General features: G+C 62.9%; 48 protein-coding genes and 1 tRNA gene (2 of these 49 cut by a window edge). 26 read left to right on the top strand and 23 right to left on the bottom strand.

All coding sequences use genetic code 11. The features are described from left to right. The 10 genes from ACVMIM_RS28445 to ACVMIM_RS28490 all read left to right on the top strand — a co-directional run. Positions 1-320 carry the 3' portion of a histidine phosphatase family protein gene (locus ACVMIM_RS28445; protein ID WP_041003326.1) on the top strand. It extends 277 nt beyond the left edge of the window, so 320 of the gene's 597 nt are visible here — the last part of the coding sequence; its start codon lies off the left edge, out of view; it ends in the stop codon at positions 318-320. A gap of 13 nt (positions 321-333) precedes the next feature. Beyond that, a complete protein-coding gene (locus ACVMIM_RS28450; protein ID WP_476115970.1) occupies positions 334-1,434 on the top strand; it encodes a CgeB family protein in 1,101 nt (366 codons plus the stop codon). After that, positions 1,434-2,237, top strand: coding sequence for a nucleotidyltransferase family protein (locus ACVMIM_RS28455; protein ID WP_476115972.1), 804 nt, complete (start codon positions 1,434-1,436; stop codon positions 2,235-2,237). The genes ACVMIM_RS28450 and ACVMIM_RS28455 overlap by 1 nt, the downstream gene beginning before the upstream one ends. Positions 2,238-2,239: 2 nt before the next feature. Then, positions 2,240-3,001 carry a TIGR04290 family methyltransferase gene (locus tag ACVMIM_RS28460; RefSeq protein ID WP_476115974.1) on the top strand — a complete coding sequence of 254 codons (762 nt, stop codon included), beginning with the start codon at positions 2,240-2,242 and terminating at the stop codon, positions 2,999-3,001. Further along, on the top strand, positions 2,994-3,926 hold the full coding sequence (locus tag ACVMIM_RS28465; protein ID WP_278051522.1) for a glycoside hydrolase 5 family protein: 933 nt from the start codon (positions 2,994-2,996) through the stop codon (positions 3,924-3,926). Before ACVMIM_RS28460 ends, ACVMIM_RS28465 begins: the two co-directional genes overlap by 8 nt. 192 nt (positions 3,927-4,118) lie before the next feature. Beyond that, a complete protein-coding gene (locus tag ACVMIM_RS28470; protein ID WP_476115976.1) occupies positions 4,119-5,183 on the top strand; it encodes a glycosyltransferase in 1,065 nt (354 codons plus the stop codon). After that, the gene (locus tag ACVMIM_RS28475) at positions 5,180-6,166 is read left to right on the top strand and encodes a GNAT family N-acetyltransferase (protein ID WP_476115978.1); all 987 of its coding nucleotides are present in this window, start codon (positions 5,180-5,182) and stop codon (positions 6,164-6,166) included. The genes ACVMIM_RS28470 and ACVMIM_RS28475 overlap by 4 nt, the downstream gene beginning before the upstream one ends. Beyond that, positions 6,163-7,077 carry a class I SAM-dependent methyltransferase gene (locus tag ACVMIM_RS28480; RefSeq protein ID WP_476115980.1) on the top strand — a complete coding sequence of 305 codons (915 nt, stop codon included), beginning with the start codon at positions 6,163-6,165 and terminating at the stop codon, positions 7,075-7,077. The genes ACVMIM_RS28475 and ACVMIM_RS28480 overlap by 4 nt, the downstream gene beginning before the upstream one ends. 64 nt (positions 7,078-7,141) lie before the next feature. Next, positions 7,142-7,360, top strand: a complete 219-nt coding sequence (locus tag ACVMIM_RS28485; protein ID WP_476115982.1) for a hypothetical protein — start codon at positions 7,142-7,144, stop codon at positions 7,358-7,360. Positions 7,361-7,643: 283 nt separating this feature from the next. Beyond that, positions 7,644-7,820 carry a hypothetical protein gene (locus tag ACVMIM_RS28490; RefSeq protein ID WP_476115984.1) on the top strand — a complete coding sequence of 59 codons (177 nt, stop codon included), beginning with the start codon at positions 7,644-7,646 and terminating at the stop codon, positions 7,818-7,820. A gap of 3 nt (positions 7,821-7,823) precedes the next feature. On the opposite strand, the gene ACVMIM_RS28495 is transcribed toward ACVMIM_RS28490, so the two are convergent. The 7 genes from ACVMIM_RS28495 to ACVMIM_RS28525 all read right to left on the bottom strand — a co-directional run bounded on the left by ACVMIM_RS28495 (position 7,824) and on the right by ACVMIM_RS28525 (position 17,429). Beyond that, positions 7,824-8,408 (bottom strand): sigma-70 family RNA polymerase sigma factor, encoded by a 585-nt coding sequence (locus tag ACVMIM_RS28495; protein ID WP_476117399.1) that lies wholly within the window; start codon positions 8,406-8,408, stop codon positions 7,824-7,826. 107 nt (positions 8,409-8,515) lie between these two features. After that, entirely contained in the window at positions 8,516-9,802 is a 1,287-nt protein-coding gene (locus tag ACVMIM_RS28500) for an Nramp family divalent metal transporter (protein WP_476115986.1), read from the bottom strand. Between the two features lie 286 nt (positions 9,803-10,088). Beyond that, complete coding sequence (locus ACVMIM_RS28505) at positions 10,089-10,469, bottom strand: response regulator (protein ID WP_476115988.1); 381 nt, start codon at positions 10,467-10,469, stop codon at positions 10,089-10,091. A gap of 25 nt (positions 10,470-10,494) precedes the next feature. Further along, entirely contained in the window at positions 10,495-14,055 is a 3,561-nt protein-coding gene (locus tag ACVMIM_RS28510) for a CheR family methyltransferase (protein ID WP_476115990.1), read from the bottom strand. Next, positions 14,009-15,139: a chemotaxis protein CheB gene (locus ACVMIM_RS28515; RefSeq protein ID WP_476115992.1), complete on the bottom strand. Its 1,131-nt coding sequence runs from the start codon at positions 15,137-15,139 to the stop codon at positions 14,009-14,011. Before ACVMIM_RS28515 ends, ACVMIM_RS28510 begins: the two co-directional genes overlap by 47 nt. 97 nt (positions 15,140-15,236) lie before the next feature. Further along, the gene (locus ACVMIM_RS28520) at positions 15,237-16,142 is read right to left on the bottom strand and encodes a YihY/virulence factor BrkB family protein (RefSeq protein ID WP_278051529.1); all 906 of its coding nucleotides are present in this window, start codon (positions 16,140-16,142) and stop codon (positions 15,237-15,239) included. A 255-nt stretch (positions 16,143-16,397) separates the two neighbouring features. After that, positions 16,398-17,429 (bottom strand): SDR family oxidoreductase, encoded by a 1,032-nt coding sequence (locus ACVMIM_RS28525; protein WP_476115994.1) that lies wholly within the window; start codon positions 17,427-17,429, stop codon positions 16,398-16,400. A gap of 294 nt (positions 17,430-17,723) precedes the next feature. On the opposite strand from ACVMIM_RS28525, the gene ACVMIM_RS28530 reads away from it, so the two are divergent. From ACVMIM_RS28530 to ACVMIM_RS28540, 3 genes are all read left to right on the top strand, one after another. After that, positions 17,724-18,026, top strand: a complete 303-nt coding sequence (locus ACVMIM_RS28530) for a DUF982 domain-containing protein (protein ID WP_476115996.1) — start codon at positions 17,724-17,726, stop codon at positions 18,024-18,026. 206 nt (positions 18,027-18,232) lie between these two features. Further along, a complete protein-coding gene (locus ACVMIM_RS28535) occupies positions 18,233-18,631 on the top strand; it encodes a hypothetical protein (RefSeq protein ID WP_476115998.1) in 399 nt (132 codons plus the stop codon). Continuing rightward, positions 18,592-19,056, top strand: coding sequence for a hypothetical protein (locus tag ACVMIM_RS28540; protein WP_476115999.1), 465 nt, complete (start codon positions 18,592-18,594; stop codon positions 19,054-19,056). The genes ACVMIM_RS28535 and ACVMIM_RS28540 overlap by 40 nt, the downstream gene beginning before the upstream one ends. 774 nt (positions 19,057-19,830) lie before the next feature. Here the strand turns inward: ACVMIM_RS28540 and ACVMIM_RS28545 are convergent. After that, complete coding sequence (locus ACVMIM_RS28545) at positions 19,831-21,804, bottom strand: putative bifunctional diguanylate cyclase/phosphodiesterase (protein WP_476117401.1); 1,974 nt, start codon at positions 21,802-21,804, stop codon at positions 19,831-19,833. A 298-nt stretch (positions 21,805-22,102) separates the two neighbouring features. Between ACVMIM_RS28545 and ACVMIM_RS28550 the strand changes: the two genes are divergently transcribed. Continuing rightward, the gene (locus ACVMIM_RS28550) at positions 22,103-23,146 is read left to right on the top strand and encodes a class I SAM-dependent methyltransferase (protein ID WP_476116000.1); all 1,044 of its coding nucleotides are present in this window, start codon (positions 22,103-22,105) and stop codon (positions 23,144-23,146) included. 533 nt (positions 23,147-23,679) lie between these two features. Here ACVMIM_RS28550 and ACVMIM_RS28555 read toward each other — a convergent pair. The 3 genes from ACVMIM_RS28555 to ACVMIM_RS28565 form a co-directional block, all read right to left on the bottom strand. Continuing rightward, a complete protein-coding gene (locus ACVMIM_RS28555) occupies positions 23,680-24,024 on the bottom strand; it encodes a hypothetical protein (protein WP_476116001.1) in 345 nt (114 codons plus the stop codon). A gap of 102 nt (positions 24,025-24,126) precedes the next feature. Beyond that, a tRNA-His gene (locus ACVMIM_RS28560) sits at positions 24,127-24,203 on the bottom strand. Positions 24,204-24,543: 340 nt separating this feature from the next. After that, complete coding sequence (locus ACVMIM_RS28565; protein ID WP_476116002.1) at positions 24,544-25,011, bottom strand: phasin; 468 nt, start codon at positions 25,009-25,011, stop codon at positions 24,544-24,546. 261 nt (positions 25,012-25,272) lie between these two features. Here ACVMIM_RS28565 and ACVMIM_RS28570 point away from each other — a divergent pair, with 261 nt between their 5' ends. Further along, positions 25,273-29,322 (top strand): PAS domain S-box protein, encoded by a 4,050-nt coding sequence (locus tag ACVMIM_RS28570; protein WP_476116004.1) that lies wholly within the window; start codon positions 25,273-25,275, stop codon positions 29,320-29,322. A 240-nt stretch (positions 29,323-29,562) separates the two neighbouring features. On the opposite strand, the gene ACVMIM_RS28575 is transcribed toward ACVMIM_RS28570, so the two are convergent. Then, positions 29,563-31,521, bottom strand: a complete 1,959-nt coding sequence (locus ACVMIM_RS28575) for an acetoacetate--CoA ligase (RefSeq protein WP_476116006.1) — start codon at positions 31,519-31,521, stop codon at positions 29,563-29,565. A gap of 265 nt (positions 31,522-31,786) precedes the next feature. Here ACVMIM_RS28575 and ACVMIM_RS28580 point away from each other — a divergent pair, with 265 nt between their 5' ends. Further along, the gene (locus ACVMIM_RS28580; RefSeq protein WP_476116008.1) at positions 31,787-33,667 is read left to right on the top strand and encodes an AsmA family protein; all 1,881 of its coding nucleotides are present in this window, start codon (positions 31,787-31,789) and stop codon (positions 33,665-33,667) included. A gap of 35 nt (positions 33,668-33,702) precedes the next feature. Here ACVMIM_RS28580 and ACVMIM_RS28585 read toward each other — a convergent pair whose 3' ends face one another. From ACVMIM_RS28585 to ACVMIM_RS28610, 6 genes are all read right to left on the bottom strand, one after another. After that, entirely contained in the window at positions 33,703-34,521 is an 819-nt protein-coding gene (locus ACVMIM_RS28585) for an ABC transporter permease (protein ID WP_041008830.1), read from the bottom strand. Then, the gene (locus tag ACVMIM_RS28590) at positions 34,518-35,480 is read right to left on the bottom strand and encodes an ABC transporter permease subunit (protein WP_476116010.1); all 963 of its coding nucleotides are present in this window, start codon (positions 35,478-35,480) and stop codon (positions 34,518-34,520) included. The genes ACVMIM_RS28585 and ACVMIM_RS28590 overlap by 4 nt, the downstream gene beginning before the upstream one ends. A 6-nt stretch (positions 35,481-35,486) precedes the next feature. Then, positions 35,487-36,626, bottom strand: a complete 1,140-nt coding sequence (locus ACVMIM_RS28595; RefSeq protein ID WP_476116012.1) for an ABC transporter ATP-binding protein — start codon at positions 36,624-36,626, stop codon at positions 35,487-35,489. Positions 36,627-36,708: 82 nt separating this feature from the next. Then, positions 36,709-37,806 (bottom strand): polyamine ABC transporter substrate-binding protein, encoded by a 1,098-nt coding sequence (locus tag ACVMIM_RS28600; RefSeq protein WP_476116013.1) that lies wholly within the window; start codon positions 37,804-37,806, stop codon positions 36,709-36,711. 337 nt (positions 37,807-38,143) lie between these two features. Continuing rightward, positions 38,144-39,097: a DMT family transporter gene (locus tag ACVMIM_RS28605; RefSeq protein ID WP_476116015.1), complete on the bottom strand. Its 954-nt coding sequence runs from the start codon at positions 39,095-39,097 to the stop codon at positions 38,144-38,146. A 136-nt stretch (positions 39,098-39,233) separates the two neighbouring features. Then, positions 39,234-40,676 (bottom strand): helix-turn-helix domain-containing protein, encoded by a 1,443-nt coding sequence (locus ACVMIM_RS28610; RefSeq protein ID WP_476116017.1) that lies wholly within the window; start codon positions 40,674-40,676, stop codon positions 39,234-39,236. Between the two features lie 251 nt (positions 40,677-40,927). Between ACVMIM_RS28610 and aceA the strand changes: the two genes are divergently transcribed. From aceA to ACVMIM_RS28625, 3 genes are all read left to right on the top strand, one after another. Then, on the top strand, positions 40,928-42,217 hold the full coding sequence (aceA, locus tag ACVMIM_RS28615) for an isocitrate lyase (protein WP_476116018.1): 1,290 nt from the start codon (positions 40,928-40,930) through the stop codon (positions 42,215-42,217). Positions 42,218-42,272: 55 nt separating this feature from the next. After that, positions 42,273-42,515 carry an SMc00767 family acetate metabolism repressor gene (locus tag ACVMIM_RS28620; RefSeq protein ID WP_320213397.1) on the top strand — a complete coding sequence of 81 codons (243 nt, stop codon included), beginning with the start codon at positions 42,273-42,275 and terminating at the stop codon, positions 42,513-42,515. A 225-nt stretch (positions 42,516-42,740) separates the two neighbouring features. Further along, complete coding sequence (locus tag ACVMIM_RS28625) at positions 42,741-43,190, top strand: response regulator (protein ID WP_476117403.1); 450 nt, start codon at positions 42,741-42,743, stop codon at positions 43,188-43,190. Positions 43,191-43,506: 316 nt separating this feature from the next. Here ACVMIM_RS28625 and ACVMIM_RS28630 read toward each other — a convergent pair whose 3' ends face one another. Continuing rightward, on the bottom strand, positions 43,507-44,214 hold the full coding sequence (locus ACVMIM_RS28630; protein WP_476116020.1) for an HAD family hydrolase: 708 nt from the start codon (positions 44,212-44,214) through the stop codon (positions 43,507-43,509). 253 nt (positions 44,215-44,467) lie between these two features. Here ACVMIM_RS28630 and ACVMIM_RS28635 point away from each other — a divergent pair, with 253 nt between their 5' ends. From ACVMIM_RS28635 to ACVMIM_RS28650, 4 genes are all read left to right on the top strand, one after another. Beyond that, a complete protein-coding gene (locus ACVMIM_RS28635) occupies positions 44,468-45,904 on the top strand; it encodes a glutamine synthetase family protein (RefSeq protein ID WP_278047738.1) in 1,437 nt (478 codons plus the stop codon). A gap of 44 nt (positions 45,905-45,948) precedes the next feature. Then, positions 45,949-46,314 carry a four helix bundle protein gene (locus ACVMIM_RS28640; RefSeq protein ID WP_476116022.1) on the top strand — a complete coding sequence of 122 codons (366 nt, stop codon included), beginning with the start codon at positions 45,949-45,951 and terminating at the stop codon, positions 46,312-46,314. A gap of 100 nt (positions 46,315-46,414) precedes the next feature. After that, positions 46,415-47,701: an NAD(P)/FAD-dependent oxidoreductase gene (locus ACVMIM_RS28645; protein ID WP_476116024.1), complete on the top strand. Its 1,287-nt coding sequence runs from the start codon at positions 46,415-46,417 to the stop codon at positions 47,699-47,701. Positions 47,702-47,961: 260 nt separating this feature from the next. Further along, positions 47,962-48,852 (top strand): SH3 domain-containing protein, encoded by an 891-nt coding sequence (locus ACVMIM_RS28650; protein ID WP_476116026.1) that lies wholly within the window; start codon positions 47,962-47,964, stop codon positions 48,850-48,852. A gap of 34 nt (positions 48,853-48,886) precedes the next feature. Here the strand turns inward: ACVMIM_RS28650 and ACVMIM_RS28655 are convergent, their stop codons facing one another. Together ACVMIM_RS28655 and ACVMIM_RS28660 are read right to left on the bottom strand one after the other, a co-directional pair. Further along, a complete protein-coding gene (locus tag ACVMIM_RS28655) occupies positions 48,887-50,182 on the bottom strand; it encodes a Mur ligase family protein (protein WP_476116027.1) in 1,296 nt (431 codons plus the stop codon). A 75-nt stretch (positions 50,183-50,257) separates the two neighbouring features. Then, entirely contained in the window at positions 50,258-51,004 is a 747-nt protein-coding gene (locus ACVMIM_RS28660) for an SDR family oxidoreductase (RefSeq protein WP_476117405.1), read from the bottom strand. A 289-nt stretch (positions 51,005-51,293) separates the two neighbouring features. Between ACVMIM_RS28660 and zwf the strand changes: the two genes are divergently transcribed. The 3 genes from zwf (at position 51,294) to edd (ending at position 55,346) form a co-directional block, all read left to right on the top strand. After that, positions 51,294-52,763 carry a glucose-6-phosphate dehydrogenase gene (gene zwf, locus ACVMIM_RS28665; protein WP_476116028.1) on the top strand — a complete coding sequence of 490 codons (1,470 nt, stop codon included), beginning with the start codon at positions 51,294-51,296 and terminating at the stop codon, positions 52,761-52,763. Beyond that, positions 52,745-53,461 carry a 6-phosphogluconolactonase gene (pgl, locus tag ACVMIM_RS28670; protein WP_476116030.1) on the top strand — a complete coding sequence of 239 codons (717 nt, stop codon included), beginning with the start codon at positions 52,745-52,747 and terminating at the stop codon, positions 53,459-53,461. The genes zwf and pgl overlap by 19 nt, the downstream gene beginning before the upstream one ends. Before the next feature lie 61 nt (positions 53,462-53,522). Then, on the top strand, positions 53,523-55,346 hold the full coding sequence (gene edd / locus ACVMIM_RS28675) for a phosphogluconate dehydratase (protein WP_476116032.1): 1,824 nt from the start codon (positions 53,523-53,525) through the stop codon (positions 55,344-55,346). A 67-nt stretch (positions 55,347-55,413) separates the two neighbouring features. Here edd and ACVMIM_RS28680 read toward each other — a convergent pair whose 3' ends face one another. Then, positions 55,414-57,072: a vWA domain-containing protein gene (locus ACVMIM_RS28680; protein WP_476116033.1), complete on the bottom strand. Its 1,659-nt coding sequence runs from the start codon at positions 57,070-57,072 to the stop codon at positions 55,414-55,416. A 95-nt stretch (positions 57,073-57,167) separates the two neighbouring features. Further along, positions 57,168-57,671: the 3' portion of a GlxA family transcriptional regulator gene (locus ACVMIM_RS28685; RefSeq protein WP_201413496.1), read on the bottom strand. 495 nt of this gene lie beyond the right edge of the window; only the last 504 of its 999 coding nucleotides appear in the window; the start codon falls outside the window, past its right edge; the stop codon is at positions 57,168-57,170.

Genomic DNA, 57,671 nt, shown 5'->3' on the forward strand with positions numbered 1-57,671 from the left:
AGACATTCGAGGAGCTGAATGGCGATGCTACCTGGCGGACGTGGAACGACCAGCGACAGAACGCACGCACGCCAAACGGCGAGACCATGCAGGATACGCAGCAGCGGGTTATCGGCCTGATGGATGCGCTGCGCCAACAAAACCCAAACCGATGCATTGCGCTGATCAGCCATGCGGATGTCATCAAGGCCGCGGTGTGCAAAGTCCTTGGCCTTCAGCTCGGCGACTGCTTCCGTTTCGACATTGAGCCCGCCTCGATCACGACCATCGTCCATGGCGACTGGGGTTCAAAGCTCATTCGCCTGAACGAAGCCGCCTGACAGGAGCTGTCCGATGCGGATGGTGATCTTCGGCCTCACGGTCACTTCCTCTTGGGGAAACGGACATGCCACGCTCTGGCGCGGGCTGATACGCGCATTGGCGCCGCTCGGCTGGTCCATCAGCTTCTTCGAACGCGACGTGCCCTATTATGCCGGCGCAAGGGATCTCCATCACCTCGATGGCGGCGAGGTCGTGCTTTATCCGCATTGGAACGAGATCGCGCAGGTCGCGTCTGTCGCGGTCCGGGAGGCTGACGTCGTGATCGTTACCTCCTACTGCCCGGATGCCGTTGAAGCTTCCCGCCTCGCGCAAGAGAGCTGCCGCGGACTGAAGGTGTTCTACGATCTCGACACCGCGGTGACCCTGGCACGTATCGAGCAAGGCGATCAACCAGCCTATTTCGGTCCCGAAGGCCTTCGCGATTTCGACCTGGTGCTAAGCTACACCGGCGGCCCGGCGCTGGACGCACTGAAGACGATGCTGGGCGCGCGTCTCGTCGTGCCGCTCTACGGACATGTCGACCCCGACCGCCATCGGCCGGCGCAGCCCAGACCGGAGTTTACCGGCGATCTGTCCTATCTCGGGACCTATGCCGAGGACCGCCAGGCGGGCGTCGAGACATTGCTGGTGCAGCCGGCTGTGCGGATGCCGGGTTGCCGCTTCATTATCGGCGGCGCGCAATACCCGCAGGACTTTCCGTGGAGCGACAACATCTTCTTTGTCAGGCATCTGCCGCCTGCCGACCATCCGGCCTTCTTCTGCTCCTCACGCCTGACGCTGAACGTCACCCGTGAAGCAATGGCGCGCAAAGGGTGGTGTCCATCCGGCCGGCTGTTCGAAGCGGCAGCCTGCGGCGCGGCGATGATTTCCGATGACTGGCCGGGCATCGACAGCTTCTTCAGCCCAGGTAGCGAAATCGTGCTTGCACATTCAACGGACGACGTGGTCGCCGCGCTCGGTTTGTCGGATGCGGAGCTCGAGTCGCTGCGCCGCAGGGCCCGCCAGCGCGTCCTCGATGAACACACATCGGCGCGCCGCGCCGCCGAACTGGACCGCATCCTGAACGAAGCCGTTCGGGCGCAGGCAAGCGAACCTTTGAAGGAAGCCGTCTGATGTTGGGTATCGTGCCTGCCGCCGGGCGGGGCAGCCGCATTCAACCGCTTGGCTTTTCCAAGGAACTGCTGCCGGTCGGCAGTCGAATGGACGGGCAAACAGAACGTCCCTGCGCCGTCAGCGAATATCTGGTGCGCCGGATGGTGCGAAACGGTGTCGACAGGATCTGCTTCATCATCGGCTCGGGCAAGTCGGACATCCTCGAATATTATGCGGCCGGCTATGACAGCGCCGTCGCCATCTTCGTGGCGCAACCTTCTCCGGTCGGCCTGTGCGACGCGATCTTCCGCGCAGCGCCGATCGTTGCGCCCGAGGAGACGGTGCTGATCGGCCTGCCCGACACGATCTGGTTTCCCGAGGACGGCTTCTGCCATCTTCCGGACGACCGGCTGTCCTTCCTGCTGTTCCCCGTCGACCGGCCGGAGCTTTTTGATGCCGTGGCCGTCGATCAGGATGGCCGTGTCGAGCAGATCCAGGTCAAGCAGCGGGATGCCGTCACGAACTGGGTCTGGGGAGCATTCAAGATGCCGGGCCGCATTTTTCACCGACTTGCTGCGCTCTGGCGCGAACGGGACGGCTGCGACGAGTATTTCGGAACGCTGATCAATGCCTATCTTGCCGCCGGAGGTGAGGCTTGGGGCGTCAAGGCGGGCTCGGCCTATGTGGATGTCGGAACATTCAACGGCTACCGCACCGCGCTCCGGCTGCTTGAAAACAATGATGTGCCCAAAGACGACGGCACGCCGATATTGGTGCCGTCGAGCCGCTCGCAAATTCCGTTCTCGCCAGGCAAAGGAGCCTGAACATGCTGCATTCCGCCGCGGAAATACGCCGTCGCATCGACGCGCTGGGCCCTTGGTTCCACAACATGGACCTGGCGGGCGTGCAAACGGCTCCCGACCATTTCCTTGGCAATTATCCCCTGATCAAGTGGCAGAAGTTCGCGGATGCGATCCCGGCCGATCTGTCGGGCAAGTCCGTGCTCGATATCGGCTGCAATGCCGGCTTCTATTCGATCGAAATGAAGCGGCGGGGCGCCGACCGTGTGCTCGGCATCGACTTCGATGTGGGTTACCTGACGCAGGCGCGCTTCGCCGCCGAAATCGCGGATTGCGATATAGAGTTCCGCGAGCTCTCGGTATACGACGTCGCCGCTCTCGGCGAGACCTTCGACATCGTGCTCTTCATGGGTGTCTTCTACCACCTGCGCCACCCGTTGCTGGCCCTGGATCTGATCCGTGAGCACATCGCGCCTGACTTGATGATTTTCCAATCCATGCAACGCGGGAGCAGCGAGGTCCCAGCGCTCGAACAAAACTACCCTTTCTGGACGCACGAGCCGTTCGATCAACCCGAATTCCCGAAGCTCCACTTCATCGAGCATCGCTATGCCGATGATCCGACCAACTGGTGGATCCCGAACCGCAGTTGCATCGAGGCAATGCTGCGCAGCGCCGGCTTCGAGATCCTGCTTCACCCTGAAGACGAAGTCTATTTCTGCCGTGCCTCCGGTGAGCCGGCGGGCGGAGGCGCAGTCCATCCGGCGAAAGGAGGAAACGATGATTGAAGCCGCCATGATCTGGAACGAGCCCAACAATAAGTCCCATTGGGATCCCGAGCTCGATCCGGACTGGAGCCGCTTCGCCAGCATGGCGATCCTGGCGGGCGATGCGATCGGTCTCGAAAACCCGGCGATCACCCGGGTCCTCGGCGGCATTTCGCCGATCGATGCCGGCTTCATGTCGCTGATGAAGGGGTTCGGAGTACTCGATCACGTCGATGCCGTTGCCGTGCATGGCTTCCCGCTCGACTGGAATCTTTGGCAGATTCATGAATGGCCGCAAAAGCTCCGCGAGATCGCCGAAGTCACCGATCTGCCGATCTGGATCAGCGAAGTCGGGGTGTCGAGTTTCGGCGCCGAGGAGGTCCAGCTCTGGGGCCTGCGCCGGACAGCGGAGTTGCTGCTTGGCCACGCGCCCCGCGTGCAATGGTACAGCCTCTACGACTTGCCTCACGCATGGGGAGCGACGACGCGGCATCGCGAGGTGGAAGGCTCTTCCTACTATCGTCATTTCTACATGGGCCTGCTGCGCGAGGATGGCACACCCAAGCCGGCACTCGAGGAGTTCCTGCGCCACACTCCGGAAATGGGGCTGGTCCAGTGGTTTCATTTCGAGGACCATCGGCTGGACGACGCCGTCGCCTGGATGAAGCGCCTGGGCGTCACCAATCTGCGTACGGGGCTTTCCTGGGCCGACAGTTTCAGACCGAACGCGCTCGACTGGTTTGATCGCCAGATGGAAGCGCTCACCGACTTCGACGTCACCGTCACCTTTTGTTTCACGCCCGAACATCGCGGCCTGCAGCCCCATCACACCAGCCCGCCACAGATGCCCGAAGAATTCGCCGAATTCTGTGCAAGCATGATCCGCCGCTATGCCCCGGCTGTGCACAACGCCGCCATGCCCGCGAGGCGGGTCTCGGCGGCGTGAGTTCACCATGTCGTCCGCCGATCAACCGTCAAATACGCCGACCGAATTCGCCGCAGGGCGAAAACAAGCCATGCTGGCCAGCCGCGTGACGCAAACCCTGACGTTGGCGCCACTCTCCGGTTCGGTCGAGCGCTTTCGGCGGGCGCCTGCATACGACTGCCGCGAACCTGAGGGACTTCGGCTCGATCAGCCATGACGCTCACCGTGCTCAACGTCGCCTACCCGCTTGCGCCCGTCGGCCTCAATGCGGTCGGCGGCGCCGAGCAGGTGCTGTCGGCACTGGATCGCGCGCTGGTGCGGCAAGGTCATCGTTCCATCGTCGTCGCCTGCGAAGGTTCCAGCACTGCCGGCATCCTGGTGGAGACGCCTGCCGAAACAGGCGCGCTCGACGAGACGGCAAAGAGCCGCGCCCAGCGCGCGCATCGCGCGGCGATCGCTGCCGCCCGGGCGCGCTGGCCGGTTGACGTGGTCCACCTGCACGGCATCGATTTCGACGCCTATCTGCCCGACGACGGCCCGACACTCGTGACGCTGCATCTGCCGCTCGCCTGGTATCCGCAAGAAGTCCTGAGGCCGGCACGTGACGACCTGTGGCTGCACGCGGTGTCCGACGCGCAGCAAAACACAGCACCGGCAGGATCGAGGCTGATCCCGCCCATTCCAAACGGGGTCGACGTCAATGCGCTGAACGATCCCCGGTCGCGTCGCAATTTGGCGCTCGTGTTGAGCCGAATATGCCCGGAAAAAGGCATCCACCTGGCGATCGACGCCGCGAAGCGAGCCGGAGTGCCGCTTGCAATAGGGGGGCAACTCTATCCCTATCAGACACATGTTCAATATTTCGCCGAAGAAGTGGAGCCTCGTCTCGACAGGCGGCGCCGCTTCCTGGGACCGCTCGGGTTTTCCGCCAAGCGGCGACTCCTCAATTCCGCCCGCTGCCTGGTTGTTCCGAGCCTTGCCGCGGAAACGAGTTCGCTGGTTGCCATGGAGGCCCTCGCCTGCGGCACGCCCGTTGTGGCCTTCCCGAACGGCGCCCTGCCCAATGTCGTCGAGCACGGCAAGACCGGTTTTCTGGTCAATGACATCGATGAGATGGCGATAGCTATCGACGCCGCGGGCGACCTCGACAACGAAACATGCCGGGCAGAGGCGCGAGACCGGTTTTCGCTCGATCGCATGGTTTCGGCCTATATGGAAGTCTATCGGGCGCTGGCAGAGCTCGGCGCTTCGCGCGCAGCGTCGAGGGCCGCGCGGTGAGCGGCCTTCGTGCCGATATCATCCGAGACCAAGCTGCGTTCGATGACCTCGAGCCGCATTGGTGGGCACTATGGTCCCGAAGCGCCTCCGCGACGCCTTTCCAGTCACCCGCTTGGCTATTGCCGTGGTGGCAGACATTCTCGCCCGGTGATCTCTCCGCGATCGCCGTGTGGAGCGGAAACGATCTCGTCGGCCTGGCGCCCCTCTATCGCGAAGCGTGCGCATCCGGCTGGCTACTGCTGCCGGTCGGAATTTCGCTGAGCGATTACCTCGATATCCTCTGCGCACCAAGCCAAGAGGCAGCTGTAAGCGCCGCTATTGCCGAGGCCACGCTGTCGCTGGAGTGGTCGCAATGGATCTTGCCGGATCTGCCGGCCGGGGCTGCCTCCCTTCACCTCGGCCTGCCGAACGTCATAGAGAGGCGATCTTCGAACCATGCCGCTTGCCCAGTGCTTTCGCTTGCCGGCGGTGAGACGTTCGCACGCTCGATACCTTCCCGGCGACGGCGTCAACTGCGCCGCGCCGAAAGAGCCGCGCAACGACGAGGGCGGGTAGCCATCGAGCGATGCGAGGCCGATCCGAAGACATTCATGGACCAGCTGGTCCGACTGCACCGCGCCCGTTGGGTCGGACAGGGTGTACTCAACGACATCGCACAGGGTTTCCACAGGAGTGCACTGCCTCGCCTTGCCGCGAACGGGCTGGCCAGGTGCTGGTTGATCGAGATCGGCGATACTGTCGTTGGCGCGTATTACGGGTTCCATCATCGTGGTCGCGCATATGCCTATCTCGGTGGCTTCGACCCCGCTTATGCGCAGGAGAGCCCCGGAGCGATCCTGATCGGCAAGGCCATTGCTGAAGCCGCCCGAGAGGGGGCACGGGAGTTCGACTTTCTGCGCGGCCGCGAGAGTTACAAATACGGCTGGGGAGCAGAAGATCGCTGGACGACGCAAAGGATCTGGACCCGGAACGCGTCGCCATGACCATAGCGGAACGAGAGAGGATAACCGCGAGTCACATCCTCGAAAGATGCATGGCAAACGGCCTGTCCGCCGAAGTCGCGGTCGCCAGATTGGCGCTCCATCTCCAGCCGGGCGTCAAGCCGGAAGAGTTGGCCGATATTGCACTGGGTATGCGTTCACATGCCCCTCGCCGGAGAGGCTGGCTTGACGAAGTGGCCATGCTGCTTTCTCGCAAGGAGATTTCCTTTGACGATCTTCGGACAACGGCAGCTTCCGTACGTCATGACCGTCTGGGCGGCGAAACGCATGAGATGATTGTCAGCAGGCTGGCTAGCAGCTTCGATCAGGCCGCTGCCATTTCTCCAGCCGCCAGCGTCCAACTCTCGTCGCTTGGCGATGAGGAGAAGCTTTCGGCCGCGACTGCCGAGATTGCTTCTTGGCTGGAACAACGAGGCTTTTTGGGCAGAGACAAGACAATACTTGACATCGGCTGCGGCATCGGCCGCTTCGAGAGCGCGCTCCACCAAAGAGTAAAGCGCATTGTCGGCATCGACATCTCCGCGAGGATGCTGGACATCGCCCGCCGGCGCTGCGCGGGCCTCGGGAATGTGGAGTTCCACCGGACATCGGGCCTCGATCTTGCCGAGTTCGTCGCCGGCGGTTTTGATGGTGTGCTGGCGGTGGACTGTTTCCCCTATCTGGTGCTCGCCGGCGTCGCCGATCGGCACTTCAGCGAAATCGCGCGCCTGCTGCGGCCAGGAGGACTTGCGGCCATTCTCAACTATTCATACCGCATGTCGCCAGCCGTCGATTCTTTCGATGTCCGCCATCTTGCCCACGTATGCGCCATGGACGTCGTCGTCGATGGCGAGTTGCCTTTCCGTCGCTGGGACGGCACCGCGTTTCTTGTTCGCCGTTCCGGCGGAACATAACCGGAAGACCGAAGTTGGGACGCCGAACCACTCTCGCAGAGGCTGACAGGCCCAGGAGAAGAAGATGGCATCCGGTGGCAAGAAACATATGGGTCGCGGCAGTCGGGGCAAGGGTTCGGGCGCCGGGGCGAATACGGAGCTCCCGAAAGACATGGTCGGCGAAAACGACGTGCTGTCGAACCGGGATAAGAAGCAACACACGAAAGAGCGCGGTCTCGATAGCGATCGCATCAAGTCCGATCAATATCAGGACAATGCGGCAAACCGGCTCCCCAGGGATTGAGGTCGCGGTGGCTTTGGTTTCTTAGGGACCCGGCAGGCGCGCTTAGAGCAATTCGAGGAAAAGTACGCAGCGCGGTTTTCCGTCCGGATTTGCGAACAAAATGTTCAGAGCGGGTCAGCAATTCGCCGAAAGCCGAACCCGCTCCAGGCGATCGGGTAGGTCTTTCGCTCTGCCCACAGCCTGTGCGGGGCCGAAGCCGATTGACGGCCGGCTGCGCCTTGCAAACTGCGACCGTCTATGGTCTCAACGTGAAATTAAGGGACCTGTTTGCTAAGAGAATGACATGACTCGTCCGAGCCAGCGCGACGTCGGCCGCCAGGAGAATCCGAACGTGGACGAAGAGATTGCGTCGTTGTTGAAGGCCATAGAGCAGGAGAGAATTCCTGATCGCCTGACCGAACTCGCGATCGAGTTGCAGAATGCTCTGATCCAGAAGCGTCACTGCAAACCGGAGAGCTGATGCCTATCGGTGTTGGTCGGCGCCCCGGTCCCAGCGGTCTTCCAGGAGATGGTCTTGCCTTTCGACCAGCGTCTGCGATGAGCGTTCATCCAGGAGTTCCAGAACGTGCGCGCGTGCGCGGTTGAGGCGGCTTTTCACGGTTCCAACCGCACAATCGCATATCTCAGCCGTTTCTTCGTAGCTGACCCCCAGCACACCGATCAGCACCAATACTTCACGCTGATGCGCAGGAAGCTTCTGGATGGCCCCATGAACTTCCTTGCTCCGAAGGGACCAGTCCTGGGTGGCTTCCGAAACCGGTCGGCTGGAGGCGCAATCGAGCAACCCCGGCGCTTCCCTGGCGGCAGCCTTGACACGCGTATAGTGGGTGTTGCGCATGATGGTGAAAAGCCAGGACTTCAATCGGGTTCCCGGTTCGAACTTGTCCAAATTGCCTAGCGCTTTGGTCAAGGTCTCCTGAACCAAGTCGTCGGCGTCATCAGGAATACGGCAAAAACTGCGCGCGAAAGCGCGCAAGGCGGGGATCAGATCAACGACGGAGATTTCCGCCGGTGCACGATCTGGCGCGGCATGACCATTGGGTAGCACGGTTCGGACCCCAGCAGAGACAGATGAGTCTTGATCTGGGACAATGCGCGACAATGATGATCGTTCCTGTTCGAAACAAACTTGCTCAGAGGGCTCAGCCTGCGCGCCTAAAAGAACCAACTCGCAACCAGGCCAATCGAGGCCGCAAAGATTGCCACCGTCGTGATCCCCCCGAGAACATTCGTGCCCCGGCCGTTGACCCGCTCGCCCATGATCCTGCGATCGTTCGTCATCAAAAGTATGAGCAGCAAGAGCGGAGGAGTGGAAAAGCCTTGCACGATGCCAGCCCACACCAGGGCGCGCATTGGATTGAAGCCGAAGAAATTGAGTGCGACCCCGATCAGCGTGAATGCTCCCGTTGCCAGGTAGAAGCCCGGCGCGTCCCGCGGCTTCGTATCCATGCCGTTCTTCCAGCCCATTGCCTGGGCGAGATCGAAGGCCGCGCCAGTCGTCATCACCGGAACGGCCAGAAAACCGACACCGATCACACCGGCGGCGAAGATTATGCCTGCCGCATCACCGGCAAGCGGCCGCAGCGCATCAGCTGCCTGAGCCGCCGTTTCGATCTGCGTCTGCCCGGCCTTGTGAAGCGTCGACCCGGTGGAAAGCATGATGAAATACATGATTAGGTTGGAAAACGTCATGCCGAGCAGAATGTCCTTGCGCGACCGGCTCAACTCTTCGTCTGTCGCCCCTCTCCGTTTCTCGAGCGTGTTTCTACCCAGCGCTTTCTCCTCTTCTACCTCCTGGTTGGACTGCCAGGTATAGAGGTAGGCCGAAAGCGTTGTTCCTATGATCGCAACGAGGATCGACAAATACTCACGGTTGAAATGCACCTTGGGCAGCAAGGTACCGCTCAGCACCGGCATCAGTTCGGGCTTGGCAAGGAAAGCCGAGACGACATAGGCGAGCAGCGCCAATGCCAGTACGCGGAACAGATTCCTGAGAAGATCGTAAGAACCGAAGACCTGAAGAGTGAACATGACCGTCGCAACCATGGCGACGATCAACGGCATCGGCAACGGCACGAAGAGGTTGATCACAGCCGCCATGGCGCCGAGATCCGCCGCAGCCTCGATCGTGTTACCGATCAGAACTCCGGCCAGAACAGACCACAGCAGCCATCGCGGATAGAAATCCGCGATAACCTGGAAAAGCCCCCGTCCCGATACCTGGCCCAGCTTTGATGAGAGGTACACGACAGTGTACATCATCGGCAGCGTCACGGGCGCAGTCCAAAGCAGGTCCGGCCCGAATCTCGCCCCGGCGCTGGCATAGGTTCCGATTGCCGAGCAATCGTCGTCAGCCGCACCGGCGATCAAAGCCAGACCGACGGTTCTGCCGATGCCTTTGCGCGTTTGCCTGTCTTGCCCTTGATTGGCTTGTTCGGTCATCACTTGCGCTCGTTGCGGTCGAAAAGGATCGGCCGAACACGCGTAAGTGGGTGCCGCCTTTGTGTCCTGGGCCGAACCGAGCAATCAGGTGTTTGTTCCGCGGCAAGATCGGCCGATCCGGCTGCCCCGCAAGCTTAGTAGTCTCGTGGTCATGGACCGATGCATGGTGACATGGGCAGCGGAAAGCGTACCAACCTGCTTGGGATGATCGGCTACAACCGTGGGTACCTGCCTTGGCGGCCGCGGCTGCAAAAGGTGGCGCCGCGGGAGAGAAGTCCGCGAGACCTCAATGCTTGCGGCGGCTGAAACGTGAAACCGCCTCGATGAGCAATCTGGTCTCGACCGGCTTCGACAATCTCGGCGAATCGCGGAACTGATCGGGAAAGACAGTGGCGCTGTCATAGCCGGTCAGGAAAACAAACGGCACGTCGCGGGCGGTGAGATGCTCGGCAAGCGGAAAACTGCGTTCGCCTTGCAGGTTGACGTCGAGCACCGCGCCATCCAACTCGATGCCGTCGATCTGCTCGAGCGCCTGTTTGACGGAGGGCGCGGGACCGACGACATCGCACCCTGCGTCGGTCAACTCGTCGGAGAGATCGAGCGCAACCAGAAAAGAGTCCTCGACGACGAGGATGCGCAGGCCCGACAATGGAGCGCTCTTGTTCATGCGTGCCTGGGCAAAGGCTCGACGCTTACGTCCGGGACAGGGGAATCTCAAGCAAACACTCCAGGCCGGCCGGCCTGAAGTCCAAAGAAATACTCCCTCCCAACTCGTACTCTAAACTCTGCTGGATGAAAGTGGTTCCAAAATTCCTTCGCGACGGCTCCCGCACGGGCGGGCCGCCCACTTCCTTCCAGCGGATCGAAAGCCTGCCCGGCTTCACGACGGCCCAGGAGATTTCGACGTGGCCGGTGTCGGCGGAAAGGGCCCCGTATTTGGCGGCGTTGCTGGCAAGTTCGAAGAACACCATGCCTAGCGCGGCCGCCGTTGCCGCATCGAGATGGAACGGCGGGCCATGGAGGATGAGGTTTTGGCGTTGCGTGCTGTTGTAGGGAGAAAATGTCGCCCTGAGCAGCTGCTCTAGGTCAGCATCGCCCCAATTGTGGGAAGACAGCACCTCATGCGTGCGGGCCATCGCGTGCAGCCGCTCATGGAACGAGGCTGCGAATTCGCCCATCGAGCTTGACGAGCGGATCATACGCCCGACGAGCGCCGTGATCGTCGCGAGAATGTTCTTCACGCGATGCTGCAGCTCATGCAGCAGCCTCTCCTGGGCCCGCTCGGATTCCTTGTGGCTGGATATGTCGACCAGCGTCGCTATGGCGCCACGCACCTTGCCGTTTTCGTCGAACAGCGGGTTGGCCGACATCATGACGTCGATGCCGGAGCCGTCCTCGCGCAGGATTTTCGCCTCATAGCCGGGGATTGCCTTGCCGGTTCGGATCGCCTTGAACAGAGGCTGGTCGGCGGCGTCCACTTTGGCCCCGTTGAGCGTCAGCGGCAGGGTAGCTGGCACCGGTATTAGCTTGTCTCCGGTGGCGCGCAGTCCCGCGAGCTCCACCGCACGCCGATTGGCGCGTATCTCCGCGCCGCCGCCGTCCTCGGCGATGAAGATACCGACCGGCACCAGGTCGAGCAGGGTTTCGAGGCTTTCGACGCGATTGCGCAAATCATGCGAGAGCACGCCGATCCTTTCTTCCGCCCGCGCGATCTGGGTGACGTCGACGAAGGTGACGACGACGCCGGCGATGACGTTGTCGACCGTGCGGTAAGGCAGGACGCGCATGATGTAGCGCCTGCCGCTGTCGGTGCCCGCGACCTGCCGCTCGATGGTGCCGAGCCGCTGCAGCACCTGCTCCATGTCAGTCTGCAGCCCGTCGGCGGGAAAACGCGGGCGCACATGCGCGAGCGGCCGGCCGACATCGCTCTCGACCAGCCTGAACAGGTCGCGCGCTGTCGGCGTGAAGCTCTTGATGCAGAGGTCGCGGTCGAGAAATACGGTGGCGATCTGTGTGCTTTCGAGCAGGTTCGCCATATCGTTGTTGGCGCGGCTGAGCTCATCGACGCGAATGTGGAGCTCGGCATTGACGGTCTGCAGCTCTTCATTGATCGACTGTAGTTCCTCCTTGGACGTTTCCAGTTCCTCGTTGGACGATTGCAACTCCTCGTTGATGGAGGACAGTTCCTCGTTCGAGGATTTCAGCTCCTCATTGGAGGATTCGAGCTCCTCCGTCGTGATCTGCAACCGCTCCTTGGTTTCCCTCAGCTCCCTTTCGAGCTGGCTGACATTGGCGCTTTCCACATCGTCGGTCGTGTGGACCGGCTCGTCCTCCGACTCCGGCTTGATGCCGCCGACGTCACGGAAGACCAGCATGTAGAGCGGGTCCGACGAGCCGTCGGAGGGCAATGGCTGCACGGCCAGGCTGATCGTCTGGCGGCCGCCATTGGTGCCGACGGTGATCTTGTTCTGGATCGCCACCTGTCCGGTGCTGGCCGCCTTGTGGAGCGCGGCACGGAGATCCATGCGAAGGCCCCGCCTTGCCATGGAAAAGACATTGTGGTCAGGCGCACCGGCGGCGAGCTCGAGATATTTGCCGGTGCCGCCCGAACTGTGCATCAATTCGCCGCCGGCGTTGACCACGACATAAGCCGGCGCAAATCGCTCGACGAGAAGGCGCTCCGCCGCCTCCTGCAGCGTTCCTGTCCTCGCCTGAGGGCGCGCGCTAGGCACCTGCCTGGCAGCAGCCGCGAGCGGGAATTCCGGCAGCCGCTGTGCCGCCACCCCGTTGCGTTTCTGGAAGATGCGGCTCGTCTTGTCGACGGTCGAGAACAGGCGCGCATGGCGCGTCACGTTCTCCGACGATCCGAGGAAGAGATAGCCATTGTTGCGTAGCGCATAATGAAAGATCGGGACGATCTTTTCCTGCAATTCCGGACCCATATAGATCAAAAGATTGCGGCAGGTGATGAGGTCGAGCTTGGAAAAAGGCGGATCCCGCAACAAATTGTGCGCCGAAAACAGGCAAGCTTCCCTTAACTCGGCGGAGACACGATAAGTGCCGTCCTCGCGCGAGAAGAACTCCTTGAGCCGTTTCGGCGTGATATCGCTCGCGATCGTCGCCGGATAGCGCCCGGCCCGGGCTTCTTCCAGCGCGCGCTCGTCGATATCGGTGGCAAAGATTTGCAGATTGGGGGAGGCGGCGCCCCGTGGCGCATTCTCCTTCAGGAGCATGGCGATCGAATAGGCCTCTTCGCCCGTGGCGCAGCCCGGCACCCATACGCGGATCGTCTCGTCGGGCTTGCGGTCCTCGAACAGCCGGGGGATGACAAGTCTTTCCAGGACATCGAAGGCGTGCTCGTCGCGGAAGAAGCTAGTGACGCCGATCAAAAGGTCCTGGAACAGCAGATCGATCTGCTGTGGCTCGTCGCGTAGCCGCTCGTAAAAGGCGGATGGGTCGTCGATCTGCAGCACCTGCATGCGGCGCTGAATGCGCCTGAGGATGGTATTGTCCTTGTAGCCGCTGAAATCATGGCCGGTTCGCACGCGCAGCAGCGCCGTGATGCGCGAAAGCTGGTCGGCTACATCGCGGTTGCGGCGGTCGCGCTCGCTTTCGTTGCGGTTGGCGTGGTTGAAATAACCAACCAGCTTTGCGGCCATCTCCTCGGCTGGCATCACCATGTCGACCAGGCCGGTCTGCACGGCGCTGCGCATCATGCCGTCATATTCGGCACTTTCCTGGGCAAGCGTCAGGCCACCGCGCTCCTTCACCGCCTTCAGTCCGATCGTGCCGTCGCTGCCGGTTCCGGAGAGGATCAGCGCTGCCGCCTGTTCCGACTGCTCCTCGGCCAGGGAGGTGAAGAAATCGTCGATCGGCGTCCGCCTGGCGCGCGTCGCCACCATCTTGGCCATATGGAAATGCTGGCCACGCAGCATCACCGACACACCTGGCGGCGCGACGTAGATCTTGTCGGGCTCGATCTCCATGCCCTCGACCACCGTTTGCGTTTCCATCGTGGTGGAGCGCTGGATGATGCTGGCAAGGACGCTTTCGTGCTCGGCGTCGAGATGTTGAATCACCACATAGGCAAAGCCGCTGTCGGCCGGCACCTGGGGGAAGAATTGCTGCAATGCCGCGATGCCGCCGGCCGACGCGCCGATGCCTATGATCGGGAAGGACGTGGCCTCTTTCGCGCCGTCGCGCGAGCTAGCGCTTGCTTTCTTTTTGCTTGCCTTCCTCGCCGCCTGCGCCATTGCCTGCCTGTGCCCGCCTGCTTTCCAGGATGCGCTCGATGACAGCGGCATCCGCTTCGTATTCCCTCGCCCGCTTGCCGAACTCGCTGGCGAGTCCGGAGCGATCCTTCGTTCTTTCCCGCTCGGCCGCGCGCCGGGCAAATTCAGCCCGCTGCTGGTGTGTCCGCAACAGGCTCCACAGGATCTCGTCCGCCTCGATCGCCTGCGCTTCCATCACCGCGTCGGCGGTGAAAGCGTGACCGGTATGGCACCGATAACGCAGCATGTCACCGTCTTCGATCTCCCACAGCGGCCCGTGGCATTCAGGGCATGTAAACACCGACAATTCGCCAAGTCGATCTGCTTCTTGCATGGACGCATGCTCCTGCGCGGCAATCGCCGCCTCCAGCCTGACCGCCGGTGGGGCCGGCAAGGTTTCACCCGCCGGCTCGGCCGCCAGTTTCGCCAATAAGCCGCCAAGCTTGGCGGCGGGTTCGCAATGGTCGATCTCGGCATAACGCAGCGCGCTTTCTACCATGGAGGGTACCAGCGCGTCCTTGGGGTGCTGGACCACAGCGAGCCCGCCAACCGTCTTGATGGCCCGCAGGCCGGCAGTACCGTCGGAAAGCGCGCCCGACAGCACCACGCCGATGACGCTCGCGCCGTAGCTCAGCGCTGCCGAGCGGAACAGCGGGTCTATCGCCGGCCGGGCGAGGTTTTCGCGCGGGCCGCGGCGCAGCATCATGTGGTCGTCATGGAGCAGGAGGTGAGCTCCGGGAGGAGCCACATAGATGTTGCCGGTTTCGACTCTGGCGCCGTTCTCGGCCACAGAGGTCTTGAGCGCCGCGACGCGCTGGAGAATCCCCGGCAGATAGCTGACCTGCCCGACATGAACCACGATGAACACGGCCGCCGGCAAATCGGCGGGAAGATCGCTCGCTATCTTCTTCAGCGCCTCGACCCCGCCCGCGGAGGCGCCGATGACGATGACGGAGCGGTTGCGCGCACTGGGTCGCCGCGAGCCTGTCGCCGTCTCGCGAGCAGGTGAAATGCGGTTTCGATCGTCGGCCATATCACCCTTACTATGTGCCCGCCCCGAAACCATAAGTCGTTTCAGGGGGACTCAGTTCCACGGGCACTCGACCTGGTTCGTGCAGGTCAGCCTGGAAAAGCAGCTCCGTTGTCAAGCACGTGGCGATTGGTCACTTTCGTGTCTTTTGCTTCACAACCGGCGCGAGATCGGCGCGGCTTCCGTTGCTCACCGAATAGGCGCGCGTGATTTCGGCGCCGAACAGAAAGATCTGAGCCGAGTAATAGACCCACAGCAACACCACCATCAGCGCACCTGCGGCGCCGTAGGAGGTCGCGATCGAACTGCTGCCAATATACCAGCCGATCAGCGACTTCCCGACGGTGAACAGAAGCGCGGTGACCAGGGCGCCGACGGCGACATCCCGCCATTTGAGGCTGCGGTCCGGCAGAACTTTGTAGATCGCCGCGAAGAGCAGCGCGATCAGCAGGAACGAAACGACCGTGTTGATGGAACTCACGATCAGTTCGCCGAACGGCAGGCGCTGGTTGATCGCATCGCTCAATGCCGAGATGGCCGTGCTCGCCGCGAGCGACACCAGGAGCATAAAGCCCAGCGCCGCCACGAGGCCAAGGCTCGCTATCCTCGCCCGCACAAGGCTCGAAAGCGACATATCGCTTGGTTCGACTTTCCAGATCTTGTTCAGCGACTGCTGCATCTCGCCGAAGACGCCAGAGGCCGTTATCAGGAGCGTCACCAGCCCGATGATCGTGGCGAGCGCGCCGGACCATCCGCGCGAAGCGGTCTCGATCGTGGCCTTCAGGAGATCGGCACTCTGCGGACCCATGACGCCCGATATCTCGGCCGAGAGCGCGAGTTGCGCGGCGTCTCTGCCGACAACGATGCCGGCGACCGCCACCACGATCAGAAGGATCGGCGCAAGCGAGGTGGTGGCATAAAAGGCAATCGCCGCGCCATGGCTCAAGGCGTTGTCGTCGATGTAGCCGCTTACGCTTTGCTTCAGCAGTGGCCAGGCCTCTTGAGGCCAGCCGGTCTTCGATTTCCTGTCCTGCACCATGTGCGCTGCCCGCCTCGAACCGATGCGGGCCGGGTGGGACAAGAGCTCGACTGCCTTTTCGTTGGCCAGGATGCGAAGCCGGAAAAATCATCCTGTTCTCTCTGCCACCAGGTCCGGCTAACGCGGCCCGCTGAAGTCAATAACGATCAGGTTCAATTGTTCCGAACCAGTTCGTCGGCGCCCGGATCATGGCGGGCCGGCCGCGGGCATGTCGCCGGGTTCTCCTCGGGCTTTGCCCAGCCTTCCGGGCGGTGTTCAGTAGCCTCCTATGATGGGCAGGATCTCGCCGGTGATGTAGCTGGAGCATTGCGGCGAGGCTAAAAACACATAAGCCGGCGCGATCTCCTCCGGCTGGGCGGGCCGCTTCATCGGTGTCTTCGCGCCGAAGCGCGAAACGTCCCCAGCCTCCTTCTCCGAGGGATTGAGCGGCGTCCATACCGGGCCCGGCGCCACCGCGTTCACGCGAATGCCCTTGCTGATGAGATTGCCGGAGAGCGCCCGGGTGAAGGCGTGGATTCCGCCCTTGGTCATCGAATAGTCAACCAGATCCTTCGAACCTTCGATGCCGGTGACGGAACCGGTATTGATGATCGCCGACCCGGGTTTCATATGCGGCACCGCCTCCTGCGCCATGTGGAAATAGCCATAGAGGTTCGTCTTCAGCGTGGTGTCGAAATGCTGCTCGGTAAGGTCGGCGAAGTCGGTCGAATGAACCTGGAAGGCCGCGTTGTTGACGAGCACGTCGATCCTGCCGAAAGTCTTGACGGTCTGCTCGACCAGCTTGTGGCAAAAGGTCCGTCTTGAGACGTCTCCGCGAAGTGTGATGCAGCGCCTGCCTTCAGCCTCGACCGCCTGCTTCGTCACCTTTGCGTCGCGGTCCTCGTTGAGATATGCGATCGCGACATCCGCCCCTTCGCGCGCGAACAGAACCGCCACGGCGCGGCCGATGCCGGAATCGCCGCCGGTGATCAGGGCCACCTTGCCCTCCAGCTTGCCCGACCCTTGCCAGAATGGCGCGTCATAAAGGGGCGCCGGTTCGATCGCCCATTCCTCGCCGGGCTTCGGATGATGCTGCTTGGGGAATGGCGGCGCTGGATATTGCCTGGCGCCGGCCTGCATGGCTCCCTGCGATTTGGATTTGCCGTTCGGCTTGGCGCGGTCGGCCGCGTCGACCTTGCGCTGCACGCTCCGCTGCCGGCTCGCCGCGTGCTCGCTGGCGGATTTGGTCGGTGAGGTGGATGCCGGTGGCGTAGCGGATTTTGTCGCTCGGACGGATTTCGTCGGCATTGCTTTCTCCTTTGTTTCTCTCTCCGGACAACGCGGCCGAACAGAAAAGGTTGGCATTGCCACCCAACGCCCGGTCGTCTGCCGCCTGGCTCGTGCTTGAACCCGCCGTTGCTTGATTGGATGCAACCGGGCCGCGGCAATTTCGTTTATGGCGATCTCGATCCGTGCGGTGGCGCCATGAAATCCTATCGGACGAACAAAGCCCCTCTCGTTCTCGCAGTGACCGCCCTGAGAGCGGCACCCTTCCTCGGCCTCGGCTGGCCTACGAGCGGGTGGTTAGGCTGGTGACGAGGCATGGGCAGATTCTTGCCGCTCACCATTCGCTTCGTCCGCGGCGGCACGATGGTGGTTTCCTCGATCGCCGATGCCAGAAAAGCACTTGGCGGGGCGTGGAAAAACAAGGACGCACCGGCCTATCTGAAGGCGGCTCGTCTGGTGGAAGACGCGGCCAATGGAATTTGCCGGCCGGCCATCGCCTTTGCTGCCTTTAAGAAAGCGGCCGCCGAGCAGGGCCTGCTGGAGCCTGCCGGACCGAGTGCCGCGCTCAGCATGTTCGACCAGCTCTGGTCACGCGACCGCAAGGGGCCGCTGAAATGACGCAGGCTCCAACCTGCGGCCGTGCGAGGACGAGCCGGCGCTCAACCTAGGCCTGGTGGCGGCCGCCCAGGCGATCGACCCTCAGCCCCGACAGCCTGTCGGACCACCCGGCAAGGTTTCTTTGCAAGCTGGGTGCCAGCGGACTTCGTCACGAAATGAAACCGCTGGCGATTTAACCCGCCTTGCCGCGCGGGAGTTGGAACGACATGAGTATTTTCGCGTTATGCGCGATGCTTCTCGATGATCACATCAGCATGGCACAAAGGCATGTTCGACATGGCGAGCTGCACATTGCGCGCCAGCATGAGCGGATTACCCGACTAAGAAGCAAAAGCCTGCCGACGACGGATGCTTTGAGTTTCCTGAGACTGTTGGAAGAAGTTCACGCCGTCCAGCGACGACGCCTTTCGCAACTTCTGTCGAAATCGGCCGGTTCACAAGCGGCCTCCGAGGTTTTGGCTGCCGAGACGCGATTGGTGAAGGGCGCGACCGATTTGATTTGGATTCCCGATCCCATCGTCCGGCTCACGCTGGAGCTTGAGCAGGAGCTTAAAGCCAGAATGAAGTGGCTGGCCGCCAAGCCTCCCAAGGGCAGGCTTCACTAGTTTACTCGTCCCGCCGCTTTTCCCATAGGATCTGCACCAGGCGTCGACTTTACGTCACAATAGGTGGCACAATTTGCGACATCGCAAGCAGACGCACCACCCACGATCGAAACATCCATGTAAATCGAAAAATCAGCACCCTTACGGGAGAAGCCGATGGTACCGCGCCGTGGAACGAGACGCATTGGCGTAACGACAGCTTCGACAGCAAGCTTGCGGAGTCACGCTCGTTCGCCGATCCGGCCAAGCGCCGCGAGGTCTATTTCGAACTGCAGCAGATGATCCACGACGAGTGCCCCGCCATCATTCCGGCGTTTGCCAGTTGGATAGACGCGGCACGCCACGAGGTGAAGGGGTTTGTTCCCAATCCCAACTTCCTGCTCAGCGACCATCGTGTGGCCGAACGTGTCTGGCTGGCCACATGAACGAAACCTGCTCCGTCAATCGACTTTGGCGAACCGCTTCATAGCCTATTGGCGAACAACGATAATGTCAGTCGCTGAAGGACAGCTTTTACAAAGAAAGTCAAAGCTTGGTGGTTCGTCCAAATCCTTCGTGGATTTGTGTGGCCCGGCGAAACCCATTGTAGGCAACTGGATTGATCCTTCGGCCACAGCACGGCGAGGGACATTTAGTGAAACGGTTTGAATTGGTTTTGATACCGTTTGGCCAAACGGTCTAACTCCCTGTTCGTCTTGCGACGCTTGGCGGCCTGTCTGGTATTTCGAAACGCCGCAAAGCGTCAGGGATGCCGATCATGAACAGGACGCGAAGTTACGCTCCGAAGGCGCCCTGGAAGGGAGGGCGGGGACGCCAGTTCAGGTGCGCAATGCGGATGCGTCGGGAGTGGAAACTTGCGATGGTGCATTCATGTTGTCAGATCTGCCGATCGCCGGATTTGCCGTGTTGACCTCACCGATGCCATCGACAAATCACGCGGGTCCCCTGTGCTGTCGCGCATGATGACGTCGAGTGTGGCCTGAGATGAAATCCAGGACAATCTTGCTTTGAGACACAACCATGGCGCTCTACCGGCGGGGAACCGTGATTCGCGTCGTGAGCGGGCTCTGCCGCAGCTCGGCGGCTTTTATCGGTCGTTCAGGAGCAAAGACGGACGTGACCCCGCGCGAGCTGCGGCAGTGGGCGCGGACGCTGGTGCACTAATCCGGGCGAGGCGTGCAGCGGCGCCGCCTGCTCCATCATGCGGACTTCAGCACCGTAAATGCGCGTTTCTGGGTGGTCCGTTTTGCCTGGAAGCTTGCCGCGACAGCAGGGCGGCCGACACGATAACCTTGGACCTTGTCGATGCCGAACTCACGCATGAGCGCCATCTGCTCGTCGGTTTCCACCCCCTCGACCAGGATTTTGGGGCCGCGATTTCGAACCAAGGCGACAATGTCCTGGAGCATCGCCATACCCTTCTGAGTGCCGCAGTCGTGAAGGAACGAGCGGTCGATCTTGACCGTATCGAAATCGATGAGACGAAGCCACGAAAGGCCTGCGAAGCCCGTCCCGAAATCATCGAGCCATATCTTGATCCCGAGCACTTTCAGGTCGCTGATGCAGCGCAGAACGTCCGAATGCATCTCCATCTCGAGGCCTTCGGTAATTTCGAAGGCTAGCCTGCTGCCGGCAACCCCGGTCTCGCCCAATATGCTGGCGACGGACGTTGCGAAACCGGGCGTCTTGAGCTGGATCGGAGAGACGTTGACGCTGACGACGCCGATATGGTCGTCCGCCAGGAGCTCGGCGCAGACCGACCTTATCACCCAGCGCCCGAGTTCCAGGATCGCGCCTGTTCTTTCCGCCACGGGAATGAACAGGCTTGGCGGAACCAGAGTGCCGTCCAGCATCTTGAGGCGCATCAAAGCTTCCACCGCCTCGACCTTGCCCGAGGCGACGTCCTGGATGGGCTGGTAGACGAGTGAGACGAGATTCTGGCCGATGGCGATTTTCAGCAAAGCCGCGATGTTCTCACTCTCGTCGCTGCTCTGGGGATCGGTCGGATCGAACAGCCGGGCGCAGTTCCTGCCGCCGGCCTTAGCCAGGTAGAGCGCGCGATCGGCCTCGTGAATGATCTTCTCCAGCTTGGCGCCGGCTTGAACCCTGGTGAAGGCGGCGCCGACGCTCGCCGTGACGACTGAGATGCCGTCACGCCGCAGCTCGTGAGTAAGCGCCAGGTTCTCCACTGTGCGGCAAATGGCTTCCGCAAGCTCGGCGACGCGCTCCTTCTTGTCCATGCGGGCCAGGACGATGAATTCCTCGCCCCCGAAGCGCCCGATCGAGGCGTCGTATTGCTTGACGAGATCGCTAAGGGCGTTGGCGACATGGATCAGGCAACGGTCGCCTTCCTGATGGCCGTAGCAGTCGTTGAATTTCTTGAAGAAATCAACGTCGATGAGGATGGCAGCGAACCGGTTGCCAAGCCTTTGCCAGTCGCTCCAGTAGTCGCGCAGCTTCTCATCGATCGCTCGCCGGTTCTGCAGCCCCGTCAGCGGATCCGTGCGCGATAGCCGCAGCAGAGCTTTGCCGCGTTCTGTGGCCTCCCTGTGCTGGATTTGGGCCTCCAAGGCGTTCAGAAATACGTTGTAACGCTCTCCATTCAGCTTCCAGTTCACATATGACGTGAACGTAAAGCATGAGACGTAGAAGGTCCCGAAAACCATCTTGTATGTTAACGTGGCTGGCACAAGGTAGTTTACTATATACAGTATAAAAAGTATTATTGTCGACGTTAGTATCGATAATCTAAAGCTGAACGTGAAGAAAAGATTGGCGCTCATCATGAAAATCGTGCCGAACACCATGTAGTAGGCGACGCTTTCCCTGTCGGCGCCGGTAAAGGCCGGGCAAAGCCACCCGATATAGCCGAAGATGATGGCGCCGGCGCAAGTCAAATCGAGCCATGCCGTCGCGATCCCACGGCGGAGCTGTTCTTCCAAAATCAGCAGCGCGGTTATGCCGACGGTGAAGCGGGCGACGATGGTGTAGGCCGCCACATCCGGTATCAGCAGCAGATCCGTTGCCGAAAACATCAAATAGATGGCAACGGCCATCCATAGCCCGGGCCTGGCTTCCGTTCTTCGCTTCGCCTGGGCATCCGCCCGATAAAGGACCCGGAGCTCGCCAGGCATCGGCTCGTGGTTAGGCGGGTTTGTTTCCACATGCCCCATGTCGGCCAACGCAGAGGAGACGCGCTCGTTCAAAACAAACCCCGCTGAAAGGGGGTTTGCATTGCGAGCTGCTTTCCAGATTCTGCCCTCACGCGGGCCGACTCCTTGGGACACCGTTGCCACGCCATCAGATGCACGGCGCAGGACAAGTTTGCATTAACTGGAACTCGGAATCCGAGCCGCGAGACGCCCAAAGATGCTAAATGGTTAACCGGAAATTAATCATATCGCTAAAATGCGTTCGGCCCGACATTGGCAAAGGGGGCATTCTACGCAATAAGTTAACCGCCTGTTAACCATGGAGCGGCGCGTGCGGACCGTCTTTGATGGCAAAAGCCTGATTACAGCCGAGATGATTGCTGGCAATCTACATCGAAAACCAGAGCCTCGTGGCGAAGCATTTGAAACCGCACGCGCCGAGCTTGCGCTCATCCTGCACGCGACCAGCCAGCAGATTGAACAAGGCAAGAACCCAGCCGAGACCGTTCGCCGCCTGCTGTCAACCCTCAATGGGCTGAGGTCCAGACTTCGCCCGGATGTCTGGCAAGCATTAATACCGGTGGCGCAAGCTCATCCGGTCCTGGAATATTTTCTCGAAGACCCGCTGACACGCTGGTCTTTCACGAAGCCCAGGGGTTATTCCGGCGACGCGCAGTTGCTCGACTACATCTATTGCGACCCTCACGTGGCCGACAGCGTGGCGAACGCCTCGGAAATTGGCAAGGCACTCTACAGCCATACTAAGAACGTGCCATCATGCATCGCGGCACGGGAGCGGCGCGATCTTCTGACCCGCTATGTCGATGAGACCGCGGCCAAGAAGGGGCCGGAAACCGAGGTGCTGGCGATTGCAGCCGGCCATTTGCGGGAGGCCAATCATTCGGCAGCGCTGGCCGAAGGCCGTCTCCAACGATGGGTTGCACTCGATCAGGATCCGCAAAGTGTCGGCCTGATCGCGCGCGAATTCCAGGGCACGGCGGTCGAGGCCATCGACGGCTCGGTAAGAACCGTGCTCACCAGGGGCCACAAGCTCGGCAAGTTCGATCTGATCTATGCCTCCGGCCTTTACGACTATCTTGCGCACAACGTCGCAACGAAACTCACGAAAACATGCATGCAGATGCTGAAGCCCGGCGGCACGTTCCTGTTTGCGAACTACGCCGAGGGCAATCCGGACGCGGGATACCGCGAAACGTTCATGGACTGGGTGCTGCTGCTGCGATCCGAGGCCGATATGTGGAACATCATCAATGCGAGCGTCGACCGCAACACGGTCGAGGCGCAGGTGTTCTTCGGCGAGAACCGCAACGTGCTCTACGGCGTGGTCGAAAAGCGCGGATAGCAAAACCGGCGGTGGCGCGAAAACGATTTCGGCGAACCGTATCGTTGAACGGCCTCGATCCGGTCGCCGCCTGGGAGGTGAAAGCGCGTCATCACCGCGCTCTGCGCAAGCGGGCGGCCTCGACCCATGTGGTGGAGGCCGTCCCGGTGCTCCGCAACCGCGCCGTTCTGATGGCCGAGGGGAGCCTGAGCCGGAGCTGGGATGCGACCCAACTGGCCGAAGCAGGCAGGGTGCCTGGCGTCGCTTTCGGGACGCCAGTATATCGAGCTCGTCGCCTCGATCCGTGGCTGCGCGCCGGACGAGCTGCCGAGCGGCGATCTCCTGGAGCGGCTCGAGCTCGGGCGCTGGATCGACCGCCCGATCGCCGAATATTCGCTTGGCACGCGAGCCAAGGCCCCGATCGTCGCAGCGCTTCTCGGCCGGCCGCCGCTTCTGATCTTCGACGAGACGCCTTCAACTCCGGGTCGCTCTTGCCAAGGCCGACGCCGGCGCCCTTCCCGACGACGCCGCCGCAAAACAGGCACCTGCGATCGTCATGTTCTCGTTGCCAGTTTCTTGGCGGCGCCAAGCAACGTGTCTTTCGCGCCGATGACGGCATCGACGCGGTTCGCGACGAGGTCCAGATCACGGGCCTGAGGCGTCTTGTACTGCTTGGTCTGGGCAATGCCCTTCAGATATGTATCCGCGAATGCCACCGACGTGCCGGCAGATAGGGTGCCGATCGTCTTGGCCTTGAGAGCTGCCTTGGCCGCGGCCAGCGCCTTGTCTGCTTCACCCGCTTTGTCGAGGGAATAGATGTTATCGTCGGCCGGCAAGGCTTTTGCGACGTCGCTGTCCTTCAATGTCGCAAAGGTGTAGCACAGCGCAGCGTATGGCACCGAAAAGCGATCACTTCCTCTCGTTTTGGAGTGATTGCGACGTGGTCGATCAGCGCAACATATTTGCCGGCGTTGAGCGCCGGTACTTACGGGAAAAAGCGATGGTACCGTTGGCTGGGCTCGAACCAGCGACCCCCAGATCCACAATCTGGTGCTCTAACCAACTGAGCTACAACGGCACGCGTGCCTGAGCTGGATCGAGGTGAAGCGTCTTTCTCCGTGATCCGCCCTGTCGTTCGGCGATGCGTCAAATACGGGCTATCGGATTCTAATTCAAGGGCCTTGATAAGGCAAAGGACGGGTTTCCTCATCCACTTTCGTCAAGGCAAAAGAAAAGGCCGGCGGGAGGAGGTGCCGGCCTTTTCCTGTTACGAGCCAGCGGGAGGAGGTGCTGGCTGGTCACCCCGGAGACGGAGGGAGGAGGTTCCACCCCGGGTATCTGGTTATTCAACCCTATCGCACGACTATTTGTCTGACGAAATGCGACGTTTTGATGCATCGCAGGGTTGTGCGCCGAAATCAGGCAGCCTTGGCGTCCTTCATCGCCTTCTCGAAGGCGCTCTTGACCGGCTTGGAGACGTCCTCGACCGCCTTGGTGGCGACGGTCTGGAACTCCTTCGCCTGCTCGACGGCCATCTCAACGCGCTTGCGCAGGAACGCGGTCTGCAGCTCGACGACTTCCGAAAGGGTCTTGGCGCCGACCAGGGCTTCGAGGTGCGAGAAGTTGGCCTCGGCATTGGCGCGGAGCGCGGCGATGGCCTTCAGCGAAACGTCGCTGGAAACAGTCCTGGCAGTCTCGTAGGTGGACTCCAGAACCTTCTGGGTCTCCTCGGCGCCGCTCTTCAGCTTGGCATAGGCTTCCTTCGACTGCTCGACGCCCTTCTCGGCGAAGGCGCGGATCTGGTCCGTGGCCTTGGAGGCGTCGAAACTGGGGAATTCGACATTTTCGATCGTCTCGGCGGCGGTCTTGGCAGTCGTCTTGGACATTTTCCAACCTTTTCGGGATAGCGGCTTTGACAGAAAGCCGTCTCGTTCATGTATGATGGCAACATAAAGGATTTTTTGTGCATTGCAACATCTTTGTTGCACCGCACCATAAAAATCTTCCCGCACGTCAGCCGCAAGGGTCGTTAACCAAGCGCCCAGAGATTTCGACCGATGCAAGCCTAGGCTTGTGGACCTCCGGGCCGCGGGCTTTTATTAACAAAGCGTTAACTGAAAATGCCGCTTCGGAGGGCCGGCCAGCGCATGCCGCCTGAACACTACTCCTTCCTCGACGTCGCCGTGCTCGACGCGGTGCGCCAGCGCTTTGCCGCGGGCGACGCGTTGGCCATTCTGTCGGCCGACCTCGAACAGGTGATCTGGGCGAACGGTCCGGGGGCGTCGGTGTTCGGTTATCCGGATATCGAAGCCATCATCGGCGCCTCGGCGCAGCTGCCGCTGATCGCCCGGCGCCAGATTATGGCGACCAGCGGTTTTCCGGAGATCGGCAGTGACCGCGCCATCACGGTGAGGCTGGCCAGCGGCATGGTGAGCCGCGCCGTCGGCTTCCTGGCCAGCGCCGTGACGATGCCTGATGGGGAGAAGGCAATCCTGCTGGCGGTGCCGGCGGCGCAGACCAATTCGCGCAGCGCCGGCGAGATCGCCAGCCGCGCCATAGGCGGTTTCACCGAACCCGCTCATTTCATCGCCTTCGTCGACGCGCATGGCGACGTCGAGGCAGCGTCGGACGGCTTCGCGGCGCTCGGTATCGAGCCGCGAACCCTGGCTGCCCTGGTTGCGGATGTGGCAAGCAGCGGCGAGCGCATCGTCAAGCGCCTCGTGCCTGGCGCCGCTACCTCCTACCCGGCCGGTTTTGCGCGGCTTACCGACACGCGCCATCTGCTGGTCGTGATCGACGAGGGCCAGCTCGACGGTGCGGACAGCGACCAACAAGATCGATCGACCGCCGACCAGAGCGATCAGGCCAGCGATCGACGGGTTGCGGCGCCGGAGACCGTTAGCGCTACGCCGCCAGGTGAAAGCCCGGCAGTCGAGCCCGAGTCCGCCCCGGACAAGCCGGTGCCGGCCGCGGCGGCTGGCGAAGAGGCCGAGCCGGCCCCAGACGATGCCGAGGGCAATGCACGACCCGGCACCGACAGCCTGACCTTGGCCGGTCAGCAGCCCACAGCCGACCATCAGGCCGACGCCGCCGACTCCAGCCAACGGGCCGGCGATGCCGGCGCCGGCCAGCACGACCATTGGTACTTCAATGCCGGCAACGAGGATGCCGGGCATGCTCGACCGGTGACGCCGGCGAAGGACGCGCCGGAAGGGACCGCTACGACCGAAGCCCATGAGCGGGATGCCGGCGAAACCGCCGCATCAGCCCGGCCGGCCCCGCCCCGCGACATCGACCGCTCCGCGCCGCCGCTGCGCTTCGTCTGGCGCACGGACGCCGAAGGCAGATTCAGCGCGCTGTCGCCTGAATTCGCCAACATCGTCGGCCAGCCTGCCGCCGATGTGATTGGCCGCCGCTTCAGGGATGTCGCCGCCACTTTCGGCCTCGACGCCTCGGGCGAAATCGCCGGCCTGCTCGACCGGCGCGATACCTGGTCCGGGCGCTCGGTGCTGTGGCCGGCGCCGGTGGCGGGAACCGGTCTGAAGATCCCCGTCGATCTGGCGGCGCTGCCCGTCTATGGCCGCAGCCGCGCTTTCGAAGGGTTTCGCGGTTTCGGCGTCGCGCGCGCGGCCGACGCCGTGGTCGATCCCGAAGCGCTCGGCATGGTTCTGGTGCCGAATGCCGCACCGACCGAGGCCACCTCCTCCGGCGGGACCGGACCGTCGGTCGAACCGCCGGCGGCGGAGCAGACGCCGCCGGAACAGCCAAAGCCCGAGGACCCATTCCGGGGCGAAGTGCCGGCGCTGACCATCGTGCCCAAGCCGGAGCGTCGCTTCGCCGACAAGGTGATAAGACTGGCCGAGCATCGCCAGCCGGCCAACGACAAGCAGCCGGGAACCGACACGCCGTCAAATCTGCGTAGCCTGTCGGTCCTCGAGCGCAGCGCCTTCCGCGAGATCGGCGAGCGGTTGCGCAAGGACAGCGCCGCGCCTGCCGAGGAACGTGCCGCCGAAGCCGACAAGCAGCCCGATGCGACCGCCGGCGGCGAGGATGCGGCGACGGTAAAACAACCGACAAGCGCATCGAGGGCCGACGCAAACCAGCCGCTTCCGCCTGACGCTGTCGAGCACGACGATTCCACGCGGGAAGCGAGCCCGGCATCCGCACCGGAAGCCTCGGAAGCCGATGACGCAAAGGTCGATGCGGAGACCGCTGAGGCGCAGACCGAGGCGGAAGATCAGGAAGACCTGGCGCGGCTCGACGGTATCGATGACACCGCCGAGACGGAGGCCGCTAGCCAGACCGGGACCTCGGCCGTTTCCGGCTCGCTGCTCAACTATGCCGATGGCGAGAAATCCGCCGACGAAACTGGGGGCGCGCCGGTTTCACAGCCCGAGCAGGCAGAGGATGCCCGGCAGTCTGCCGAACATGCTGCCGCGGAACCGCAGCCGGCCGAAGAGCTTTCGGCGCAGCAGGCGGCTGCCGGGCGGCCTGGCCTCGATGCGGCGGCCGATGACGACAGCATGACCGCCGACAATTTCCGCGATGCGCAGGACAACGAGGATTGGGCAGGCTCCGACGCGGATGCCGCCACGGCGGAAGAACAGCCGGAAGAGGCGCCGGCGCGGCCGCGCCTCGACGTGCCGCCGCTGAAACTGTCGGGTTTTGTCCCGTCCGCGTTTTCGACCGGAGAAGAGGCCAAGGCGCCCGATACATCCATCCTCGCCAAGCTGCCGGTGCCGCTGCTCATCCATTCGGGCGACGTGCTGCACTACGCCAATGACGCCTTCCTCGAACTGACCGGCTACGATGCGCTGGACGACCTCGCGGATGCGGGGGGCCTTGGCGCGCTCTTCGCCGATCCCTATGCCGAAGACACCGCGACGGACGAAAGCGACCACTCGCTGAAGCTCAAGACCCGCCAGGGCCAGGAATTCCCGATCGAGGCGCTGCTGCGCTCAGTGCCGTGGCGCGGCGGCAAGGCGCTGATGCTGGTGGTGCGGCGATCCGGCGAGGAAGACGCGGCGCATTTCACCGCCGCCAATGACGAACCGGCGCTGCAGCCGGACGTGCCGGAGCTGAAGTCACGCATCGCCGAGATGCGCACCATCATCGACACCGCCACCGACGGCGTCGTGCTGATCGGCCGCGACGGCAATATCCGCTCGATCAGCCGGCCGGCGGAAGCGCTGTTCGGTTTCGAAAGCGACGAGGTCGCGGGCAAGCCGTTCGCCTCGCTGTTTGCCATCGAAAGCCAGCGTGCGGCGCGTGACTATCTCGCCGGCCTTTCGGAGCCGGGCGTTGCGAGCGTGTTGAATGACGGCCGCGAGGTCATTGGCCGCGAGGCGCAGGGGCGTTTCATTCCGCTGTTCATGACCATCGGCAGGCTGCCCAACGACAGCGGCTTCTGCGCCGTGGTGCGCGACATCACGCAATGGAAGCGGGCGGAGGAAGACCTGACGCAAGCCCGCGCGGTGGCCGAGCGCGCCTCCTCGCAGAAGACGGATTTCCTGGCCCGCATCAGCCACGAGATCCGCACCCCGCTCAACGCCATCATCGGCTTTTCCGAGCTGATGGTGGACGAGAAATTCGGCCCGATCACCAACGACCGCTATCGCGACTACCTGCGCGACATCAACCGCTCAGGCAACCATGTGCTCGACCTGGTCAACGACCTGCTCGACATCTCGAAGATCGAGGCCGGCCAGCAGGAGATGGATTACGAGGCGGTGTCGCTCAACGACACGCTCGCCGAGACAGTGGCGATGATGCAGCCGCAGGCCAACCGCGAACGCGTCATCATCCGCTCCAGCTTCGCTTCGCGACTGCCGGAGGTGGTGGCGGACCTGAGAAGCGTGCGCCAGATCGCCCTCAACATCCTGTCCAACGCCATCCGCTACACCCAGGCCGGCGGCCAGGTGATCGTCTCGACCGCTTACGAGGCCTCGGGCGATGTCGTCATGCGTGTGCGCGACACCGGCATCGGCATGACCCAGGCCGAGATCGAGCAGGCGCTGAAGCCGTTCAAGCAGATCAATGCGCTGAAGCGCGGACGCGGCGACGGCACGGGCCTCGGCCTGCCCCTCACCAAGGCCATGGTGGAGGCGAACCGCGCCCGTTTCGCCATCACCTCGACGCCTGGCGAAGGAACCTTGGTCGAGGTCGCCTTCCCGTCGACGCGCGTGCTCGCGGAGTAGCCTGCGGGAAGGGCCACCGCCAAAGAAAAAGGCGTCCTGGAGGACGCCTTGAGAAATGGGATGCTGTCACAACGGGGGCTTGAGCTGAACCTCAGGGGCGAGGAACGGGATTTCTCCCTCAAGTTACACGCGACTATCGGGGTCGTCCCTTAACAAGTCCTTACCGGCAGCCAAAAAAATTTACGAATGTGTACCACCCATGAAATCTAGGTAAATTCGGTGGACATACTTTGTTAACCGTTAGCTCGCGAGCTGCGGCAGGTCGCGGAACAGCTCCAACGCCTCGGGATTGGCGAGCGCTTCCTTGTTCTTCACCGTGCGGCCGTGGACCACGTCGCGGACCGCGAGCTCGGTGATCTTGCCCGACTTGGTACGCGGGATGTCGGTGACGGCGACGATCCTGGCCGGCACGTGGCGCGGGCTGGCGCCGGTGCGGATCCTGGCGCGGATGAGCTTTTCCAGATCCTCGTCCAGCGTCACGCCCGCGGCCAGCCGCACGAACAGCACGACGCGGACATCATTGTCGAAATCCTGGCCGATGCAGAGCGCCTCGAGGACTTCCGGCATCTGCTCGACCTGGTTGTAGATCTCGGCCGTGCCGATCCTCACCCCGCCCGGATTGAGCGTGGCGTCCGAACGGCCATGGATGATCATGCCGCCATGGGCCGTCCATTCGGCGAAGTCGCCATGGCACCAGACATTGTCGAAACGCTCGAAATAGGCGGCGTGATACTTCTTGCCTTCGGGATCGTTCCAGAAACCGATCGGCATCGACGGGAAGGCCTTGGTGCAGACAAGCTCGCCCTTCTCCTGCCGGACAGGCTTGCCGTCGTCGTCCCAGACGTCGACCGCCAGGCCAAGGCCGGGGCCCTGGATCTCGCCCGTCCAGACCGGTTCGGTCGGCACGCCGAGCACGAAACAGGAGACGATGTCGGTGCCGCCCGAGATCGAGGCCAGATGCACGTCCTTCTTGATGCCGTCATAGACGAAGCGGAAATCCTCCGGCGACAGCGGCGAGCCGGTGGAGGAGATGGTGCGCACGCTGGACAGATCATGGCTCGCGATCGGCTTCAGACCGGCCTTGCGAACCGAATCGATGAACTTGGCCGAGGTGCCGAAATAGGTCATCTTCTCGGCATCGGCGAAATCGAACAGCACATTGCCGTCGGGGTAGAAGGGCGAGCCGTCATAAAGCAGCAGCGTCGCGCCCGAAGCGAGGCCCGAGACCAGCCAGTTCCACATCATCCAGCCGCAGGTGGTGAAATAGAACAGGCGATCGCCCTCGAGCAGGCCGGCATGCAGCCGATGCTCCTTGACGTGCTGGATCAGTGTGCCGCCTGCCGAATGAACGATGCATTTCGGAATGCCGGTCGTGCCCGAGGAAAACAGGATGTAGAGCGGATGGGCGAAGGGCAGCCGCTCGAAGCTGACGGTCTTCACCGCAAAGGGCGAGAGCGCATCTTCGAGCGCGGTGGCCTTGTCGACGGTGGCGGCCACGTCCTGAGAGGTGCCGAGATAGTCGACGATCAGCACCTTGCGCAGCGTGGCAAGCTTCGTCGCGACCGCGCGGACCTTGTCGGCCACCTCGATCGCCTTGCCGTTATACCAATAGCCGTCGGGCGCGAGGAAGACGACCGGCTCGATCTGGCCGAACCGGTCGAGCACGCCCTGCTCGCCGAAATCGGGAGAGCATGACGACCAGACAGCGCCGATCGAGCTTGCCGCCAGCATCGCGGCGATGGTCTCGGGCATGTTCGGCATCATGGCGGCGATGCGGTCGCCGGCCTTGACGCCGAGCGACAGGAAGAGCTGCTGCAGCCGCGAGGTCAGCGCATGGAGCTCGTTCCAGGAGAGCCGGCGCTCGACCTTGTCCTCGCCACGGAAGACGATGGCCTCGCCGCCGCCGGCCTTCTGCAAAAGATTCTCGGCGAAATTGAGCCTGGCGTCGGGGAAGAAGCTGGCGCCGGGCATCCGCTCGCCGTCGATAAGGTGGCGCTCGCCCTTGTCGCCGACAACCCCGCAGAAATCCCAGACCAAGCTCCAGAAGGCTTCGCGGTTGTCGATCGACCAGCGATGGAGTTCGGCATAGCCGGAGAAGGAAAGCGCAGCCTTTGCTTCCGCGGCCTTCATGAACGCGGTTAGAGGCGCTGCGTCGATGCGCTCCTGCGTCGGGGTCCACAAGGGTGTGTCGGCGGCCATGATCGCTCCTCCCAAAGCGCGTCGCGTTCGAGCCAGTTAAGCTCATCGTCGCATATGCCATCGTCCCAGAAACGGCGCGCGATTGCGGATCGGGATCGTGCAGCCCGCTTATGCATATTGCAGCGCAGCAGAGCAAGATTTTGTTCGGGCGACCCATGGTCGCCGCTGCGCAAATGCCATCGCAAGGCCATAAAGACTTGAAAAGCGTCGGCGCTCGGTTACACCCGTCGGGCGATTTATTGGCAACGAAAGCATACGGGGCGAAATGCGATCATCTCTGATCCGGCGCGGGGTGTGGGCGATCGGCGTTGCCGTGCTCGTCATCGCGCTCGCGGTCGCTGCGCTACCGCTGATCGCCTCGACCCGCATCGTGCGCGACCGCATCGCCTGGGAGTTGAGCGCCTGGAGCGGCTTCAGGGTCACAATCGACGGCTCGCCGCGCATTGAAGTGTGGCCAAAGTTCCGGGCCATCCTCAGCGACGTAACGCTGTCACAATGGACCGAGACCGAAACGCCGCCGGTGGTCGAGGCAGACCGCGTCGAAGTCGATCTCTCGGCCATGGCCGCCCTGCAGGGCGACGTCGCCTTCTCGACCGCAAGGCTGGTGCGCCCGACGATCAGGGTTCAGCGCACGGCGAGCGGCTTCTATCTGCCGCCGCTTCCGACCGGCGGGCGCATCACGCGCTCGATCGATACCGCCCGCGGCGTGGTCAGCGCCAACCCACAGAAGCCGGATCTCGGCAGATTGCCTTCCGATCCGTTCGGCACCGTCGAATTCCGCGATGGCCGCGTGGTGACTTCGATCGACGGCAAGGACACTGAAATCCTGAGCAGCCTGAACGGCCAGGTCAACTGGGAAGCGATGAACAGCGATGCATCGCTGACCGCGACCGGAATCTGGCGCGGCGAGAGCGTCCAGCTCGATTTCTCCTCCGCGAAACCGCTGGTGCTGTTTGCGGGAGGGGCAGCTCCCGTCACCCTTTCCTTCAAGGCGGCGCCCGCGACATTCTCCTTCGACGGAACGGCCTCGATGTCGGACAATGCCTATCTGGACGGCCAGGCAAAGTTCTCAGCACCGTCGTTGCGGCGCGTGCTGGAGTGGTCGCAGGCCGGCATCGCGCCGGGCGCTGCGATCGGCGCCGTCTCGGTCAGCAGCAAGGTGAACGCCTCGGCGGGGCGCGCGAAGTTCGAGAACACAACGGTCACGCTCAACAACAATCCCGGCATGGGAGCGCTGGATTTCTCCTTTGCCGAAGGGCGCCCGGTGATTGCCGGCACGCTCGCCTTCGATACGCTGGATCTGAGATCCTTCCTGTCGGCTTTCACACCTGTCGCGCCCACCGGCGAGGCCGGCCTCGGCGACATCGACACCAGCTTCGCCGACCGCATCAACCTCGACCTCAGGCTCTCGGCGGCGCATGCCAACGCGGGACCGGTGCAGCTTGCCGACGTCGCGGCAACCGCGCAGGTCAAGAACGGCCTTGCCGTCTTCGACATATCCGACGCGTCGGCCTTCAACGGCAACATCCAGAGCAGCCTGCGCTTCGACCGCAAGCCGGAAGGCACGCAGGTCGAGATGCGGCTCCTGGCGTCGGATGTGGATACGGGTGCCTTTGCCACGGCGGCGGGAATGACGCGGCTGGTGCCGGCCGGCACCGGCACGGTATCGGTGATCCTCAAGGGGCCGGGCAAGGCCTGGAATTCCATCTTCGAGAATGCCGACGGATCGTTCTCGGCGACGTTCGGGCCGGGCACGCTCAACGGGCTCGATCTGCCGGCCTTCCTCAAGCGCAACCGGCAAGGGGGTTTCTTCGCGCTCGACGACGTCGCCAACGGTTCGCTGCCGATCGACGGCGCCGAGATCAAGGCAAGCATTTCGAAGGGCGTGGCGCGCCTGGACAAGGCCGAGATCAATGCCCAGAAATACAAGATCTGGCTGTCGGGCATTGCCTCCTATGTCGGACGCGGGCTGGCGCTCTCGGGCGGCGTGGTGCCCAACGGACAACCGGCGCAGCAGCCCCAGCAAGCCAACGGTCAGGCGGCCAGCCCGCCTCCGCCGCCGCCGAACCAGTCGCTGTTCTTCGTCGGCGGCAACTGGAGCGCGCCGTTCATCTCGCCGATCGCTCCCGGCGTTTCAGGCCAGTAAGGCGGGGCGCAAACTGTCCGCGCCCCGCTCATCACTCAACCGCGCTGCGCGGCCTGCTCGTCGAGCTGGCGTTGGATCTCGCGGCGCTTGTTGGCGATCGAGGCGATGATGACGCCGATCGCCACCACCGCGATCAGGATCGTGCAGGCAGCGTTAATTTCCGGGGTCACGCCGAGGCGCACCTGGCTGTAGATCTTCATCGGCAGCGTGGTCGCGCCGGGACCCGAGGTGAAGCTCGCGATGACCAAATCGTCCAGCGAGAGCGTGAAAGCCAGCATCCAACCGGAGATGATCGCCGGCAGGATGACCGGCAAGGTGATCTGGAAGAAAGTCTTCACCGGCGGCGCGCCGAGATCCATCGCCGCCTCCTCAAGCGAGCGGTCGAAGGAGACCAGCCGCGACTGCACGACGACGGCGACGAAGCACATGGTGAAGGTGATGTGGGCGAGCGTCACCGTGAAGAAGCCGCGGTCGAGTCCGACGGCGACGAAGAGCAAAAGCAGCGAGAGGCCGGTGATGACTTCCGGCATGACAAGCGGCGCGAACACCATGCCCGAGAAAAGCACCCGCCCCCTGAAGCGTGTGTAGCGGGTCAGCGTGATGGCGGCGAGCGTGCCGAGCACGGTCGCGACCGTTGCCGAGATGACGCCGACGCGCGCCGTCACCCAGGTGGCATCCATCAGGCCCTGGTTGTGGAACAGCGACACGTACCATTTGGTCGAGAAGCCGCCCCAGACGGTGACGAGCTTGGATTCGTTGAAGGAAAAGACGATCAGAAGCACGATCGGCAAATAGAGAAAGGCAAAGCCCAGCACGATCGAGGTGATGTTGAAGCGGCTCCAGGTCGAGTTCATCTGCCCTGCTCCTGTGCCTTTGCCTGCGCCTGCTGGAAGAACATGATCGGTATTGTCAGCACCAGGAGCAGGATTACGGCCACGGCCGACGACACCGGCCAGTCGCGATTTGAGAAGAACTCGTTCCAGAGCGTCTTGCCGATCATCAGCGTCTGCGAGCCGCCGAGAAGGTCGGGAATGACGAACTCGCCCACCGCCGGAATGAACACCAAAAGGCAACCGGCGACGACGCCGGGCAGCGACAGCGGGAATGTGATCTTCCAGAAGGCGCCGGTCGGCGGGCAGCCGAGGTCCTGCGCGGCTTCGATCAGCGAATAATCCATCTTCTCCAGCGAGGAATAGAGCGGCAGCACCATGAAGGGCAGGTAGGAATAGACGATGCCGATGAAGATCGCGGTGTAGGTGTTGAGGATGACCAGCGGCTGGCTGATCAAGCCCGTGGCGAGCAGGACCTGATTGAGCAGGCCCTCGGGCTTCAGAATGCCGATCCAGGCATAGACGCGGATCAGGAACGAGGTCCAGAAGGGCAGGATCACCAGCATCAGCAAGGTCGGGCGGATCGTGGCCGGCGCGCGGGCCATGCCATAGGCGATCGGATAACCGACGATCAGCGTGAGTATCGTCGATATCGCCGCGATGATCAGGCTCGTCACATAGGCGTTGAAGTAGAGCGCATCCTGGGTGACCCAGGTGTAGTTGTCGAAGTTGAGCTCGCGGAAGCCGGCGAGGAATCCCGCGACGCCGTCCTTGAAGTCGAGCACCGGCGTATAGGGCGGCATCGAGATCGCCGTCTGCGACAGCGAAATCTTGAACACGATGATGAAGGGAATGAGGAAGAAGAACAGCAGCCAGAGATAGGGGATGATGATGACGAGCCGGTTGACGAAGCCCTTCGCCAGCCTCGCCGGCAGTGTCGCGGTTTCAGTCGATGGGGCGGCGGTCGCGGCGATATCGGTCATCTCAGCCTACCTTGTCAGCACGACGCCGGCATCGGGCCGGAAGGAGACCCAGGCGCGGTCGTTCCAGGTGAGCGGATCCTCGGTGATGCGCGAGGCGTTCAGCGCGCTCGCCCGCACGATCTGCCCGTCGTCGAGCCTGATATGATAGACGGTCATATCGCCGAGATAGGCGACGTCGTAGACCTCGCCTTCAAGCGCATTGACGGCATCGGCCGGCTTTTTCGAGGAGACCTTGATCTTCTCCGGCCGGATCGCGAAGACGATGTCGGAGCCGGCGGCGGTGTTGCCTCCATTGTCGACGACGATCTCCGCCCCGGTCGCGCCGGTGATGCGGGTCGTGCTTGCCGTGCGCTCGGCGACCTTTCCCTCGAACATGTTCACATTGCCGACGAAATGCGCCACGAAACGTGAGGTCGGCGCCTCGTAAATCTCGGCAGGCGTCGCGACCTGCATCACCTCGCCCTTGTCCATGATGGCGATGCGGTCGGCCATGGTCATGGCCTCTTCCTGGTCATGCGTGACGACGACGAAGGTGAGGCCGAGTTCCTGCTGCAGGTCCATCAGCTCGAACTGGGTTTCCTCGCGCAGCTTCTTGTCCAAAGCGCCGAGCGGTTCGTCGAGCAGCAGGACCTTCGGCCGCTTGGCGACCGAGCGGGCCAGCGCCACGCGCTGGCGCTGACCGCCGGAGAGCTGGTGCGGCTTGCGCTTGGCGAATTGCTCGAGCTTGACGAGCTTCAGCATCTCGGCGACGCGCTTTTCGATATCCGGCGCGGGCATGCCTTCCTGCTTGAGACCGAAGGCGATGTTCTTTTCCACCGTCATATGCGGGAACAGCGCGTAGGACTGGAACATCATGTTGACCGGCCGCTTGTAGGGCGGGATGCCGCGCAGATCCTGCCCGTCCAGCAGGATGCGGCCCGCCGTCGGCTCCTCGAAGCCGGCGAGCATCCTGAGCAGCGTCGACTTTCCGCAACCGGAAGCGCCGAGCAGGGCGAAGAATTCACGCTCGAAGATGGTCAGCGACAGATTGTTGACGGCGGTGAAGTCGCCGAACTTCTTGGTGACCTTGTCGAACTGGATATAAGGCTTGGCATTCGGGTCGTTCCATGGCGCGAAATCCCTGCGGATGCTGCCAAGCGATTTCATAATCCCCACTCCGTTACTTTTTTAAATTCCCCAAAAAGAAAGCGACCCCGGGCAGTTGGCTGCCGGGGCCGTCTCTCAATGCTTATTGGCCGGTGACGATCTTGGTCCAGGTGCGCGTGATGATGCGCTGTGTCTTGGGATCGTATGGCGCAACCGTATACAGCTTCTTCGTCGTCTCTTCGTCTGGATAGACCGAAGGATCTTCCAGGATCGCCTTGTCGACGAACTGCTGCGAGGCCTTGTTGCCGTTCGCGTAGAGCACATAGTTCGTCGATTTGGCGATGACTTCAGGCGTCATCATGTAGTTGATGAATTCGAGCGCGTCGGCGACATGCGGCGCGTCAGCGGGGATGGCCATCTGATCGAACCACATCTGGGTGCCTTCCTTCGGCACGGAATAGCCGATCTCGACGCCCTGCTTGGCTTCCGCGGCGCGGTTGCGCGCCTGGAAGACGTCGCCCGACCAGCCGATCGCCAGGCAGATATCGCCATTGGCCAAGGCGTTGATGTATTCGGACGAATGGAACTTGCGGATATAGGGCCGCACCTTCAGCAACGCCTCCTCGGCCTTGGAAATGTCATCGGGCGAGGTGCTGTTGGGATCGAGGCCAAGATATTTCAGCGCCGCGGGAACGACGTCGGCGGGAGAGTCCAGCACATAAACGCCGCAATCCTTCAGCTTGGCCAGCTTGTCCGGATTGAAGAAAACGTCCCAGCTGTCGATCTTGTCGGTGCCGAGCGCGGCCTGCACCTTCTTGACATTATAGCCGAGGCCGACCGTGCCCCACATGTAGTTGACCGAATATTCGTTGCCCGGATCATACTTGGCCGTGCGCTCGGAAATGACGTCCCACATGTTGGAGAGGTTCGGCAGCTTCGACTTGTCAAGCTTCTGGAACACGCCTGCCTGGATCTGGCGCGCCAGGAAGTTCGCGCTCGGCACGACGACGTCATAGCCGCTGCCGCCGGCGAGCAGTTTCGTCTCCAGGATCTCGTTGGAATCGAAGGTGTCGTAGACGACCTTGATGCCGGTCTTCTTGGTGAAGTCGTCGATGATCGAGCTGTCGATATAGTCCGACCAGTTGTAGACGTTGACGACGCGGTCCTCGGCGTGGCCGCTTAGTGTGAAAAGCGTCAGAAATGCCGACGTCGCCGAAAGCAAAAGCGCTTTGCGGATCATGGTGTTCTCCTTTGGTGAGTGTTCCCTCGCCGGCTCGTCGCGAAATGGCGGGGCGGCGTTGGCTTCAGACTATTGAGCTTTCCGGAGAGCGACAAGCGTGAACTGCCTACGCCAGGCTCTCTCATGGCATCAGGATTCGAGGCGTCCCGGCCTCCCCGGCGAGGCGCCCGGGCGGCATCAACGGCATGCACCGTGGTGTATTGAGAGCTATGATGATGCTGTCCGGCCCCGAGCAGGCCGGCGGAGACACTTGGCAAGATACGCCTGTCTTGTTGTTGCCGTGATCGCAGCCTGCCCGCCCGGCGAGTGGGTTGTCAATGGGGAACGCCGCCGATCGTCAATTGGGCGACGGCAGGCCGGTGACGCCGGGACGCGCCGGCCGTGCCTGGCGCTTGAACTCCAGGCCGATATGGACGAGCAGCGCCGTGACCACGACCGCGCCGCCGATGATGGTGCGCACCGACGGCACTTCGGAATGGACGAGCCAGACCCAGATCGGTCCAAGGATCGGCTCGAAGGTGCCGAGCAGCGCCGCGATTGCCGCCGGCACCAGCCGCGCGCCCATGGCAAAAAAGGCGAGGCCAATGCCGAGATTGACGACGCCGAAGGCGAAGAGGAAGCCCATGTCGCGCCCGGAGACCGCGAACTCAGATGCCTGTGAAGCGGCGAAAGCACCGGCGAGCAGCGCCGCAAGGCAATTGGCCGGCACCATGCGCACATGGGCAAAGCGCCGGGTGATCACGGTCGCGACCGAAAACATCACCGCGATCAGCAGCGCCAGGCCGTCGCCGATCGGCGAGACGGCGCCGCCCAGGGATTCGGAGACCATGATGGCGACGCCGGCGATGACGGCGGCAATCGCAATCCAGGTCGCCGGACCGACCCGTTCGCGAAACAGGAGCCAGGCAAGGAGAGCCGCCAGGAGTGGCACGCCGGCCTGCATCAGGAGGATGTTGGCGACCGTCGTGTAGCCTAACGCCACCACGAAGCTGGTCGAGGCGGTGGCGAAGCAGAAGGCGACGCCAAGGCCAGGCAGGCCCATGTGTCGAAAGAGCTTGAGAGTGCCGCGCCAACCGTCGCGCCAAAGCATGAATGCGATGAGAAAGGCCACGGCCCAGAGCGAACGCCAGAACACCACGGTCCAGCTGTCGCCGATATGGATGAAACGGGCGATGGTGCCGCCGAAACTCCACATCAGCGCCGACAGGAAGACCAGGAGCATGCCGATCCGCTCCTCGCGCGGCGAGACGGCGGAGGACGGGGCAACGGAGGACGAGGCGGTATCGGACATGGCAGATGACTGTCAGCGAGTTGCGTTCGACACAATGCAACAGAGACGCAAAGAACTGCGTCTCAATCGCGTAGCGCAAAGGCGCAAAACCGGCGTGATCCAGCATTCGGCGAAGCTTGGGGCACTTCGGCCGAGCTTATCCTTGGAAATCGAAGGCGCTGAGGCCCGTCACCATCTCGTCGAGGCCGAGCGGGCGCGTCACCGGCGGATCGGCGCGCGCAAGGCAGCCGACGCGCTCGCAGAGCCTGCAGGCGGGGCCTACCGGCGTGCCGAAGCCTTGCCCGGGCTTGCGGGTGGCTCCGACCGGCAGCGCCGCGCCATAGACGATCTCGTCTCGGAAGCCGATATCGCAGCCGAGCAGGAGCGCGGTGCGACGCGGCCGTTCGGAGAAGGCCCCTTGCGGACCTTCCAGCGTGCGGGCGATGCAAAGGAACTCGGCGCCATCGGGCATTTCCACCGCCTCGACCAGGATCTGGCCCGGCTGGGAGAAGGCCGCATGGATGGGAAGCTTGGGGCAGCCGCCGCCGAAGCGGCTTTGCGGATAACCCTGGCTGCCGGCTTTGCGGAAGCGGTTGCCGGCGTTGTCGACTTCCAACATGAAGAACGGCACGCCTGCTGCACCCTGCCGCTGCAGCATGGTCAACCGGTTAGCCGCTTGCTCGAAAGAGACGCCGAAGCGCGAACGCAAGACGTCGATGTCGTAGCGGGCGCGAACGGCTGCGGCGTAAAAGGCCTGATAGGGCATCATCAGCGCGTGGGCGGCATAACGGCCGAGCTCGAAGCGAGCGAGCCGGCGCGCCTCGTCGGTGCCGAGCTTCAGCGCCTGGACCTCGGCCGCGATGGCCACCGACATGCGCATGAGGCTCGCCTCCATGGCGACTTCGCGCAGCTGGTCGAAAGGCGACAGCCGCTCGGAAAGGAACAGACGCTGCGAATGACGATCATAACGGCGGCGCCAGTTGGGCATGGTGGCGACCGGCAGCACCTTGACGACGATGCCGTGCTCACGCCTCAGCCAGGCCTTCAGCGCGCCGGACAGATCGTCGCCGGGCTCGAGGACCGATGTGAAAGCCTCCGCCTCTTCTTCCAGCGAGGCGAAGTGGTTCGGGCGGCGCTCGAACACTTCATGGACTTCATCGGCGGGCAGGCGCGCGCCCGACAGAGCGGTTGCCCTGCCCTCCTTGGCCAGGAGCTGGCTGAGATCGGACAGGCGCTCGGCCTGCTCGCGATAGGCGCGAAAGAGTTTCACCATCGCCGCCGAAGCATTCGGCGCCGTCTCGGCGAGGTCGATCAGTTCCTGATCGCTGGGCAGCTCGCCGGCAAGAAGCGGATCGCTGAACGCTTCGCGCAAGGCCGCGATCGAGCCTTTTGCCTCTCCCTGAAGTTCGTGCGGATCGACCTTGTAGACAGAGGCAAGCTTGAGAATGAGCTGCACCGTCAGCGGCCGCTGGTTGCGCTCGATCAGGTTGAGATAGGAAGGCGAGATGCCCAGCCCCTCGGCCATCGCCGTCTGGGTCAAGCTCCTGGCGTTGCGCAGCCGGCGCAGCCGCGGCCCGGCGAAGATCTTCTGGTCGGCCATCCTGCCATCCTTGACAAGAATTTACATGAGCGTCGAGTCCGGCAGTCGCTTCGCCGTTTTTACAATCGTGACAAATTTACAGAGCCAGCCTGTCAATGGCAATACAGCTTTTCCTTTATTCTTCGCGGTATTTGGCGGTTTTTCTAGGCGTCTTTCGCGCTGCAATGTAAACGAAGTCACACGCAGATATCGCAAAATCGGCCTTTGCGATGCAGTGCTGATACAGTTGCCAGATGACCCCGGAGTGACCAATGACCGATTTTTACAACCTCGTCCCCTCCGCGCCGGAAGGCCGTTACGACGGCATCGAGCGCCCCTATTCGCCAGAGGATGTGAAGCGGTTGCGGGGCTCCGTGCAAATTCGCCAGACGCTGGCCGAGATGGGCGCAAACCGGCTGTGGAAGCTCATCCACGAGGAGGATTTCGTCAACGCGCTGGGCGCCATGTCGGGCAACCAGGCCATGCAGCAGGTTCGGGCCGGGTTGAAGGCGATCTATCTTTCGGGCTGGCAGGTCGCCGCGGACGCCAACACCGCCTCGGCGATGTATCCGGACCAGTCGCTCTACCCGGCCAATGCGGCGCCGGAACTCGTCAAACGCATCAACCGCACGCTGCAGCGCGCCGACCAGATCGAGACGTCCGAAGGCAAGGGGCTTTCGGTCGAGACCTGGTTCGCGCCGATCGTGGCCGACGCGGAAGCCGGCTTCGGCGGACCGCTCAATGCCTTCGAGATCATGAAGGCCTTCATCGAAGCGGGTGCCGCCGGCGTGCACTATGAGGACCAGCTGGCTTCGGAAAAGAAATGCGGCCATCTCGGCGGCAAGGTGCTGATCCCGACGGCAGCGCATATCCGCAACCTCAACGCGGCGCGCCTTGCGGCCGACGTCATGGGCACGCCGACGCTGGTCGTGGCGCGCACGGACGCCGAAGCGGCGAAGCTGTTGACTTCCGATATCGACGAGCGCGACCGGCCCTTCGTCGACTACGACGCAGGCCGCACGGTCGAGGGCTTCTATCATGTGCGGAACGGCATCGAGCCCTGCATAGCGCGCGCCGTGGCCTATGCGCCGCATGCGGACCTGATCTGGTGCGAGACCTCGAAGCCGGATCTGGCGCAGGCGAGGAAATTCGCCGAGGGCGTGCACAAGCACCATCCGGGCAAGCTGCTCGCCTACAATTGTTCGCCGTCCTTCAACTGGAAGAAGAATCTCGACGACGCGACGATCGCCAAATTCCAGAAGGAACTCGGCGCGATGGGCTACAAGTTCCAGTTCATCACGCTTGCCGGATTCCACCAGTTGAACTTCGGCATGTTCGAGCTGGCGCGCGGCTACAAGGATCGCCAGATGGCCGCCTATTCGGAACTGCAGGAGGCAGAGTTCGCGGCCGAGGCCCACGGCTATACCGCGACCAAGCACCAGCGTGAGGTCGGCACCGGCTATTTCGACGCCGTGTCGATGGCGATCACCGGTGGCCAGTCCTCCACCACCGCCATGCACGAATCGACCGAGCACGCCCAGTTCAGGCCGGCGGCCGAGTAACGGACAACAACCAGAGGAAACGCCCGCAGGGTATTTTTGATCGAGGAGAAGACCAATGGCATCGATAAGCCGCGTCAAGGAAAGGGCAGAAGAACAATCGAGCGCGATGAGCGTCGACCAGCAGGCGACGATCCGTATGCTCGCGAACGATCTGCACAGGCTCAACCAGTCGGTGATGAAAGCCGTCGAGGCCGGTGTCTCGGTGGAGCTGGTGCGTTCGGCCAGGCACCATGGCGGCGACGGCAACTGGGGAGATCTTTTGATCCCGGTGATCGTTACCCAGCAGACTCACACTTGACGCAACGTCAACAGTCTCTGCGAATGTCTCCTGCGCGCTATACGTTCGGGAGACTATCGCATTTTTTCGTTTTGCCTTCGTCGCCGGGAGGGACGACTTGCGCTGAATTCCGGAATTTCTTGCTATATTTTCGACCTTGACTGTTTCAGCTTGACACCGGCCGCGATCTCACCCAATTGTGCCTCAGGTTTCAACCCTGCATTGAACCAGAGTGCCCACCCGCCGATGTGTCCCGCCGACCGTGACGACCACTCCGAAAAACACCCGAAACCGGCAGCCCGGACTGGCGCGATCGCGGCTGACTTTTCTAAAGTGCTCGTCGTCGGAAAATCATCGATCAATCGGGTCGTGGTGTCGAAAATCGTCGAGAAATCGGGACTGAAGCCGATTTCGGAATCGCCCGAGGTCGCCGAGAAGACGCTGGCCGGGCAAATGCCCGGCGCCGTCATCCTTGACGGCGGCCCGGACAACAAGGATTGCGACCCGCTGATGTCGGCCATCGACGCGCTGCGGCGCGCTTCCGGCAAGCCGCTGCCCGCGGTGATCCTGCTTTCAACCAAGAACGGCACGCCGGAGAGCCTTGGCCTGTCGAGCGTGGTCGATGCCGTGGTTGCCAAACCGATCACGCCCGAGAGGCTGCAACCAGTGGTCGATCGCCTGGTCGGGCGCGGTTAGGGTAATTCCAGGAAAAGTGTGAGCGGTTAAGCTCGGCGACTTCGCCGTGGCTTTCCGTCTGGAATTGCATCAAAACACAGGGCGCTTCGCGGCAGACCATGCCGGAGCGCCGAGACGACGCGTTGACCTTCCGGTCCGGACCCTCGTTTCTGTAAGGGCGGCCTCAGGGTCCGATGCAAGGGCTTGTCGGCCGGTTCGTCCGCGCCGACCGCCACCCACCCGAACCGACGGCCAGCGTCCGCTCACCCGACGCCGCGGACGCATGCCGCTCGCCCACCGGAGTTTGCACGTGGCCCGGGGACGGGCCCGCGACGCATCAATCCGCCGTGGCGATGCGCTCTATCAGCGCCGGCAGCTCGCTCAGATCGGCGATCTGGCGGAAACGCGGCGCGTCGACCGGCGCCTCGGCATGCTCGGCCGCCCAGGTCAATTCATGCGGGACATAGATGCCCCAGCCGCCGGCATCGATGGCAGGCACGACGTCCGACTTCAGCGAGTTGCCGACCATCATGCTCCTTTGGGGTCCATCGCCATGGCGGCTGAAGATGCGGGCATAGGTGGCGGCGCTCTTGTCGCTGACGATCTCGACGGCGTCGAAAAGCTCGCCCAATCCCGATTGCGCCAGCTTGCGCTCCTGGTCCATGAGGTCGCCTTTGGTGATCAGCACCAGGCGATAGGCGCCGGCGAGCTTCTCGACCGTTTCACGAGCATGCGGCAGCGGCTCGATCGGATGACTGAGCATGTCGCGGCCGGCGGCCAGGATTTCGGCGATGGTCGAGGCCGGAACACGGCCTTCGGTAACCTCGATCGCCGTCTCGATCATCGACAGTGTGAAGCTTTTGATGCCGAAGCCGTAGACGCCGAGATTGCGCTTTGCCGCTTCAAGCAGGTTTGCCGAAATCCGGCTTGCATCGCCGTGCTCGGCAAGCATGGCGATGAAGCGCTGTTCGGTCATGCGGAAGAACTGCTCGTTCTGCCACAGCGTGTCGTCGGCATCAAAACCGATCGTGGTAAGAGCGGACATGGCCACCTCGTGTTCGCGAAATGATGGTGTAGACGCGTTCGCCCGGCACTGCTAGCTCCAGCTGGAGATCGGCACAGCGCGGGGGCATGCTGAATTCGTGGAAGGACGAGCTGGAAGGCTTCGTCGCGAGCGCCCGGCAAAAGCTGCAAGCCGGTTCGCAAGGAGCGGCTCCCTGGGCACGCGCCTTGCGCCTCCCCTTCCCTTCCCCCATGGCGCCCGGCTATAGTTCGAAATCCGCAACACAATCTGGTGAATGATGCCGCCTGAGAAAAAGGAAGTCCGTCCGTCAAACCGGGGGGGACGCGCCCGCACGCCTGCTTTCCTGAAGAACCAACGCGGTGTGAAGAACTGGAAAGAGGCCAGCGCATGGCTCGAATGGCGCGGCATCGAGGACATCGAGTGCATCACGCCCGACCAGGCGGGCGTCGCCCGCGGCAAGATGATGCCGTCGAAGAAATTCACCTCCAACACATCGCTGGCGCTGCCTTCGGCCGTGTTCATGACGACGATCTCCGGCGGCTATCCCGAGGACGGCAACGGCTTCCACTATCCCGAAGATGACGGCGACCTGAAGCTTCTGCCCGATCTTTCGACGCTGACCGTCGTGCCCTGGGAAGAAGACCCGACGGCGGCGGTGATCTGCGATCTCGTTCACCAGGACGGCCGCTCGGTCGAGTTCACGCCGCGCAACGTGCTGAAGCGCGTGCTTGCCGCCTATGACGAGCGCGGGCTGAAGCCGGTGGTGGCGCCCGAGATCGAATTCTATCTGGTGCGCAAGAACCCCGATCCGGATTATCCGCTGACGCCGCCCGTCGGGCGTTCGGGCCGGCCGATCGGCGGCGGCGCCGGCTATTCGATCGCTGGCGTCAATGAATTCGACGAACTCATCGACGACATCTATCACTTCTCGGAGCGGCAGGGCCTGGAGATCGACACGCTGATCCATGAAGAGGGCGCCGGCCAGCTCGAGATCAATCTGCGCCACGGCAACCCGATCGAGCTCGCCGACCAGGTCTTCATGTTCAAGCGCACCATCCGCGAGGCGGCGCTGAAGCACGAGATCTACGCCACCTTCATGGCAAAGCCGATCCAGGGGCAACCGGGCTCGGCCATGCATATCCACCAGTCGGTCGTCGACAAGAAGACCGGTCGGAACATCTTTTCCGCCGAGGACGGCTCCGAGACCGACGCGTTCTTCCACTTCATTGGCGGCATGCAGAAGCACGTGCCGAACGCGCTGGTGATGTTCGCGCCTTACGTCAATTCCTACCGCCGGCTGACGCAGCAGGCATCGGCTCCGGTCAACAACAAATGGGGCTATGACAACCGCACCACCGCCTTCCGCGTGCCGCGCTCGGATCCGGCGGCGCGACGCGTGGAAAACCGCATCCCATCCTCCGACGCCAACCCCTATCTGGCCCTGGCGGCGTCGCTGGCCTGCGGGCTGGTCGGCATAACCAGAAAAGTCAAGGCGGAGCCTCCGGTGTTGACTACGGCCAATGCCGACGAGATCGACCTGCCGCGCAGCCTACTGGAAGCGGTCGACCTGTTCGAAGGTGACAAGGAACTCGCGGCCATCCTCGGCAAATCCTTCGCCGCCACTTACGCAGCGATTAAACGGGCCGAATTCGAAACTTTCATGGAAGTGATCAGCCCGTGGGAGCGGGAGTATCTGCTGCTGAATGTGTGAGGAAAGGCAGTAGGGGAGTAAGGCAGTAGGGCAGTAGGGGGACGATGGCGAAGATCGAATCGTACAGGGATTTGGTCGTCTGGCAGCAGGCTATGGACCTCGCAGTTTCGATCTATGAAACGACAAGAGCCTGGCCGAAGGAAGAGCTCTATGGATTGACAACTCAGCTACGCAGGGCAGCCGCTTCCGTGCCTGCCAACATCGCTGAGGGCTATGGACGAGAAAGCCGAGCGTCCTATCAACAGTTTCTTAGAATTGCACAGGGATCACTCAAAGAGTTGGAAACTCACTTACTGATCGCGCAGCGCGTCGGAATCACCTCCCACGAAGCAGTCGAACCGTTAATGAAACAAAGCGAGAGCGTGGGCACACTTTTGCGGCTTCTGATCCATAAGTTGTCACCTGAATAGTCACCCTACTGCCCTACTGCCCTACTGCCCTACTGCCCTACTGCCCTACTGCCCTACTGCCCTACTGCCCTACTCCCCTACTCCCCTACTGCCGAGCATCATGCCCTACCAATCTCCCATCTCTCCCGGCCGTTCCTGGTACGAGGACACAGCAGGACCGCGTCCTGAATACCCACCGCTTGACGGCGACCGGGCCTGCGATGTCGTCATCGTAGGCGGTGGCTTCACCGGCTTGTCGGCAGCCGCGCACCTGGCGAAGGCCGGCGCGAATGTCGTGCTGATCGAGGCCTATCGCTTCGGCGACGGCGCTTCGGGGCGCAATGGCGGCCAGCTCGGCACCGGGCAACGCGCCTGGGCGGAAGAATTGGAAGCCGAATACGGCCTCACGCGCGCCAAGGCACTGTTCGACATGGCAGAAGAAGCCAAGGCGCATCTGCTCGGCTTCGCCGCCGCCAACGCGATCGACATCGACTATATGCCGGGCCAGCTTTCGGTGGCGCACAAGCGGCGTTACGTCGACGACTACAGGCGCCATGCCGAGATCATGGCGAGCCGCTTCGGCTACCCGCATGTAAGTTTCATGGACGCGGCGGAGACGGCGGAACGGCTAGGCTCGACGCGCTATTTTGGCGGTACCCGCGACACCGGCACCGGCCATATCCACCCGCTGAAGCTGGTGATCGGCACGGCGAAAGCGGCAGCGGCGGCCGGCGCGCATCTCTTCGAGCAGACGCCGTCCACCGGCATCGTTTCCAATGGCGGCAAGGTGACCGTCACGACGCCCAAGGGCACGATCACCGCCGACAGATGCCTGGTCGCCGTCAATGCCTATGGCGGCGATCTGGAGCCGGTGAGCGCGGCGCACATCATGCCGATCGGCTCCTTCATCGGCGCGACCGTGCCGCTGGGCTCGGATTCGAAAGTTCTGCCCGGCGGCGAGTCGGTCGACGATTCCCGCTTTGTGGTGCGCTATTTCCGCAAGTCGAAAGACGGCCGGCTCCTGTTCGGCGGCCGCGAGGTTTACGCCGTCAACGATCCGAAGGATATCCATATCCACATCCGCAAGCAGATCGCCGAGCTCTACCCGGCGCTGAAGGATGTCGAGATCACGCATGGCTGGGGCGGCTATGTCGGCATTACGATGCCGAGAAAGCCGTTCGTGCGCGAGGTGATGCCGAAGGTGATTTCCATAGGCGGGTATTCCGGCCACGGCGTCATGCTGTCGAACTTCTTCGGCAAGCTCTATGCCGAGACCGTTGCCGGCAACCGCGACCGGCTGAAACTGATCGAGGATCTCAAAATCCCCGCCTTTCCGGGCGGCCGCCGATTTCGCGCGCCGCTGTTGTTTCTCGCCCTCAACTGGTTCGCCCTGCGCGACAGGATTTGAAGCTGGCCGCCCGGCCGAAGCCACCGATTCGACGCCGGCGGCTTCCACGCGGCAGGTTGGGGAAGCCTTAACAGGGGCGCAGAATTTCGCAATTTGGCTCACTCATGCCATAATCAGCAGTAAAAGATGCAATTATGGGCGAAAAAGCCGGGGATTTCGCGGGCCTTTGTCCGCAATGATCTCGGGACCGATGCCGATCGAAGCCAATCATCGTGGCAATGATCGAAAGAACGTCGGCCCGCTTGTTGGAGGTGGTTTGAGTGAACGGGCCCTTCAGTTTCGGCACGCCGGAACGGCAGCGCTTTACAATGCAGTTCGGCTATAGCGTAAGGCCATCCTTCTGGCAGAAGGTGCAGTCGAACGCCCATCTGGTCATTGCGGCGATAGGCACTGCCGCGCTGATCGGCGTGGCCGCGGTGGCGCTCTGGCTATGTTTTCCGGGCAGTGACCGGCAAGTGGCTGCGGCAAATGCCGCGCAAGCCGTTCCGACAATTCCGGTGAAGACTACGAAAATCGCTCCGGCGTCAGCGGCAGTCACCGCGGCGAAGCCGCCGCAGGCCGCGCGCAAGGCGGACGCGGTTACGCCCATGACGGCGGCCCGCGAAGCCAGCATTCCGGCGCTGGCGCCGAACAGCCCTCGCTGGACGGCTTCCGACGCCCAGACGCCCCCTGCCCCGGCCGAGAACCCGCCAGCTCCATCCGAGCAGGCTGCCGATACGACTCCCGCGCAATCCGCCGATACGGCCTTTGCCGAGGCCGATGCCGAGAACGATGCCTCGAATGCGCTGTCGCAGGTCGCCGCTTCCGCCGGTGACACGGCGACGGCAGCGAAGAAGCCGAGCGACAAGATGGATGGCGCCCAAACTGCCGCTATTCCCGAAGCCAAGCCGCAGGCTCCGGATTCGCAGTCGGCAGCGACCGATGACTCGGCACAGGCCAAGCCGAAAGCTCAAAAAGCCAGCGCAGCCGCAAACGGGCGCATTTTGAGAGCCGTGACCATGCGCTCAAGCCCGAAGAAAGGTGCCGCCGCAATCACCACGGTGCCGGCCAAGGCATCGGTGCAGGTGATGAGTTGCAACAAATGGTGCGAGATCGTCTATAACGGCAAGCACGGCTGGGTCTACAAAAGCTACATCAAGACCGGCGCCTGAGCCGTTGTGCCGGCGCGGCCGAGCCGCGATGCCGTCAGCCGCCGAAGAGGCGACGCAGGCGCCGCCGCCGGCGATCATTCCTGCGCTTTTTGACGAATTCCCGATGCTCCTCGAACGGCACTTCGAAAAGGCCGCAATCCTGGCAGCCTTCCTTCTTCCCGCAAGCGGGAATCCAACATTTGACATCATGTGTCCAGGCGAGCGCCAGGCGCTCCAGATGAAGACTGGAAGAGCTCTTGAGAAGAATAAGTTCGCCGGGCATCGCCGTGCGCCTGAGGTGATCTGAAACCTCTCTTGGCGTGCGCAGTTCGACGAACCGGTCGCTGCCGCGATCGGCCTGGCTGGCTTTCGAGCGATGGGCATGCTCCCCGACATAGATCACCTGGTCGGCAATCTCGCGCGCACGGCTATAGGCGCGCGCATATTTTGCGTTCGATCCGGCAAAGTCCGACAGCTGGCCAAGCACGATCCGCTTTCGCCCAGCCGTTGATTTTGCCACGATATCGAAGGCGAGCGACAGCGAGTGCCAAGGCGCTTTGGCAGTGTCGATGACGAAATGAGGCCCTCCATCGACGACCAGGACATGGCAGCGGTTCGCCAACGGCTCGAATGTAGCGATCCTCTCCTCCACGGTTTGCGCAGGCACACCGAGCTCGAGCGCAGTGGCTGCCGCGGCCGCGGTCGGCAGCCAGAAATGCTCGCCCGGAAACGGTGTCTTGAGCTTCAGCGCCCCGCCTCGCCAGTGGAGTGTGAAGTGGAGCGCGCGCGGATAAGCGGCATTAATACCGGTGACGCGATAGTCGGCCGTTTCCGACTCGCCGAACGTGACGAAGCGATGCGCGGCGTCCGATGCCATGGCCAGCACATTGGGATCGTCGGCATTGAGCACCGCAAGGCCGCCGGGCTCCAGCGCCTCGACGAGAGCGCGCTTTTCGCGAGCGACGTTCTCCAATGTCTTGAAACTGGAGAGATGCTCAAGCCGCACCATGGTGACAACAGCCACGTGCGGCTTGAGCATCTGCGCCATGGGCCTGATCGTATCGGTGCCGAAGGCACCCGCCTCGAAGACGACGTAGTCGACCTCGCCGCTCTTGTTCATGCGCTTGTAGAGTGTGCTGACCAGTGACTTTATCGTGTTGGCCAACACCCGCGTATAGACCCGGGCGTAGCCGGCGAGGATGTGTCCTAGCAGGCTCGCCGCAGTCGACTTTCCTGAGCTGCCGGTTATGCCGATGAAGGTGGCCTTGCTTCGCGCCCGTGCGCGCCTCGCCCGGTAGATCTTGAGGCGCTGCCCCAGGTCCTCGCGAATTCTTCGCAGTCTGGCATTCATAGCACCCGCCCCACGCAGGCACCGTTATGCCTTTCGCCGCATCATCGAGTCAAACACGAGCCGCACGTCCGTTACCTAGACGCAGCGACCGCCATCAACCTCCAGCGCTACGCCGGTGATGAAGGCGGCTTCGTCCGAGGCGAGCCACAGCGCCGCGTTGGCGATGTCGAGGGGTGTCGAAAGCCGGCCGAGCGGGATCGAGGCGCGGAATCTTTCACGGATTTCAGGCGTGTCCGCGCCCATGAACTTCTCCAGCATGCCTGTCTCGCCGGCGACCGGGCACAGGCAGTTGACGCGGATGTTCTTCGGCGCGAGCTCGACCGCCATCGACTTGGTGGCGGTGATCGCCCACCCCTTGGAGGCGTTGTACCAGGTCAGGCCCGGCCTGGGCCGAAGCCCCGCCGTCGAGGCCGTGGTCAGCATGACGCCGCCGCCTTGCCGGTCCATGATCGGCACGACGGCCAGCGCTGCGTGGTAAATCGCCTTCATGTTGACGGCGGTGATCAGGTCGAAGGTCTCCTCGTCGACGCCGAGCATATCGCCGTTGCGATGGGTGAAACCCGCATTGTTGACCATGATGTCGATGCGGCCGAAGGCGCTCTTGGCGGCATAGATCATCTCGTCGAATTCGGAGCGCTGGGACACATCGGTCTGAGTCCAGATCGCGTTGGGACCGATCTCTTCGGCCACCCGCTCGGCGCCCTTGGCGTTAAGGTCGGCGACGACCACGCGCGCGCCCTCTTCGGCGAAGCGCCTGGCCATGCCCTCCCCGAAGCCCGACGCGGCACCGGTGATGATGGCTACCTTGTTTTCCAGACGCATGGTTTTCCCGTCCATTGGATTTCCGCAGTTCTTGATTTTCCGGCTGCCGCCCCGCAGCGATATTCTCCCTTAGCTTTCGTCACATTCGCGTTCTATGGTGCGGCCGCGAACGTTGCCGGAGCCATGGCTTTACCGACAGGCCTATCGGCGGCGCAAGTGTCGGGAAACAGGTGGACCGATGCAACAGCAAGCGATTGGTCCTGCCTGTGACACCATGGCACTGGAAAATTTAAATCGATTAGAATATACCAACCACGCTGCCGGCATCCGGCATCAAATCGGACTGACCATGACCAGCCAGATCATCCCTGTCGATCCCTTCGACTTCATCATCTTCGGCGGCACCGGCGACCTGTCGGAACGCAAGCTCCTGCCTTCGCTCTATTATCGCCAGCGTGATCATCAGTTCTCCGAACCGACGCGCATCATCGGTACTTCGCGCGCCAAGATGAGCGATGCCGAATTCCAGGCTTTCGCCAAGCAGGCGATTTCGTCCCATGTCAAGCCGGCCGATGTCGATGAGAAGGAACTGGAAACCTTCCTGGCCAGGCTTTCCTACGTCCCGGCTGACGCCACCAGCGGAGCAGGTTTCGACAAGCTGAAGAAGGCGATCGGCGAGAGCGATAGCATCCGCGCCTTTTATCTCGCGGTGGCGCCGGCGCTGTTCGGCGATATCTCGCATCAGCTCAAGGAGCACAAGCTGATCACGCCGAACTCGCGCATCGTGCTGGAAAAGCCGATCGGCCGCGACCTGGCCTCGGCGCGCGCGCTGAACGACGCGGTGGGCGACGATTTTCACGAGGGCCAGATCTTCCGCATCGACCATTACCTCGGCAAGGAAACGGTGCAGAACCTGATGGCGCTGCGCTTTGCCAACGCGCTCTATGAGCCGCTGTGGAACTCCGCCCATATCGACCATGTGCAGATCACTGTCGCCGAGACCGTCGGCCTAGAAGACCGCGTCACCTATTACGACAAGGCGGGCGCGCTGCGAGACATGGTGCAGAACCATATGCTGCAGCTTCTTTGCCTCGTGGCCATGGAAACGCCGTCCTCGATGGATGCCGACGCCGTGCGCGACGAGAAGCTGAAGGTGCTCAGGGCGCTGAAGCGCATCAACGGCAATGAGGCGCCCAAGCACACGGTGCGCGGCCAGTATCGCGCCGGCGCCTCGGCGGGCGGCCCGGTCAAGGGCTATGTCGAGGAACTCGGCAAGGACAGCACCACCGAGACCTTCGTCGCCATAAAGGCCGAGATCGGCAACTGGCGCTGGGCCGGCGTTCCGTTCTATCTCCGGACCGGCAAAAGGCTGGCGAGCCGGGTTTCGGAGATCGTCATCGAGTTCAAGCCGATCCCCTTTTCGATCTTCGATGAAGGCGCCGGGCCGATCTTCGCCAATCAGCTGGTGATCCGGCTGCAGCCCGACGAAGGCGTCAAACAGTTCATCATGATCAAGGATCCGGGGCCGGGCGGCATGCGGCTGCGCCAGATTTCGCTCGACATGAGCTTCGCGCAGTCTTTCGACGGGCGCGCGCCCGATGCCTATGAGCGGCTGATCATGGATGTGGTGCGCGGCAACCAGACGCTGTTCATGCGCCGCGACGAAGTCGAGGCGGCCTGGAAATGGATCGACCCGATTCAGAACGCCTGGGAGAGCGCCAGGCAGGAGGCGCAGGGCTATACGGCCGGAACCTGGGGGCCGTCGGCCTCGATCGCTCTTATCGAACGCGACGGACGGACATGGCACGAGAGCAATTGAGCGAACTCCGCTACGGCTGGAACGGCTTTGCCGACCGCCAGGACCTGGCGGCGGCGCTTGCCAGTGAGATCGCAGACCGGTTGACCGGCGCCATCGCGGAACGCGGCACCGCGCTGCTCGCGGTGTCCGGCGGCACCACGCCGGCGAAACTGTTCGCCGTGCTGTCGACCATGCCGATCGCCTGGGACAAGGTCACCGTGACGCTGGTCGACGAGCGTTTCGTGCCGCCGTCCTCGCCGCGCTCCAATGCCGGTCTGGTGGCGGCGAACCTGCTCCAGAACAAGGCCGCGGCGGCGCGCTTCGTGCCGCTCTATCATGAGGCGGCAAGCATCGAGGACGCAGCCGCGGCGGACAGCGAAGCGCTCAGATCGCTGCCATGGCCGCTCGACGTGGTGATCCTCGGCATGGGCGGCGATGGCCATACGGCGTCGTTCTTCCCCGATGCCGGCAATCTCGAGGAATTGCTCGACCCGGCCTCGCAGCGGATCGTGCTGCCGGTGCATGCGGCAAGCGGCGGCGAGCCGCGGCTCACCCTCTCGATGACGCGCATCGTCGCTGCCGGCTTCATCGCGCTCCATATTGAAGGCGAGGACAAGCGCGCCGCGTTCAACGGCGCGATCGGTCCCGGCGCGAAAAAGCCCATCCGCAGAGTGCTCGAGGCGGCGCCGCGACCGATAGAGGTGTTCTGGGCACCCTGATTTCAGATGAGGACAGTCCGGTGGCAGAGGGAGGACGTCGCCGGGCTCGAAAGGACGGACCATGACAGCCAGACGCGATATCGAAGCCATCACGGAACGCATCCGCCACCGTTCGAAAGCCGGCCGCGAAGCCTATCTCGGCCGCATCGCGGAGGCTTCCAGCCGCACCGCCAACCGCGCCGTGCTGGGCTGCGGCAATCTCGCCCATGGCTTTGCCGTGTGCAGCCCGTCGGAAAAGATCGCGCTTGGCGGCGACCGCGTGCCGAATCTCGGCATCATCACCTCCTACAACGACATGCTGTCGGCGCATCAGCCCTTCGAGACGTTCCCGGCGCTGATCAAGGAAGCCGCGCGCGAGGCCGGCGGCATCGCCCAGGTGGCCGGCGGCGTGCCGGCGATGTGCGACGGCGTCACCCAAGGGCAGCCCGGCATGGAGCTGTCGCTGTTCTCGCGCGATGTGATCGCGATGGCGGCGGCGATCGGCCTGTCGCATAACATGTTCGACGCGGCCGTCTTCCTCGGCGTGTGCGACAAGATCGTGCCCGGACTGGTGATCGCCGCACTCACCTTCGGCCATCTGCCGGCCGTCTTCATCCCCGCAGGACCGATGACATCCGGGCTCGCGAACGACGAGAAGGCCAAGGTCCGCCAGCTTTATGCCGAAGGCAAGGTCGGCCGCGCCGAACTGCTGGAAGCGGAGTCGAAGTCCTATCACGGGCCGGGCACCTGCACCTTCTACGGCACCGCCAATTCCAACCAGATGCTGATGGAGATCATGGGCCTGCATACGCCCGGCGCCTCCTTCGTCAATCCGGGCACGCCGCTGCGCGAAGCGCTGACCAGGGAAGCCGCCAAGCGCGCGCTGGCGATCACCGCGCTCGGCAATGCCTATACGCCGGTCGGGCGCATGATCGACGAGCGTTCCATCGTCAACGGCGTGGTCGGCCTGCACGCCACGGGCGGCTCGACCAATCATACGATCCACCTGATCGCCATGGCCGCCGCCGCCGGCATCGCATTGACCTGGCAGGACATTTCCGACCTGTCGGAGGCCGTGCCGCTGCTCGCGCGCGTCTATCCGAACGGGCTTGCCGACGTGAACCATTTCCATGCCGCCGGCGGGCTCGGCTTCCTAATCCGCGAGCTGCTCGACGAAGGCCTCTTGCACGAGGATGTGCAGACGGTGTGGGGCGAAGGCCTGCGGCCTTACGCGGTCGAGGCGAGGCTTGGCGACGACGGCGGCGTGGTGCGCGAAGCGGCGCCGCTCAACAGCGGCGACGAGAAGGTGCTGGCGCCGGTCAAGAAAGCATTCCAGCCGACAGGCGGGCTGAAAGTGCTTGGCGGCAATCTCGGCCACGCCGTCATCAAGACCTCCGCCGTCAAACCGGAACGGCGCGTCATCGAGGCACCGGCAAAGGTGTTCGACAGCCAGCAGGCGCTGAACGATGCCTTCAAGGCAGGCCAGCTTACCGGCGACTTCGTCGCCGTCATCCGGTTCCAGGGGCCGAAGGCCAACGGCATGCCGGAGCTGCACAAGCTGACCACCGTGCTCGGCATCCTGCAGGACCGCGGCCAGCGTGTGGCGCTGGTGACCGACGGGCGCATGTCAGGCGCGTCCGGCAAGGTGCCGGCGGCAATCCACGTGACGCCGGAAGCGGTCGAGGACGGGCCGATCGCCAGGATCCACGACGGCGACATCATCCGGCTCGATGCCGAGGCCGGCACGCTCGAAGTGCTGGTGCCGGGAACGGAATTCGCGCTGCGCCGCACGGCGGACGCCGACCTCATCGGCAACGAGTTCGGCTTCGGCCGCGAGCTGTTCGCCGGCTTCCGGCAGTTGGTCGGCCGCGCCGATCATGGGGCGGCGGCGTTCGGAAACGCCTGATCTCCCGCCATGCTTCACAAAAAAGGCGGCTCGGAGCCGCCCTCTTCGCCTGCAGGGCTGCCAAGGCCTACTGAACGGTTATCTCGCTCCGCTCGCCGGCCTTGATCGTCACCGGGACTTGCTTCTCCTGGCCCTCAGCCGACATGTGGCGCACGACGACATAGTCGCCGGCCGGAATCGTCTGCTGCCAGCTGTCGCCATAGCTTAAGCCCAACGACTTGCGTTTGCCTTCGATGTCCTTCTTTGACGAGAACACCTCGATCGAATAGGCGCCGGGCGCAGACATTGCCAGTACGCCGGCATCGAGAGCCACGTTAACATTCTGGTTGTCACCGGCCTTGATGCTGAAGGGCTGCTCAACGACGGCGAGATCGAGCTTCGTGAGCGCCACATAATCGTCCGGCGGCAGCCAGAACTTGCTGTCCGGTCCGTAGGAGTGCTCGACGCTTTCGCGCGAGCCGTCGATCTTCTTCTTCGCCTTGACGATCTCGAAGCCGATGCCGGAATTGTCGGCCTTGTCGCCGCCTGCGGTGTAGTAGGCGTTGAGCACGGCATGGCCGACGCCGACGACGATATCTTTCTCGACAGTTTGTCCGGCGGCAAGCTGGACGGTTTCGGTCACGGTGCCGGCGCCGATCTGCACCGTGACCTTCTGCTCGCCCGCCGGCAGGGTGGCTTTGGCGTCGCCATAATGCGTGGTGCTGCCGCCCGGATAGGCGAAGTCGACGCGCGCCTCGCTGCTGATCTCCGAGCCCTGACTCGCATGCGGGTGAATGACCAGGGTGCCGGCGTTCAGCGTGAACAGCGGCCTATAAACCTGACCGGCCTCTATCTTGACCTTCTGCTCGCTCTTTGCCTCGTCGTCTCGGGCGACGATAACATAGTCGCCCGGCTCGAGGTTGGTCCTGAGCTCGCCATACTCGGTTGCGACCTGGTCGCCGCGCGTGCCGTCGGCGGCGGCCTTGTAGATCTCCCAGGCATTGCTGTTATCGGAGATTTCTGGACCACCCTCGGCTATAACCACGCTCGGCATGAAATTGAATTCGGGCTTGGCGGGTTCAGGCGCCGGCGCTGGGGCCGGAGCGGGCTCGGGCGCAGAAACCGGAGCCGCCACGGTCTCGACCAGAGCTTCCTGCAGCGCCTTCTCGTCGGAGGCCTGGATGTATTTGCCGCCGGTGGTTTCGGCGAGGCAGGCGATCTGTCTGCCCTCGTCGGCGCTCAGGCCGAAGCCGACGACATCGGCTCTGAAATCGACGCCGGTTTGCTTCAGCTCCTTGCCGAGCGCGCAGGGATCGCCACCGCAGGTCTCCAGCCCGTCGGTGATCAGCACCACGGTTGCCTTGTTCTCGGTGTATTTGAGCGCCTGGGCGGCCTGCTTGACGGCGGCCGTGAGCGGCGTCTTGCCGAGGAATTTCATGCTGTCGGCCGCCGCCGAAATGGCGCTGGCGGAGCCGGCCTGCGGCGGCACGATCAACTCGATATCGTCGCAGCTGCCCTTGGTGCGATGGCCGTAGGCCATGAAGCCGATCTCGTCGTCGGCCGGCACCGACTGCAGCACCGTGCGCAGCGATTCACGCGCGATCTCCAGCTTCGGCTTGCCGTCGATCTGCGCCCACATCGAGCCCGATGCATCGAGGATGATGATGACCTTGTTGGCGGCAAAGCCGAAACTGGTCATCGACAAAAGAAGGACCGCCGCAGCGGCGCTCCGTATCAGTCCCGCCATGAAAATCTCCTGAGAGCAACCCTCGTCCGCGCTGTGAAAGCTATTTGAGGCGGGTCCTGGAAACAACCCCGGCCGAGGGTGAAAGGCGGGGCGCTCTAATAGGTGGTGCGGCGCTCTTCCGATGGGGGACGGCCGAACTGCAGTCGGTAGCTCTGGGCGAAATAGGAATGCGAGGTGAAACCGGTTGCGATCGCCACGTCGAGGATCGGCATATTGGTCTGGCGCAGCAGTTCGCGCGCGCGTTCGAGCCTCAGCCGCATATAGTAGCGGCCGGGCGTCACGCTGAGGTGACGCAGGAACAGGCGCTCGACCTGGCGCACCGACAGGCCCGCCGACTTGGCGAGCTGCACGGCCGACAGCGGCTCGTCGAGATGATCGGCCATCAATTCGACGATACGCCTCAGCTTCTCCGACTTGCCGGTGAGATCGCGCTCCGGTCCGACGCGCTGGCGGTCTCCTGCCGAGCGGATGCGCTCGTGCTGGAACTGGTTGGCGACGCCGTTGGCGAGGTTGGAGCCGAAATCGCCACGCACGATCTCCAGCATCAGGTCGATCGAGGTGGTGCCGCCGGCGCAGGTGTAGCGTTTGCGGTCGATCTC

The organism is Mesorhizobium sp. USDA 4413, from assembly GCF_056280365.1.

Excerpts from the sequence above, each read along its gene's own strand:
- ACVMIM_RS28465 (WP_278051522.1), top strand. The coding sequence starts at position 2,994 with ATGATTGAAGCCGCCATGATCTGGAACGAGCCCAACAATAAGTCCCAT.
- ACVMIM_RS28565 (WP_476116002.1), bottom strand. The coding sequence starts at position 25,011 with ATGTCCAAGACGACTGCCAAGACCGCCGCCGAGACGATCGAAAATGTC.
- ACVMIM_RS28550 (WP_476116000.1), top strand. The coding sequence starts at position 22,103 with ATGGAGCGGCGCGTGCGGACCGTCTTTGATGGCAAAAGCCTGATTACA.
- ACVMIM_RS28515 (WP_476115992.1), bottom strand. The coding sequence starts at position 15,139 with ATGGTTTCGGGGCGGGCACATAGTAAGGGTGATATGGCCGACGATCGA.
- ACVMIM_RS28610 (WP_476116017.1), bottom strand. The coding sequence starts at position 40,676 with ATGGCCGACCAGAAGATCTTCGCCGGGCCGCGGCTGCGCCGGCTGCGC.
- ACVMIM_RS28635 (WP_278047738.1), top strand. The coding sequence starts at position 44,468 with ATGATGCCGCCTGAGAAAAAGGAAGTCCGTCCGTCAAACCGGGGGGGA.
- ACVMIM_RS28525 (WP_476115994.1), bottom strand. The coding sequence starts at position 17,429 with ATGCCGACGAAATCCGTCCGAGCGACAAAATCCGCTACGCCACCGGCA.
- ACVMIM_RS28480 (WP_476115980.1), top strand. The coding sequence starts at position 6,163 with ATGACCATAGCGGAACGAGAGAGGATAACCGCGAGTCACATCCTCGAA.
- ACVMIM_RS28520 (WP_278051529.1), bottom strand. The coding sequence starts at position 16,142 with ATGGTGCAGGACAGGAAATCGAAGACCGGCTGGCCTCAAGAGGCCTGG.
- ACVMIM_RS28660 (WP_476117405.1), bottom strand. The coding sequence starts at position 51,004 with ATGCGTCTGGAAAACAAGGTAGCCATCATCACCGGTGCCGCGTCGGGC.
- ACVMIM_RS28470 (WP_476115976.1), top strand. The coding sequence starts at position 4,119 with ATGACGCTCACCGTGCTCAACGTCGCCTACCCGCTTGCGCCCGTCGGC.
- ACVMIM_RS28455 (WP_476115972.1), top strand. The coding sequence starts at position 1,434 with ATGTTGGGTATCGTGCCTGCCGCCGGGCGGGGCAGCCGCATTCAACCG.
- ACVMIM_RS28645 (WP_476116024.1), top strand. The coding sequence starts at position 46,415 with ATGCCCTACCAATCTCCCATCTCTCCCGGCCGTTCCTGGTACGAGGAC.
- ACVMIM_RS28640 (WP_476116022.1), top strand. The coding sequence starts at position 45,949 with ATGGCGAAGATCGAATCGTACAGGGATTTGGTCGTCTGGCAGCAGGCT.
- ACVMIM_RS28595 (WP_476116012.1), bottom strand. The coding sequence starts at position 36,626 with ATGAAATCGCTTGGCAGCATCCGCAGGGATTTCGCGCCATGGAACGAC.
- ACVMIM_RS28605 (WP_476116015.1), bottom strand. The coding sequence starts at position 39,097 with ATGTCCGATACCGCCTCGTCCTCCGTTGCCCCGTCCTCCGCCGTCTCG.
- ACVMIM_RS28530 (WP_476115996.1), top strand. The coding sequence starts at position 17,724 with ATGGGCAGATTCTTGCCGCTCACCATTCGCTTCGTCCGCGGCGGCACG.
- ACVMIM_RS28585 (WP_041008830.1), bottom strand. The coding sequence starts at position 34,521 with ATGAACTCGACCTGGAGCCGCTTCAACATCACCTCGATCGTGCTGGGC.
- ACVMIM_RS28500 (WP_476115986.1), bottom strand. The coding sequence starts at position 9,802 with ATGACCGAACAAGCCAATCAAGGGCAAGACAGGCAAACGCGCAAAGGC.
- ACVMIM_RS28620 (WP_320213397.1), top strand. The coding sequence starts at position 42,273 with ATGGCATCGATAAGCCGCGTCAAGGAAAGGGCAGAAGAACAATCGAGC.
- ACVMIM_RS28570 (WP_476116004.1), top strand. The coding sequence starts at position 25,273 with ATGCCGCCTGAACACTACTCCTTCCTCGACGTCGCCGTGCTCGACGCG.
- ACVMIM_RS28630 (WP_476116020.1), bottom strand. The coding sequence starts at position 44,214 with ATGTCCGCTCTTACCACGATCGGTTTTGATGCCGACGACACGCTGTGG.
- ACVMIM_RS28545 (WP_476117401.1), bottom strand. The coding sequence starts at position 21,804 with ATGGGGCATGTGGAAACAAACCCGCCTAACCACGAGCCGATGCCTGGC.
- ACVMIM_RS28625 (WP_476117403.1), top strand. The coding sequence starts at position 42,741 with ATGTGTCCCGCCGACCGTGACGACCACTCCGAAAAACACCCGAAACCG.
- ACVMIM_RS28680 (WP_476116033.1), bottom strand. The coding sequence starts at position 57,072 with ATGGCGGGACTGATACGGAGCGCCGCTGCGGCGGTCCTTCTTTTGTCG.
- aceA (WP_476116018.1), top strand. The coding sequence starts at position 40,928 with ATGACCGATTTTTACAACCTCGTCCCCTCCGCGCCGGAAGGCCGTTAC.
- ACVMIM_RS28510 (WP_476115990.1), bottom strand. The coding sequence starts at position 14,055 with ATGGCGCAGGCGGCGAGGAAGGCAAGCAAAAAGAAAGCAAGCGCTAGC.
- zwf (WP_476116028.1), top strand. The coding sequence starts at position 51,294 with ATGACCAGCCAGATCATCCCTGTCGATCCCTTCGACTTCATCATCTTC.
- ACVMIM_RS28575 (WP_476116006.1), bottom strand. The coding sequence starts at position 31,521 with ATGGCCGCCGACACACCCTTGTGGACCCCGACGCAGGAGCGCATCGAC.
- ACVMIM_RS28450 (WP_476115970.1), top strand. The coding sequence starts at position 334 with ATGCGGATGGTGATCTTCGGCCTCACGGTCACTTCCTCTTGGGGAAAC.
- ACVMIM_RS28580 (WP_476116008.1), top strand. The coding sequence starts at position 31,787 with ATGCGATCATCTCTGATCCGGCGCGGGGTGTGGGCGATCGGCGTTGCC.
- ACVMIM_RS28490 (WP_476115984.1), top strand. The coding sequence starts at position 7,644 with ATGACTCGTCCGAGCCAGCGCGACGTCGGCCGCCAGGAGAATCCGAAC.
- ACVMIM_RS28590 (WP_476116010.1), bottom strand. The coding sequence starts at position 35,480 with ATGACCGATATCGCCGCGACCGCCGCCCCATCGACTGAAACCGCGACA.
- edd (WP_476116032.1), top strand. The coding sequence starts at position 53,523 with ATGACAGCCAGACGCGATATCGAAGCCATCACGGAACGCATCCGCCAC.
- pgl (WP_476116030.1), top strand. The coding sequence starts at position 52,745 with ATGGCACGAGAGCAATTGAGCGAACTCCGCTACGGCTGGAACGGCTTT.
- ACVMIM_RS28535 (WP_476115998.1), top strand. The coding sequence starts at position 18,233 with ATGAGTATTTTCGCGTTATGCGCGATGCTTCTCGATGATCACATCAGC.
- ACVMIM_RS28655 (WP_476116027.1), bottom strand. The coding sequence starts at position 50,182 with ATGAATGCCAGACTGCGAAGAATTCGCGAGGACCTGGGGCAGCGCCTC.
- ACVMIM_RS28505 (WP_476115988.1), bottom strand. The coding sequence starts at position 10,469 with ATGAACAAGAGCGCTCCATTGTCGGGCCTGCGCATCCTCGTCGTCGAG.
- ACVMIM_RS28460 (WP_476115974.1), top strand. The coding sequence starts at position 2,240 with ATGCTGCATTCCGCCGCGGAAATACGCCGTCGCATCGACGCGCTGGGC.
- ACVMIM_RS28485 (WP_476115982.1), top strand. The coding sequence starts at position 7,142 with ATGGCATCCGGTGGCAAGAAACATATGGGTCGCGGCAGTCGGGGCAAG.
- ACVMIM_RS28600 (WP_476116013.1), bottom strand. The coding sequence starts at position 37,806 with ATGATCCGCAAAGCGCTTTTGCTTTCGGCGACGTCGGCATTTCTGACG.